General features: G+C 40.6%; 55 protein-coding genes and 3 pseudogenes (2 of these 58 only partly in view). 16 read left to right on the plus strand and 42 right to left on the minus strand.

Features of this window, described 5'->3' with window-relative positions; translation table 11 throughout:
- A protein-coding gene (gene cysS, locus FXN70_RS02500) for a cysteine--tRNA ligase (RefSeq protein WP_324645883.1) crosses the window boundary here: on the minus strand, positions 1-994 show its 5' portion. The gene continues 434 nt to the left of window position 1, outside the view; the window shows 994 of its 1,428 coding nt (coding positions 1-994); its start codon is at positions 992-994; the stop codon falls past the left edge of the window.
- A 282-nt stretch (positions 995-1,276) separates the two neighbouring features.
- On the opposite strand from cysS, the gene FXN70_RS02505 reads away from it, so the two are divergent.
- Genes FXN70_RS02505 through lptB form a run of 5 tightly spaced genes read left to right on the plus strand, consistent with a single transcriptional unit; the run spans position 1,277 to position 4,699 of the window.
- Positions 1,277-2,269 carry a KpsF/GutQ family sugar-phosphate isomerase gene (locus FXN70_RS02505; protein WP_324645885.1) on the plus strand — a complete coding sequence of 331 codons (993 nt, stop codon included), beginning with the start codon at positions 1,277-1,279 and terminating at the stop codon, positions 2,267-2,269.
- Positions 2,269-2,808, plus strand: a complete 540-nt coding sequence (locus FXN70_RS02510; protein ID WP_324645887.1) for an HAD-IIIA family hydrolase — start codon at positions 2,269-2,271, stop codon at positions 2,806-2,808. The genes FXN70_RS02505 and FXN70_RS02510 overlap by 1 nt, the downstream gene beginning before the upstream one ends.
- Positions 2,809-2,842: 34 nt before the next feature.
- Complete coding sequence (gene lptC / locus FXN70_RS02515; RefSeq protein WP_324645888.1) at positions 2,843-3,391, plus strand: LPS export ABC transporter periplasmic protein LptC; 549 nt, start codon at positions 2,843-2,845, stop codon at positions 3,389-3,391.
- Entirely contained in the window at positions 3,375-3,959 is a 585-nt protein-coding gene (lptA, locus tag FXN70_RS02520) for a lipopolysaccharide transport periplasmic protein LptA (RefSeq protein WP_324645890.1), read from the plus strand. The genes lptC and lptA overlap by 17 nt, the downstream gene beginning before the upstream one ends.
- A complete protein-coding gene (gene lptB, locus FXN70_RS02525) occupies positions 3,956-4,699 on the plus strand; it encodes an LPS export ABC transporter ATP-binding protein (protein ID WP_324645891.1) in 744 nt (247 codons plus the stop codon). The genes lptA and lptB overlap by 4 nt, the downstream gene beginning before the upstream one ends.
- 104 nt (positions 4,700-4,803) lie before the next feature.
- On the opposite strand, the gene FXN70_RS02530 is transcribed toward lptB, so the two are convergent.
- The 6 genes and pseudogenes from FXN70_RS02530 to FXN70_RS02550 form a co-directional block, all read right to left on the minus strand.
- Positions 4,804-5,862 (minus strand): 2,3-butanediol dehydrogenase, encoded by a 1,059-nt coding sequence (locus FXN70_RS02530; RefSeq protein WP_324645893.1) that lies wholly within the window; start codon positions 5,860-5,862, stop codon positions 4,804-4,806.
- Between the two features lie 73 nt (positions 5,863-5,935).
- A complete protein-coding gene (gene lpdA / locus FXN70_RS02535; protein ID WP_324645895.1) occupies positions 5,936-7,336 on the minus strand; it encodes a dihydrolipoyl dehydrogenase in 1,401 nt (466 codons plus the stop codon).
- Between the two features lie 10 nt (positions 7,337-7,346).
- Positions 7,347-8,447, minus strand: a pseudogene (locus FXN70_RS02540) (2-oxo acid dehydrogenase subunit E2); the annotation flags it as partial.
- A gap of 170 nt (positions 8,448-8,617) precedes the next feature.
- Positions 8,618-8,891: pseudogene (locus FXN70_RS11970) on the minus strand (biotin/lipoyl-containing protein); the annotation flags it as partial.
- A 1-nt stretch (position 8,892) separates the two neighbouring features.
- Positions 8,893-9,912: an alpha-ketoacid dehydrogenase subunit beta gene (locus FXN70_RS02545; protein WP_324645898.1), complete on the minus strand. Its 1,020-nt coding sequence runs from the start codon at positions 9,910-9,912 to the stop codon at positions 8,893-8,895.
- 15 nt (positions 9,913-9,927) lie between these two features.
- Positions 9,928-10,890, minus strand: a complete 963-nt coding sequence (locus FXN70_RS02550; protein WP_324645899.1) for a thiamine pyrophosphate-dependent dehydrogenase E1 component subunit alpha — start codon at positions 10,888-10,890, stop codon at positions 9,928-9,930.
- 452 nt (positions 10,891-11,342) lie between these two features.
- On the opposite strand from FXN70_RS02550, the gene FXN70_RS02555 reads away from it, so the two are divergent.
- Positions 11,343-12,449 (plus strand): transcriptional regulator, encoded by a 1,107-nt coding sequence (locus tag FXN70_RS02555; RefSeq protein WP_324645900.1) that lies wholly within the window; start codon positions 11,343-11,345, stop codon positions 12,447-12,449.
- Positions 12,450-12,530: 81 nt separating this feature from the next.
- On the opposite strand, the gene FXN70_RS02560 is transcribed toward FXN70_RS02555, so the two are convergent.
- Positions 12,531-13,889 (minus strand): PepSY-associated TM helix domain-containing protein, encoded by a 1,359-nt coding sequence (locus FXN70_RS02560; protein ID WP_324645901.1) that lies wholly within the window; start codon positions 13,887-13,889, stop codon positions 12,531-12,533.
- A gap of 95 nt (positions 13,890-13,984) precedes the next feature.
- Here FXN70_RS02560 and FXN70_RS02565 point away from each other — a divergent pair, with 95 nt between their 5' ends.
- From FXN70_RS02565 to FXN70_RS02575, 3 genes are all read left to right on the plus strand, one after another.
- On the plus strand, positions 13,985-14,395 hold the full coding sequence (locus FXN70_RS02565; RefSeq protein WP_324645902.1) for a DUF2946 family protein: 411 nt from the start codon (positions 13,985-13,987) through the stop codon (positions 14,393-14,395).
- 118 nt (positions 14,396-14,513) lie between these two features.
- Positions 14,514-16,454 (plus strand): TonB-dependent copper receptor, encoded by a 1,941-nt coding sequence (locus FXN70_RS02570; protein WP_324645903.1) that lies wholly within the window; start codon positions 14,514-14,516, stop codon positions 16,452-16,454.
- A gap of 83 nt (positions 16,455-16,537) precedes the next feature.
- Positions 16,538-18,643, plus strand: a complete 2,106-nt coding sequence (locus FXN70_RS02575; protein WP_324645904.1) for a TonB-dependent siderophore receptor — start codon at positions 16,538-16,540, stop codon at positions 18,641-18,643.
- Positions 18,644-18,689: 46 nt separating this feature from the next.
- On the opposite strand, the gene FXN70_RS02580 is transcribed toward FXN70_RS02575, so the two are convergent.
- The 25 genes from FXN70_RS02580 to FXN70_RS02700 all read right to left on the minus strand — a co-directional run bounded on the left by FXN70_RS02580 (position 18,690) and on the right by FXN70_RS02700 (position 39,225).
- Positions 18,690-19,745 carry a dipeptidase gene (locus FXN70_RS02580; protein ID WP_324645905.1) on the minus strand — a complete coding sequence of 352 codons (1,056 nt, stop codon included), beginning with the start codon at positions 19,743-19,745 and terminating at the stop codon, positions 18,690-18,692.
- A gap of 33 nt (positions 19,746-19,778) precedes the next feature.
- On the minus strand, positions 19,779-20,924 hold the full coding sequence (gene pqqE / locus FXN70_RS02585; protein WP_324645906.1) for a pyrroloquinoline quinone biosynthesis protein PqqE: 1,146 nt from the start codon (positions 20,922-20,924) through the stop codon (positions 19,779-19,781).
- The gene (gene pqqD / locus FXN70_RS02590; RefSeq protein ID WP_324645907.1) at positions 20,921-21,205 is read right to left on the minus strand and encodes a pyrroloquinoline quinone biosynthesis peptide chaperone PqqD; all 285 of its coding nucleotides are present in this window, start codon (positions 21,203-21,205) and stop codon (positions 20,921-20,923) included. Before pqqD ends, pqqE begins: the two co-directional genes overlap by 4 nt.
- Positions 21,202-21,963: a pyrroloquinoline-quinone synthase PqqC gene (pqqC, locus tag FXN70_RS02595; protein WP_324645908.1), complete on the minus strand. Its 762-nt coding sequence runs from the start codon at positions 21,961-21,963 to the stop codon at positions 21,202-21,204. The genes pqqD and pqqC overlap by 4 nt, the downstream gene beginning before the upstream one ends.
- Before the next feature lie 12 nt (positions 21,964-21,975).
- Entirely contained in the window at positions 21,976-22,887 is a 912-nt protein-coding gene (gene pqqB, locus FXN70_RS02600; protein ID WP_324645909.1) for a pyrroloquinoline quinone biosynthesis protein PqqB, read from the minus strand.
- Between the two features lie 70 nt (positions 22,888-22,957).
- A complete protein-coding gene (gene pqqA / locus FXN70_RS02605) occupies positions 22,958-23,032 on the minus strand; it encodes a pyrroloquinoline quinone precursor peptide PqqA (RefSeq protein WP_001982218.1) in 75 nt (24 codons plus the stop codon).
- Positions 23,033-23,635: 603 nt separating this feature from the next.
- On the minus strand, positions 23,636-24,523 hold the full coding sequence (locus FXN70_RS02610) for an amino acid ABC transporter substrate-binding protein (RefSeq protein ID WP_324645910.1): 888 nt from the start codon (positions 24,521-24,523) through the stop codon (positions 23,636-23,638).
- A 168-nt stretch (positions 24,524-24,691) separates the two neighbouring features.
- Positions 24,692-25,198 carry a tRNA adenosine(34) deaminase TadA gene (gene tadA / locus FXN70_RS02615; protein ID WP_324645911.1) on the minus strand — a complete coding sequence of 169 codons (507 nt, stop codon included), beginning with the start codon at positions 25,196-25,198 and terminating at the stop codon, positions 24,692-24,694.
- A complete protein-coding gene (locus FXN70_RS02620) occupies positions 25,188-26,303 on the minus strand; it encodes an enoyl-CoA hydratase/isomerase family protein (protein WP_324645912.1) in 1,116 nt (371 codons plus the stop codon). The genes tadA and FXN70_RS02620 overlap by 11 nt, the downstream gene beginning before the upstream one ends.
- Positions 26,300-27,013 (minus strand): uracil-DNA glycosylase, encoded by a 714-nt coding sequence (gene ung, locus FXN70_RS02625; RefSeq protein WP_324645913.1) that lies wholly within the window; start codon positions 27,011-27,013, stop codon positions 26,300-26,302. The genes FXN70_RS02620 and ung overlap by 4 nt, the downstream gene beginning before the upstream one ends.
- 21 nt (positions 27,014-27,034) lie before the next feature.
- Positions 27,035-27,637: a 6-carboxytetrahydropterin synthase gene (locus FXN70_RS02630; RefSeq protein WP_324645914.1), complete on the minus strand. Its 603-nt coding sequence runs from the start codon at positions 27,635-27,637 to the stop codon at positions 27,035-27,037.
- A gap of 91 nt (positions 27,638-27,728) precedes the next feature.
- The gene (locus tag FXN70_RS02635; RefSeq protein ID WP_324645915.1) at positions 27,729-28,331 is read right to left on the minus strand and encodes a TetR/AcrR family transcriptional regulator; all 603 of its coding nucleotides are present in this window, start codon (positions 28,329-28,331) and stop codon (positions 27,729-27,731) included.
- 43 nt (positions 28,332-28,374) lie between these two features.
- Positions 28,375-29,154 carry a TatD family hydrolase gene (locus tag FXN70_RS02640; RefSeq protein ID WP_324645916.1) on the minus strand — a complete coding sequence of 260 codons (780 nt, stop codon included), beginning with the start codon at positions 29,152-29,154 and terminating at the stop codon, positions 28,375-28,377.
- A 23-nt stretch (positions 29,155-29,177) separates the two neighbouring features.
- The gene (locus FXN70_RS02645) at positions 29,178-29,519 is read right to left on the minus strand and encodes a PilZ domain-containing protein (RefSeq protein WP_324645917.1); all 342 of its coding nucleotides are present in this window, start codon (positions 29,517-29,519) and stop codon (positions 29,178-29,180) included.
- 17 nt (positions 29,520-29,536) lie between these two features.
- Entirely contained in the window at positions 29,537-30,520 is a 984-nt protein-coding gene (locus tag FXN70_RS02650) for an AAA family ATPase (protein WP_324645918.1), read from the minus strand.
- Positions 30,517-31,278 (minus strand): 3-deoxy-manno-octulosonate cytidylyltransferase, encoded by a 762-nt coding sequence (gene kdsB / locus FXN70_RS02655; RefSeq protein ID WP_324645919.1) that lies wholly within the window; start codon positions 31,276-31,278, stop codon positions 30,517-30,519. The genes FXN70_RS02650 and kdsB overlap by 4 nt, the downstream gene beginning before the upstream one ends.
- Position 31,279: 1 nt before the next feature.
- A complete protein-coding gene (gene lpxK / locus FXN70_RS02660; protein ID WP_324645920.1) occupies positions 31,280-32,293 on the minus strand; it encodes a tetraacyldisaccharide 4'-kinase in 1,014 nt (337 codons plus the stop codon).
- Between the two features lie 2 nt (positions 32,294-32,295).
- Positions 32,296-34,020: a lipid A export permease/ATP-binding protein MsbA gene (gene msbA / locus FXN70_RS02665; protein ID WP_324645921.1), complete on the minus strand. Its 1,725-nt coding sequence runs from the start codon at positions 34,018-34,020 to the stop codon at positions 32,296-32,298.
- Positions 34,017-34,445 (minus strand): biopolymer transporter ExbD, encoded by a 429-nt coding sequence (locus FXN70_RS02670; RefSeq protein WP_324645922.1) that lies wholly within the window; start codon positions 34,443-34,445, stop codon positions 34,017-34,019. The genes msbA and FXN70_RS02670 overlap by 4 nt, the downstream gene beginning before the upstream one ends.
- A gap of 16 nt (positions 34,446-34,461) precedes the next feature.
- On the minus strand, positions 34,462-35,082 hold the full coding sequence (locus FXN70_RS02675; protein ID WP_324645923.1) for a MotA/TolQ/ExbB proton channel family protein: 621 nt from the start codon (positions 35,080-35,082) through the stop codon (positions 34,462-34,464).
- A 37-nt stretch (positions 35,083-35,119) separates the two neighbouring features.
- Positions 35,120-36,013 carry a ParB/RepB/Spo0J family partition protein gene (locus FXN70_RS02680; RefSeq protein ID WP_324645924.1) on the minus strand — a complete coding sequence of 298 codons (894 nt, stop codon included), beginning with the start codon at positions 36,011-36,013 and terminating at the stop codon, positions 35,120-35,122.
- Positions 36,010-36,792: a ParA family protein gene (locus FXN70_RS02685; RefSeq protein WP_324645925.1), complete on the minus strand. Its 783-nt coding sequence runs from the start codon at positions 36,790-36,792 to the stop codon at positions 36,010-36,012. The genes FXN70_RS02680 and FXN70_RS02685 overlap by 4 nt, the downstream gene beginning before the upstream one ends.
- A gap of 16 nt (positions 36,793-36,808) precedes the next feature.
- Positions 36,809-37,441: a 16S rRNA (guanine(527)-N(7))-methyltransferase RsmG gene (gene rsmG, locus FXN70_RS02690; RefSeq protein ID WP_324645926.1), complete on the minus strand. Its 633-nt coding sequence runs from the start codon at positions 37,439-37,441 to the stop codon at positions 36,809-36,811.
- Positions 37,442-37,525: 84 nt separating this feature from the next.
- A complete protein-coding gene (gene murU / locus FXN70_RS02695) occupies positions 37,526-38,215 on the minus strand; it encodes an N-acetylmuramate alpha-1-phosphate uridylyltransferase MurU (RefSeq protein ID WP_324645927.1) in 690 nt (229 codons plus the stop codon).
- Positions 38,212-39,225 carry an aminoglycoside phosphotransferase family protein gene (locus FXN70_RS02700; protein WP_324645928.1) on the minus strand — a complete coding sequence of 338 codons (1,014 nt, stop codon included), beginning with the start codon at positions 39,223-39,225 and terminating at the stop codon, positions 38,212-38,214. The genes murU and FXN70_RS02700 overlap by 4 nt, the downstream gene beginning before the upstream one ends.
- Before the next feature lie 119 nt (positions 39,226-39,344).
- On the opposite strand from FXN70_RS02700, the gene FXN70_RS02705 reads away from it, so the two are divergent.
- Positions 39,345-41,768, plus strand: a complete 2,424-nt coding sequence (locus FXN70_RS02705) for an LPS-assembly protein LptD (protein WP_324645929.1) — start codon at positions 39,345-39,347, stop codon at positions 41,766-41,768.
- Positions 41,768-43,096 carry a peptidylprolyl isomerase gene (locus tag FXN70_RS02710; RefSeq protein ID WP_324645930.1) on the plus strand — a complete coding sequence of 443 codons (1,329 nt, stop codon included), beginning with the start codon at positions 41,768-41,770 and terminating at the stop codon, positions 43,094-43,096. Before FXN70_RS02705 ends, FXN70_RS02710 begins: the two co-directional genes overlap by 1 nt.
- Positions 43,097-43,186: 90 nt before the next feature.
- Here the strand turns inward: FXN70_RS02710 and hfq are convergent, their stop codons facing one another.
- The 4 genes from hfq to tsaE all read right to left on the minus strand — a co-directional run bounded on the left by hfq (position 43,187) and on the right by tsaE (position 47,136).
- Complete coding sequence (gene hfq, locus FXN70_RS02715) at positions 43,187-43,702, minus strand: RNA chaperone Hfq (protein WP_324645931.1); 516 nt, start codon at positions 43,700-43,702, stop codon at positions 43,187-43,189.
- 93 nt (positions 43,703-43,795) lie between these two features.
- Positions 43,796-44,740 carry a tRNA (adenosine(37)-N6)-dimethylallyltransferase MiaA gene (gene miaA, locus FXN70_RS02720; protein WP_324645933.1) on the minus strand — a complete coding sequence of 315 codons (945 nt, stop codon included), beginning with the start codon at positions 44,738-44,740 and terminating at the stop codon, positions 43,796-43,798.
- Positions 44,741-44,746: 6 nt separating this feature from the next.
- Positions 44,747-46,669: a DNA mismatch repair endonuclease MutL gene (gene mutL / locus FXN70_RS02725; protein WP_324645934.1), complete on the minus strand. Its 1,923-nt coding sequence runs from the start codon at positions 46,667-46,669 to the stop codon at positions 44,747-44,749.
- Positions 46,666-47,136: a tRNA (adenosine(37)-N6)-threonylcarbamoyltransferase complex ATPase subunit type 1 TsaE gene (gene tsaE / locus FXN70_RS02730; RefSeq protein ID WP_324645936.1), complete on the minus strand. Its 471-nt coding sequence runs from the start codon at positions 47,134-47,136 to the stop codon at positions 46,666-46,668. The genes mutL and tsaE overlap by 4 nt, the downstream gene beginning before the upstream one ends.
- A gap of 106 nt (positions 47,137-47,242) precedes the next feature.
- Between tsaE and FXN70_RS02735 the strand changes: the two genes are divergently transcribed.
- From FXN70_RS02735 to FXN70_RS02745, 3 genes are all read left to right on the plus strand, one after another.
- Positions 47,243-48,178: a pseudouridine synthase gene (locus FXN70_RS02735; protein WP_324645939.1), complete on the plus strand. Its 936-nt coding sequence runs from the start codon at positions 47,243-47,245 to the stop codon at positions 48,176-48,178.
- A 72-nt stretch (positions 48,179-48,250) separates the two neighbouring features.
- Positions 48,251-48,580, plus strand: coding sequence for a type II toxin-antitoxin system RelB/DinJ family antitoxin (locus FXN70_RS02740; RefSeq protein WP_324645941.1), 330 nt, complete (start codon positions 48,251-48,253; stop codon positions 48,578-48,580).
- An 85-nt stretch (positions 48,581-48,665) separates the two neighbouring features.
- Complete coding sequence (locus FXN70_RS02745; RefSeq protein WP_324645942.1) at positions 48,666-49,109, plus strand: GNAT family N-acetyltransferase; 444 nt, start codon at positions 48,666-48,668, stop codon at positions 49,107-49,109.
- Here FXN70_RS02745 and FXN70_RS02750 read toward each other — a convergent pair.
- Positions 49,101-49,814 (minus strand): 16S rRNA pseudouridine(516) synthase, encoded by a 714-nt coding sequence (locus FXN70_RS02750; protein WP_324645944.1) that lies wholly within the window; start codon positions 49,812-49,814, stop codon positions 49,101-49,103. The genes FXN70_RS02745 and FXN70_RS02750 overlap by 9 nt on opposite strands.
- Positions 49,815-49,969: 155 nt before the next feature.
- Here FXN70_RS02750 and FXN70_RS02755 point away from each other — a divergent pair, with 155 nt between their 5' ends.
- Entirely contained in the window at positions 49,970-50,425 is a 456-nt protein-coding gene (locus FXN70_RS02755; protein ID WP_324645945.1) for a DUF441 domain-containing protein, read from the plus strand.
- 47 nt (positions 50,426-50,472) lie between these two features.
- Here the strand turns inward: FXN70_RS02755 and FXN70_RS02760 are convergent, their stop codons facing one another.
- The 4 genes from FXN70_RS02760 to tkt form a co-directional block, all read right to left on the minus strand.
- The gene (locus tag FXN70_RS02760; RefSeq protein ID WP_324645946.1) at positions 50,473-51,390 is read right to left on the minus strand and encodes a LysR family transcriptional regulator; all 918 of its coding nucleotides are present in this window, start codon (positions 51,388-51,390) and stop codon (positions 50,473-50,475) included.
- Positions 51,391-51,502: 112 nt separating this feature from the next.
- The gene (locus tag FXN70_RS02765) at positions 51,503-51,841 is read right to left on the minus strand and encodes a hypothetical protein (RefSeq protein ID WP_324645947.1); all 339 of its coding nucleotides are present in this window, start codon (positions 51,839-51,841) and stop codon (positions 51,503-51,505) included.
- Between the two features lie 237 nt (positions 51,842-52,078).
- Positions 52,079-54,559, minus strand: coding sequence for a membrane-bound PQQ-dependent dehydrogenase, glucose/quinate/shikimate family (locus tag FXN70_RS02770; RefSeq protein ID WP_324645949.1), 2,481 nt, complete (start codon positions 54,557-54,559; stop codon positions 52,079-52,081).
- 501 nt (positions 54,560-55,060) lie between these two features.
- On the minus strand, positions 55,061-57,052 hold the full coding sequence (gene tkt, locus FXN70_RS02775) for a transketolase (protein ID WP_324645950.1): 1,992 nt from the start codon (positions 57,050-57,052) through the stop codon (positions 55,061-55,063).
- Positions 57,053-57,392: 340 nt separating this feature from the next.
- Here tkt and FXN70_RS02780 point away from each other — a divergent pair.
- Positions 57,393-57,671 (plus strand): annotated as a pseudogene (locus FXN70_RS02780) (IS3 family transposase) (it continues 903 nt past the right edge of the window).

The raw sequence follows: 57,671 nt of genomic DNA on the forward strand, positions 1-57,671 counted from the left end.
GTTGATAAGCTTTAAATGAATGATAAAAACGACTCAATGAGGTTTTTGCTTCTTTTAAAGCAAAGTCAGAGAAATTAATTGGGCTGCGATAATGTGATGACACAATAAAGTAACGAATCACTTCAGGATGAAATTTTTCCATTACATCACGAATGGTAAAGAAGTTGCCTAACGATTTAGACATTTTTTCGCCATCGACATTAATAAAGCCCACATGCATCCAATAATTCACATATTGTTCACCTGTTGCCGCTTCACTTTGTGCAATCTCATTTTCATGATGTGGAAATAACAAATCTGAGCCGCCACCATGAATATCAAAATGGTTACCTAAGCAGCAAGTCGACATTGCCGAACATTCAATATGCCACCCCGGGCGACCATTGCCCCACGGTGAATTCCATGCTGGCTCATTGTCTTTGGCACGTTTCCAAAGTACAAAGTCGAACGGATGCTTTTTCTCAACTTCAACATCAACACGTTCACTTGCACCGGCTTGCATGTCGTCTAATTTACGCCCAGACAAACGACCATACGGTTTAAATTGGTCAACTTTGAAATACACATCGCCATTTTTCGCCGCATAAGCACTGCCGTTATCGACCAAAGTACCAATCATACTTTGCATTTGGTTAATATAGTCGGTCGCTTTGGGTGCTTCATCGGGGTCAGCACAACCTAAACGGTGCGCATCCTCATTCATTGCGTCAATAAAACGTGTAGTCAATGCTTGAATCGTTTCGCCATTTTCATTGGCACGTTTAATAATCTTATCGTCAATGTCGGTAATGTTACGCACATATTTGACCTGCCAACCTTGGCTGCGCAAAAAGCGAATGATGTAGTCAAATGCAACCATTACTCGCGCATGTCCAATATGACAATAGTCATAAACCGTCATGCCACACACATACATGTCAATTTGACCTGCTTTTTTCGGTACAAATTCAACTTTTTTGCGTTGCTCAGAGTTATATAAAACAAAAGGTTGCATACGTCTTTTAAACACCCAACAAAGATAGAGCAATATCATAACTGATGCGCCTAACCTTCACCAAGTTTTATGCTAAAAAAATATATGCTTGTGAAAATAACATTTGAAAACGTGACTTTTGCCTAACTGTGCTAACATAGCTGAAATGATTAAACTTCTTGCCTAGTGAGATACACTTTTTTTATTTTTTCACATCGCACAATTGAAATTTTTCAAGGCAGCATAAAAAATAAAAAGATTATGGTATCTGCTACGCAGCTCTCTGTTTAAAGGTAATCTGCTGTGAATTTTCCACATACCCCTTCTCCTCTCGATTTTCAAAAAGTGGCAAAAGAAACCATTGAAATTGAAAAGAATGCGCTTGATATTTTAACAAGCCAAATTGATGACCGCTTTAGTCGTGCATGTGAAATCATTTTGCAATGTAAAGGACGACTGGTCATTACAGGAATGGGGAAATCTGGTCACATTGGCCGTAAAATGGCAGCAACCTTTGCCTCGACAGGTACACCTTCTTTTTTCATGCATCCGGGCGAAGCTGGTCATGGCGATTTAGGCATGTTGGTAAAAGGCGATGTCCTAATTGCCATTTCTAATTCTGGCAAAAGCGATGAAATTATGATGCTCATGCCACTGATTAAACATGTGGGCATTCCTTTAATTACCATAAGCGCCAATGACACAGGGCCAATGCCACAAAATGCAGATGTTGCGCTGACTTTAGGTGCCGCACAAGAAGCCTGCCCTTTGGGTTTAGCACCTACATCAAGCACCACGGCAACCTTAGTATTAGGTGATGCTTTGGCGGTAGCTTTGCTTGAAGCACGCGGTTTTACTTCCGATGATTTTGCACGTTCTCATCCTGCGGGGGCTTTAGGCAAACGCTTGTTATTACACGTAAAACACTTAATGCACACCGCTGATGAATTACCGAAAGTACGCCCTGAAACACCAATGAATCAAGTGCTATACGAAATAAGCAATAAGCGTTTGGGCTTAACCACCGTTGTTGATGAGCATGACACATTATTAGGCATCTTCACCGATGGTGATTTACGCCGTTTAATTGATCGCCAACAAGGTTTTGACGTCACACGCCCAGTGGCCGAAGTTATGACCAAACAGCCTGCAACGATTGATGCAGATATTCGCGCAGTCGATGCGCTTGAACAATTACGCGATAAAAAAATCAACCAATTTGTCGTGACGGATTCTGACAACAAAGTCATTGGCGTGATTGGTATGCACGACTTAATTGCAGCAGGAGTTGCTTAATGGCTTCGTATATTTTGCTTGAAAAAGCCCGCGATTTAAAAGCTTTGGTTTTAGATGTCGATGGCATTTTAAGTGATGGATTTGTCACGCTTACCAATACTGGCGATGAAATTAAATCATTTGATATTCGTGATGGTTTGGGCATGAAATTGGTGCAGCAAGCAGGCTTAAAAGTCATTATCATCACAGGACGTAAAAGTAATATTGTTGAAAAACGCATGTCCGATTTAGGCGTGGACTTAGTTTTTCAAGGCCGTGAAGACAAAGGTACCGCCTTACGCGAGGCTTGTGCAAGCCTTAACCTAAAGCCTGATGATTGCTTGTATATGGGCGATGATTGGCCGGATCTTTCAGCTTTTGCAATTGCAGGAATGAAAGTTACAGTTCCAAACGGTCACGGAGAAGTACGTAAACGTGCTGACTTAGTCACCCAAGCCATGGGCGGTCGTGGTGCAGTAAGAGAGGTCTGTGATATGTTATTACAAGCTAAAGATGTCTACCAAGACTTGCTTGAAAAATATTTAGCAACACCTTATTAATTTTTAAATGAACTTTGTTTGATACACTACGCTTATGGATACGAGAAGTTTATATATAGTTGCCCTTGTGGTTGCGACCGTAAGCGGTGGTTACTATTATTACAGTGGTAAGAGTAAAAAATTGGATAATAATCCAACACAGAATCTTACCTATGCAGCAAAAGAAATTAAAGTCACGCAAACCGATGTTAGTGGCCTCGTTTCTGCACGCGCAACTGCCGATGAATTATCACAAAACCGACAAGACAATACATCTGAATTATTGAACTTTAAAGCAACAACCTATAATCAAGGTAAAGAAGATGCAAATTATTACGCATCTAAAGCACAAGGGTTTAATAATAATGAGAAAATTTTATTAACTGGTCAGGTGGTTGCACATCGCAATACCACGCAAGGTATTATGACATTAACCACGGATAAACTCATTGGCTATCCACAAACCAAACACATCGAAACAGACCATATAGTCAATGTAGATTCTGCACAAGGTCAATTTATTAGCCAAGGGCTAAAAGCAGATTTCACAACAGGACAATATGATTTTTTCAATATTCGAGGCAAGTATGCTCCAAAATCTTAATCATCCGCATAAAACTTTCCTAAAAGTCACCCTTATCGGGGCTTTGTCTTGTACTGCAATGGCAGCTTTTGCCTTACCTAATGATCGCAATCAGCCCGTTTCTTTAGTTGCTGACCGTGCGACTTATAACGATAAAACAGGTTATACCACTTATTCTGGCAATGTGGTGGTTGAACAAGGTTCAATGAAACTACAAGCAGATACGGTTACGGCTCAACTCAACTCAAACCGTCAGATGAGTGTTGTTACAGCAAATGGTCGTCCTGCACGTTTCCAACAAAAAACTGACCCAAACAAAGGTTTTGCCAAAGGTGAAGCACAAAAAATTGTCTACAACGCAGATACTGGTATTATCACTTTGACGGGTAATGCTTTTGTCAATCAAGATGGTGCGAGCGTCCGTGGTGCAACCTTGCGTTATAGTATGAATAAAGGTGATATTGAAGCTGTTGGCGGTGGCTCAACAGGTGGTGCAACATCAACCAATTCATCACAAAATAGTGGACGTGTGCAAATCGTCATTCCACCAAATAGCTCAACGGCGATGCCAGGAGCAAAAAGTAAATGAGTGAATTAATGCAGCCACAAACGCTGTGTATTCGTCACCTTGCTAAAAACTATAGTAAACGCTGGGTCGTTAAAGACGTTTCATTTGAAATTCAAAGCGGTCAAATTGTGGGTTTATTGGGCCCAAATGGCGCAGGAAAAACCACTAGTTTTTATATGGTTGTGGGATTGGTACGCATGGACAAAGGCGAGATTCATTTAGATGATCAAGACTTGTCACATTTTGCCATGCACGAACGCGCGCAAAAAGGTATTGGTTATTTACCTCAAGAAGCCTCTATTTTCCGTAAATTGACCATTGGTGAAAACATCATGGCAATTTTAGAAACACGAAAAGAGCTGAATAAATCCCAACGTGAGCAACGCCTAAAAGAATTATTGGAAGATTTTAAAATCAGCCATATTAAAGATTCTTTAGGCATGAGTGTTTCGGGTGGTGAACGTCGTCGTGCTGAAATTGCACGCGCACTCGCAGCCGATCCAAAATTTATGCTGCTTGATGAACCTTTTGCAGGGGTCGACCCAATTTCTGTAGGTGATATTAAAGATATTATCCAAAACCTAAAATCTCGTGGCATTGGGGTATTAATTACCGACCATAACGTCCGTGAAACTTTAGCCATTTGTGAAAAAGCCTATATTGTCAGTGAAGGTGCTGTAATTGCAGAAGGTTCTCCGCAAGAAGTGCTAGAAAATGCAACCGTACGCGAAGTCTATTTGGGCGATGACTTTAAAGTTTAATCGCCTTGAAGGTTAAAATCCCACAGATTTAAATCACTGTTTTAAAAGATGATTGGTATAAAAAGCTGATGTTAAACATCAGCTTTTTTTAATTGTTGATGCAACTACGGCTGCACAATAATTTTAACTGCCGACTCGTTATTATGAATTAACGTTTCAAATCCCTGAGAAATTAAATCGTCTAATTGAATGCGCTGAGTAATAAACGGTGCCAGATTAATTTTACCTTCTTCAACCAGTTTAATCGTTTCTTGATGATCATTCACATAAGCAATGGTTCCGCGAACATCTAACTCCTTCATCACCACACTATGCACATTCACAGTTGCAGGATGACTCCAGATTGAAACAATCACAATCACTCCCGTTGCTTTGGTGGCCGAAACCAATGTGTCCAATACTTTATTCACACTGCTGCATTCAAAGGCAACGTCTGCGCCTTTATTCTGCGTAATTTTCATCACTTCTGCAATCACATCGACTTGCGTTGGGTCGAGAATATAGTCCGCAACACCCGATTCTTTGGCTTTTTCTTTTCGCTTGCTGCTTAATTCGGTAATGATAACCGTTAAACCTTTGGCTTTTAAAATAGCAGAGAGCAATAAACCAATAGGGCCTGCGCCGCCCACCAATGCCACATCACCCGTTTTGGCGCCACTTCTTATATAAGCATGATGCCCTACCGAAAGTGGCTCAATCAAAGCAGCCTGATCCAGTGGAATTGCATTCGATATTGGATGCACCCAACGGCGCTGAACTGCAATTTTTTCTGATAGTCCGCCGCCACGACCACCCAAACCAATAAAGTTCATATTTTTAGAAAGATGATAATTTTCACCAGGGCCAGTTGGAACGTCATCGGCCACGATATAAGGCTCGACCACCACATGCTGTCCAACTTTAATATCATCTACACCTTCACCCACAGCATAGACCACGCCCGAAAATTCATGCCCCATGGTAATCGGTGCAGATTCCCCCGAAATGGGATGTGGATGCCCACATGGCGGAATAAAAATTGGACCTTCCATAAACTCATGTAAGTCTGTGCCACAAATCCCACACCAAGCCACCTGTATGCCTACAGTTCCTGCTGTTACTTCAGGCTCTGGAATATCTTCAATACGGATATCCCCACGATCATAAAAACGTGCTGCTTTCATTGTTATATTCCTATTAAATTATGTTGAAATACATGAAGTGGTACAACATCTCACAACGGTAACGGTCATTGTTTTAGATATGAATTGCCCGTTGCATAGATGCTAGAATAGACTCATGCATGGCTTCAGACAAGCTTGGATGCGGAAAAATCACCTGCGCCAAATGCTCATCGGTTGCTTCAAGGGCTTGAGCGATGGCATAACCTTGAATCTGCTCTGTGACTTCATGTCCCACCATATGCGCACCGAGTAACTCGCCAGATTCCACATCAACAATTGTTTTAACAAAACCAGCGGTTTGTCCCAGTGCAATTGCTTTACCATTGGCAGATAACGGAAATTTTCCGATATGCATTTGTTTGCCTTGTGTTTTGGCTTGCTGCTCAGTTAATCCAATACTGGCAACTTGAGGATGGGTGAAAATGCAGGCTGGAATTTGCTGGCGATTGAGTGGATGAACACCTGCGATACCCGCAATTTTCTCTACACAGACTATGGCTTCATGACTGGCTTTGTGTGCCAAACACGGTGCACCAGCAACATCGCCAATCGCATAAATGCCGACGACATTGGTTCGACACCATTCATCTGTCTGGATGAATCCATTTTTCAATGCCACACCCAATTGCTCCAGACCCAAATTCTGTGTATTGGGTTTAACCCCCACGGCTGAGAGCACATGATCAAAGCTTAGGGATTGAACGCCAGAAGGCCCTTTTATTTCACAATGTACCTTTCCCTCACAAACTTCTAAATGCTGTACGGTACTTTCTGTCAGAATACGCATGCCCTTTTGTTCAAACTGCTTTCGTACATACTGGGCAACTTCATGATCTTCGGTTGGTAAAATCTGCTTAGTAAGATCGACCAATGTCACCTGACTTCCCAAATCCTGATACAGGCTCGCAAATTCACTGCCTATGGCACCAGAACCAATGACCAGTAAAGACTTGGGGAGTTGCTTGGGTTGTAATGCTTCCTTATAAGACCAAACATAATCACCATCTACTGGAATCTGAGGAAGTGAAGCCGCATGTGCACCTGTTGCCACAATAATATGCGGGGCACGAATCATCTGTTTCTGCTGTTGCGCATCGACCAGCTCTAAGCGCTCTTTGGCAATAAATCTGGCTTTTGCATAAAATACGCTGACCTGATTTTTACGAAGTAAGTGCTCAATCCCCTGCACCAATTGCGCTGAAACCTGACGACTATGTTGAACCAGTTTAGATAAATCAAAATTGATATCTCCTAGCTCAAATCCAAACTGCGACGCATGTTTAAATTGATGCGTAAGTTCAGCACCCGCCAATAATGCCTTGGTCGGTATACATCCCCAATTCAAACAAATCCCTCCCAGATGAGTCGCCTCGACAATCGCGGTTTTTAGACCCAGTTGGGCTGCTCGAATCGCAGCCACATAGCCTCCAGGACCAGCACCAATCACCACAAGATCAAATTGTGTGTCTGACATGCCTATCCTCCTACACCAAAATCAAAGCAGGGTTTTCGACAAACTGCTTGAAGCTTGCCAAAAATTTGGCTCCCAAAGCACCATCAATGACGCGATGATCACAAGAAAGTGTGACAGTCATCACCTGCCGAATCACAATGAGATCATGCTCAACCACAGCACGCGCCTCAGAACTACCTAGGGCCATGATGGCGCCTTGTGGAGGATTAATAATCGCATCAAAGTTTTTGATACCGAGCATTCCCAAATTAGAGATGCTAAAGCTACCACCTTGGAACTCATCAGGCTGAAGCTTACCTGTTTTGGCTCGGGTTGCCAGATCTCGCATCGTGCTCGAAATGATAGCCAGCGATTTCTGATTGGCTGCTTTAACAATCGGTGTGATTAGTCCATTTTCAATAGCAACTGCAACCGAGATATCAGCATCTTTAAACTGTAAAATCTGCTGTTTTTGTTCGTCATATTGCACATTGACTTCTGGCACTTTAATCAGCGCAGCCGCAGCCGCTTTAATCAGCATATCGTTGATCGATAGCTTGAGTTGTGGCACGGTATCGTTGATCTGCTGACGTAAAGCTTGCAAGGCTTCAACATTGACATCAATGCTTAAACGAAAATGGGGTGCATTACGTTTTGCCAATTGTAATCTTGAAGCAATGGCCTTACGCATCGCATTCATGGCAATAGGCTTGACAGAATTTGGCTCAACTGGCGTATCAGCACAACTCGCGGTTGAAGCAGTTTCTGATACAGAATGTTCACGATAATAGACCGTTTCAACATCCTCTTTACAGACACGCCCCCGAGTACCCGAAACTCGGCAATCATTTAAGTTAATACCCCATGTTTGGGCTAAACGTCGAGCGACAGGTGTTGCAGCTATATGCTGATCATCGGCAGTCGACTTGATTGCTTTGTGACTGCCCTGACGTTTGATTCCTGCCCATTGACCACCTGCTGCTTGTACCGCAGACTGCAAATCTTGCACGCTAATGCGATCTAACCGACCTGTACCCATCACTTGAGAAAGATCAATATTGTGTTTCTCTGCAAGTTTTAATGCATGCGGCGTAGTAAATAAATCCGATACCTTAAAGCCCTGTAACGCTGCTGGAACCACAATACCATCTTTTGACACAATCTGTGCTTTGGTTTCGATAATCGCTTGAGACTGAGCTTGACTGTTCGCTACTGCTAATTGATCAACTTCAGACGTTTGAGCTGTTATGACTTTAGCCTCTGTTGCAGTATTGGACGACTGAATACCGTTTAAATTTCGGGCGAAATTTTGAATTTCGGTATCAGAAACATCAGTTTCGGCACAAATGGCAATCAAGCCACCTACAGGCAGCGTATCTCCTGCGTGTGCTAGAATCTGACGCAACGTACCATCAAAAGGTGCTTCGAGGACATTTACAATTTTAGTGGTTTCAATTTCACAAATTTCATCGCCTTTTTTGAAGCTCGTACCGATTTCGATCAGCCACTGTGCGACAGTTCCTTCTTCCATGGACAATCCCCATTTCGGGATTTCCAGTGTTTTAATTTCGCTCATCCTAAGCCTCCAGTATTTTTCTGACCGCTTGTTCGATCCGCTCGACACTTGGGATCCATTCTTTTTCAAGTACTGGTGAAAAAGGAATTGGCGTATGTGGCGGTGTGACCAGTTCAATCGGTGCTTTTAAATAGTGAAAACCTTTTTGTGCAATAAGTGCTGCAACATCATGTCCAAAACCGCAGCGTGCTGCTGATTCATCCACAATCACCACACGACCCGTGCTTGCAACGGATTCTAAAATCCCATCTTCATCCAGTGGTGAAACAGTACGTGGATCGACCACCTCGACAGATATACCTTCTTTGGCGAGTTTGTCTGCAACTTCATTGGCTCGATGAACCATGAGGCTCAATGCAATGATGGTGACGTCCGTTCCTTCACGGGTATAATTGGCAACCCCAAACGGAATAGTATAGGCTTCATCGGGTGCTTCACCTTTAATGTCATACAACATTTTATGTTCACAAAACACAATAGGATCATCATCACGAATGGCTTGAATAAGCAACCCCTTGACATCATAAGGACTCGATGGCACCACGACCTTTAAGCCAGGTACCGATGCAAAGACATTATAAGGTGACTGAGAATGTTGTGCTGCTGCTGAGAAACCAGCACCAATCATGCCTCTCACCACCATCGGTGCTTTGGCTTTACCACCAAACATATAACGGAATTTGGCGGCTTGGTTATAGAGCATGTCGTGACAGACACCATAAAAATCCATGAACATCAAATCTGCAACTGGACGTAAGCCTGTTGCTGCCGCGCCTGCGGTCATTCCAATAATGGCAGATTCGGTAATCGGGGTATCAATCACACGTTCAGAACCAAACTCAGTCCACAACCCTTTGGTTACCCCCAATACACCACCAAAACCTTCCAGCTTATTTTCATCTGTATTTTTGCCGCCATGCCCGCCACGGACATCCTCACCCACCACAATCACGGTAGGATCACGTCGCATTTCTAGCTCAATGGCTTCTTTAATGGCATTTCGATAACTTTTATTTGGCATTTCGTTACTATTCCTTTAGTAAGAGACATAGACATCTGTTAAAAGTTGAGAGATTTCTGGATATTTTGCTGCACGCGCTTTGGCTACAGCATCATCGACATTGGCTTTTGAAGCAGCGTCAATGGCATCCAGTTTGGCTTCATCAATCTGGCCCTTCACTTTTTCACGGAAAATCTTGATCGGGTCTTTATGTTCCTTCACATAATCAATTTCATCTTTAGAACGGATGAGCCCTGGGTCGCCTTCAAAATGTCCATAAAACCGATTGGTGACCGTTTCAATCACACTTGGTCCTTCACCACGGCGTGCGCGTTCAATCGCCTTTTGCGCAGCAGCGTAAACTGCAAAAAAATCTGTGCCATCCACTTTTTCGGCGGGTAAGCCAAAACCTGCGGCACGTCCTGCAATATCCTTACTTCCTACGGCGTAATCGTGTGAAGTACCTTCACCAAACCCGTTGTTTTCGAAAATAAAAATAACGGGTAATTTTAAGACAACGGCCATATTGATCGCTTCAAAAGTCAGGCCCTGATTCGATCCACCATCTCCTGTAAAAGACAAACCGATACCACCTGTTTTTAATGTTTTTGCCGTCAAGGCTGCCCCAATCGCAAGCGGTGGCCCACCACCTACAATGCCATTGGCACCAAGCATACCTTTATCCAAATCGGCAATATGCATTGATCCGCCTTTTCCTCGGCATAATCCTGCATCTTTGCCAAAAATTTCCAGCATCATGTCGTGAATATCGCAGCCTTTGGCAATACAATGCCCATGCCCACGATGGGTTGAGGTGATGTAATCCTGATCGGTGAGATTTTCACAGATTCCAACGGCTACCGCTTCTTCACCACTGTACAGATGAATAAACCCGGGAATATCCCCTGTATTATTTTCTTCATGAAGACGGTCTTCAAATTCACGAATATCTCGCATGCGTTTATATGCGGCAAGCAATTGTTCTTCAGTAAGCTGCATACTCATTTCCTTATTTTTTGATCTAAGTGATGTCGTCCAAGCATCCACTTAATCTAAAAATATTTTTTATTTCTTGGATATTAGACTAATAAAATAAATCGCTTTCACAAGGTTTAAAACTTTGAATAGAATATTGATTTTTTAAGATTTTTATTTAAATGTAATTTTTTATTAAAGGTAAATTCCAGTGCAAAACAAACTTTTAACCAACCTTTATTCTTTAAACTTGCGCACCATTTTTATCAAAGTTAAAAAACATAAAAATTTAGCTACAATCTCACCACTTTTTGAAACATTTTTTGATTCAATTTGCCAATGTCTTTCAACTAGACTATTGCTTAAATAAAATCATCTGAAGAGTTGTTTAAAATATGCAAAAATAAAAATCGCCATCATTTCGGCTCACTTAAAGGATTTAAGTGAACGGTTGTAGCATAAAAAAGGAAGCCATCATGGATTTAAAGCCAAGCTCTTTTACACAAATAACACCTATCACCCCACCTAAAGTACATGAGGTCTTGCCCACGGCTGCACCTCTTTTATCACTCGAGCAAGACTGGCAATGTTCGCTGTTCGGACGCACAATTTATCAAAGTCAAACCATGATGTCGCAAATTGCGCAGGAAGCCGATATGGCAATGGGCATTACAGATACTTTTGGCACCTTACTTTGGACATGGAGTAGCCAGAGCATGCGCTCATCGGCAGAACAAGTCCATTTTGTTGAAGGCGGGCAATGGTCTACTCAGTCTGTTGGGACCAATGCCATTGGTGTTGCACTAAATACGCAGCAAACCAGTTGTGTTTATTCCAATGAAAATAAGATGAATAGTGTGCAAGATTGGGTCTGTTATGCCACGCCAATTATTGACCCCAATACACAGCAATATTACGGTATTCTAAATCTTTCAACCCAATACACCAAACATAGCAATTTAGGTAAACTGGCGGTTGAACGTTGTGTGCAACTATTAAGCCAAGTGTTACAACATCAACAACAAGATACTTTAGCCATGCAAGTTTTTGGCACGCCGATCATTACCTTTAATCAAAACCGCCTCGCACTGACCCATCGACAAATTGAAATTTTATGTATTTTGGCTTTATGCCCACTGGGCATGCAATTAGATGAATTACATTATGCTTTATATGGCGACAGAGACGTCAGCCTAACCACGCTTAAAGCTGAAATTTCACAGTTACGCACTCTGCTTAATGGCAAAATTCAGCCGCGCTGCTACAGACTCAACTGCGAATTAGAATGCGATTTTTTACGTGCAGAACGCGCACTCAATGCCGGTTACTTACAAACAGCTGTTCATCTATACCAAGGAAACTTCTTAGCAAAAACAGAAAGCCCTTTTTTACGGGCTTGGCGTGACGCGTTCGATGCACGCTTAAGTCATCACATTTATCATTGTACCAACCCAGAACTATTATTTAAGCTGATACAACATAACCCTGAAAGGATAGACGCCATCGAACGTTTACTCGACATCTTACCTGAAGATAGTCCTTATCGAACGTCGATATTGCAACAAAAATTGGAAGGTGTTTAATCTAAAAAAGTGAAGTTTGTAAAATGCTATGTGATGCTTAGCAAAGTTCATCCTCCATAAATCACAACCCAATTAACTTATCTAATTTCTAGTTAGTTTTGTCCCACCCCAACATAACAGTTGCAGCAACACCAAACTGATGACCCAAACAGGCACTATAAAATATAGCGCCATTAAAACAACCATTGCGACACAACATTGCAAGGCTGTCGCCTTCTGCCAAAGCGACATCCACAACCGCGGCGCATTTTGCAAAGTTTTCCTTACCTCGACACGACTTAGCCAACTGTAATATCCCAAAGCAATTAAAAGCAAAATTGCACTCGCGCTAAATATTAAAACCAACTGATTGACCCAACCAAACAGCACCCCAATATGCGTATCAACTCCCCAACGGGTCAGCTTTGCCGAAAGTGGAAAATCTTTAAAATGCAGGCGATCGACTACTTTTAGTTGCTGCATATCAACGGCCAAAGCATCAATTTTAATTGGCCATTTGTGCTGAATTTCTTCAACTGTCCATGCTTGGTTCGCTTCAAGACTTGGTTTAATTTGCAAGGCTGCTGCGTTTAGTCCTTGCTGACGTGCCAGCTGTTGAATGAGATCGAACTGGGCTGGATCTATCAGATTTTGCTGTGACATCTGCATGTGCATATGATGTTCGGCATGTGCATCTACAGGTGTGGTGCTTTGTCCAACCAATGTATGCAATTGAGTATTTAAACTGGGGGTATCACCATTAGCCCAATGACGAAATTTGGCAATATTCGCCCCCGCCCAATTTGACCATGTTAAACCCGTAGCAGAGAAAAAAATCAGCATCGGAAAAAAAGCCAAACCCATCCAGCTGTGCCACTGTTTTGATGTGACATTGCTTTGATATTGAATCTTTTTTTTACATTTACGGTGCCATTGTAAAAATCCTGTAAGCGCTAAAATACCTAACCAACTGGCCGCCAGTTCACTATAAGCACGGCCATACGTCCCCATCAGTAAATTACGATGTAAATTATCTAAAAAGGTACGCATAGGCAATACACCACTGGTGCCATAAACAGGCAAACGTCCTTGCACCGCCAAATTATATGGATTGACAAACAGCGCCATCGTTTGCTCGGGCTTATGAGCATCCATATATAAAATTCGGGTGGTCATATCTACAGATGGCGCTGGTCGAACTGCCATAATATGTGCCTGCTCAGGCAAAAAATGCTGTGCGGCTCGAATTTGCTCACTTAAAAGCTTCGGTTGTGCATGACTGGGCTGATCAACAAATAATTGCTGCTGATAAATACTATTTTCAATTTGTGGCGTTAAGGCATACAGCAGCCCTGTTAACGCAGCAATAAAAATAAATGGCGCAACCAATACACCGACTTGCACATGCAACATTTGTAATAATTGACGAAAAATGGGCATTCTTGCCGATTTTTTATCCATAGACCCTACAATGCCTAAACCCAAAGATGGCATATCTTAACAAGTTCATGTACCCTACACACCGTTTTAAGTTTAAATTAAGTTTTCTTCCCTCAATGCGGCAATTTGGATTCACGTTTGGCCTACTGGCACTTTTGTTACAAAACCTTGTGTTTTGGCAAATTGCGATGCCTAAAACCATGCAATCCAATATCGTCTGTGCAGAGATTAGTGTTGCCTTAGACCAACACAGCATGTCAATGTCAGAACATCACATGATGATGCAAGACATGCAGCATGACATGAGCAAAATGAAAACATCGTCAACACATGACGATATGCTTAAACACTGTCATTTTTGTCAACTTTACCATCAATTATCACCTCTAACTGAAATCAACCTCGATTTAATTGAAATCGCCCTACTTGTTCGCCTTATTTTATTGGCGGCATTGGCCTATGTTTTCTTTGATTTACGTCGTTTATTTCTGTGCCCTCAAGGTCGAGCACCGCCGCTTTACGCCTAAATATTGCTTTCAAGGTCAGCTTCTGACCTAACACGTTGTCAATTTTTATTTGGCAATGTGCTGTATTTCTACGCGTTTTTTCTGCGTAGCGCATATTTATGTTTTGAGATAAATCGTCATGACTCGACCACAATTTTTATTACAACCTTTAGCCGCAGCATTACTACTTAGCATCAATCCCGCATTCTCCCATGCAGAAGATACCCCAACGCACAATTTAACTCCAATTGTGGTGACCTCGCAAAATGATCACCTCTCGAATGGGCTAATGATTCAGGCCGATCCGAAGCAACCGATTCAACCCGTGCCTGCAACGGATGGCGCAGATTATTTACAAAGCATCATGGGTTTTAATGCCATTCGTAATGGCGGAAGCAATGGTGACGTGACTTTCCGCGGCATGTTCGGTTCAAGAATTAAAATTTTAACCGATGGTACCGAAAATTTAGGTGCATGCCCCGGGCGGATGGATGCGCCAACTTCTTATATTAACCCAGAAAGTTACGACCAAATCACCGTGATTAAAGGCCCTGAAACCGTGCAATATGCCACCACAGGTTCGGCGGCAACAGTGCTGTTTAAGCACAAACCTGTACATTTTCAGCCGAATCAAAACGTTCAGGGTCAAGCCAGTGTTTTAGTCGGTCGTTATGGACGGGTGGATCATAATCTTGAAACAGCAGTTGGTCGCGATGATTTATATGCACGCCTGAATGCCAATCGCTCTGTGTCGAATGACTATCAAGATGGTCATGGCAACAGCGTGCATTCCTCTTGGGAAAAATGGAATGCAGATTTAGCTTTGGGCTGGAAACCCACTCAAGATACGTGGCTTGAATTACGTGGTGGCACCAGTGATGGCAATGCAGCCTATGCAGGACGTGGTATGGACGGCGCACAATTTAAACGACAAAGCCTAGGTTTACATGCCGAACAACAAAACATTAGCGATGTCATTAGAAAAGTTGAAGCGCAAATTGACTACAATTACAACGACCATATTATGGACAATTTTAGCTTACGCACCCCTGTCATGCGTAGTATGGCATCTGAAGTGTCACGCCGTACCTTAAATGCACGCACCGCAATAACCACTACATGGGACAAACTCAGCATTGTGTCTGGGCTTGACAGTCAACACAATCAACACGTCAACAATGGTCGCAAAAGTTTGGCTTTTCAGTCTTATGGCGCTTTTAGCGAATGGAATTATGCCCTCAGCGATAGCACAAATGTAGTGACTGGCGCACGGTTGGGTCATGTGGAATTTAACAACAATAAAAACAACCAAAACAGAACTGAAACCAACCCAAGTGGATTTATTCGTCTTGAAAATAGCTTCCCTCAATACGATTTAACAACCTACGCAGGGATTGGTTATGTTGAACGCACGCCCGATTATTGGGAACTCGTTCGCGCCTCAAGACTTGGCAAAACACTGGCTGATTTAAAAACCGAAAAAACCACCCAATTGGATATCGGTTTTAACATGCAACATCAAGCATGGAACGTTTGGGCTTCAGCTTATGCAGGTTTAATTAACAATTTTATTTTGGTGGGATATCAAGATACTCCGTCTATACGCAATGTCGATGCCGTGATTGCAGGCGCAGAAGCAGGCGTTGGCTATCAATTTACCAATCAACTCCAAGCCGATGTTTCAACCATGTATGCATGGGGGCAAAACAGTACCGACCATCGTCCACTGCCACAAATTGCGCCGCTTGAAGCACGTTTTAACTTACGCTACACCCAAGATCAATATAGCTTAGGTTTATTATGGCGTGTGGTTGCCGCACAGAATCGAGTTAGCTTAAATGAAGGTAATATTGTTGGATATGACATGAGCCAAAGCAAAGCATTTAATACCTTTGCCATCAATGCGGCCTACAAAATCACATCAAATTTAGATGTTGCCATCGGTATTGATAATCTATTTAACCGCAACTATGCCGAACATTTAAATAAATCAGGTGCAGCAGTATTCGGTTACGCAGCAAATGAGCAATTTAACAACATGGGTCGTAATTATTGGCTACGCATGAGCATGAAATTCTAATTTTTGCTTAAACAAGTCACGCATTCACGTTTTGAATGCGTGACCAACCATGTGTTTTAAGTCATATTTTGCGAGATTCATTTATGTTAAGTTGTAAATTTCATCCAACTTGGGCAAGTCTGCTCCTACTACAAATTATAAGTAGTACGGCTTTAGCAGTAGAAAATACAGATTTATCCAAAAATACCATTGCTTTACCTCTGATTCACATTAAAACCGAGCAATCCAGCAGCAATGCAGATGTTTCACAAGCACTGACCCAGTTTCAACATGCATTATTAGATGTGCCTTTTGCTCAATCGCACATTTCTACGGCAGAAATTCAGCAACACAACATCCAACGGGTCAGCGATGCTTTGGCACTGGTCAATGGCGTGGTTTATCAAGACAGTTATGGCGGTGGCTTTTGGGACAATTACTCATTTCGTGGTTTTAGTACCGACCCGAATATGGGAACAATGTATTTGCGCAACGGTTTAAGTGCGTTAAATGGCATTCATCCACCACAAGACATGGTTAATGTTCAGGCGATCGATTTTTTAAAAGGCCCTATGGCAGCAATGTATGGTCAGGGTGCAATTGGTGGAATGCTCAACATCACCACCAAACAGCCCGAATGGCAACCACAGCATGAACTTAATGTAAGTGCTTCTACGCTACAACAATATCGAATTGCACTTGATTCAACGGCTGCAATCAATGATGTATTGGCGTATCGGATGGGCATCGCCTATGAAAATAATCAAAGTTTTCGAGATGATGTCAATCATCAACATTATACCCTTGCACCACAATTGGCATGGAAAATTTCAGATCATACACAGCTGAATTTAGACACTGAATTTTCTCAATACCAAGGCGTGTTTGACCGCGGGATTCCTATGTTAAATGGGAAAATGATGTCGAATATCCATACGTTTTATGGTGAACCAAGCGATGGTAAGCTCGACATTCAAAGCCAAATGTTGCAACTTCGGCTCAATCATCAATTCAATGACAATTGGAATAGCACCACTGCATTAAGCTACAGTCATGGCACACGCGAAGGCACATCGACTGAAATATCAAGTGTCAATGCAGCCGATTTAACCGCCAATCGCTTCCGCCGTTATCGTTATTTTGAAACTAAAAATACTCAATTTCAGTCGATTTTACGTGGCAAAATTCAGACAGGAAATATTCACCATGAACTGCTTGCCAATATTGAAGCAGGTCACTATAGCATCGACCAATTACAACAGCGTAATGCTGTAGGAACGTCCAGTGTCATCAGCCTCATTCAGCCTATATATGACGTGAATATTTTGCCTTTAACGCGCACCACTAAATCGAGTCAAGAAGCCCAAAATATGTTGGGTTTTAGCTTGCAAGATCAAGTTTTTTTAAATGATCGGTGGAGTGTGTTAATGGCTGGGCGCTATAACCATCTTGAGCAAAACATTCACAATCATTTAAATAACGTCACAGTAAAACAAGCGTTTACACCATTTAGCCCACGTTTAGGGGTTAATTTTAAAGCAACACCACAACTGTCTTTTTACAGCAATTGGGGCAAAAGTTTCGAGTTAAATACAGGCTTAAATAAGGACAATATGCTGTATCAACCCGAACAAACCCAAAGTTGGGAAGTCGGCGGGAAATATCAATATCAAACCCAAAGTTGGTTGGGCCTGACTTATTTTAATTTGCACAAGCAGCATTTACTCACCGAAGGCATCCACGACAGTTATGTCGATAGCGGAAAAGTACAAAGTCATGGCATTGAAGTGGAAGTGCAGCAGCAAATAACCGATCAATTAAAACTTCGGGCCAATTACAGCTTCACCGATGCCTCGGTACTTGAAAGTGAAGTCGATGTAAAAGGCGCACAGCTCAAAAATATTCCCAAACATACTGCTAACCTGTCTGCCGATTATCAATTTAACTGGCAAGGCTATGACATGGGGATGATTGGCAATTTAAATTACTACGGCAAACGAAGCGCAAATTATATTGATAATGGCACGACCCTATCCGCTTTTACTGTCGTGAATATGGGTGGTTATTGGCAGATTCATCCTGATCTGCGCATGCAGCTTAATATCAGTAATCTATTCAACCGAAAATATGCGGTGGCAAGCTATACAGACGCATGGATTCAACCGGGTGAACCACGTAAAGCGACGTTAAGTATGAATTTTAAGTTTTAATTGTTTATCGCAACGCACGAGCCAGCAATAGGCTAAATGGCTCGTGCTATTCACCCCAAATCCGCTCTAACACATTCAACCAATTGTCTTTACAGATTTGCTCAATCAGCGGCATTGAATAACCCCGTTGCTGCATTTTAGCGACAATTCTTTGTAAACCTGTCACATCACCAATTTCATCACTTAAACACCCACCATCAAAATCCGAACCAAAACCAACATGTGCTTCACCTAGTTTTTGCATTAAATATTCAACGTGATCGAGTAAGACATCAATCGAGGTTTGTTTATTGCGCTGACCATCGGCACGTAAAAAGGCGGTATCAAAATTGACGCCAACCATGCCCTGACTTGTCGCTATCGCAGCCAATTGACTGTCGGTTAAATTTCTTGCTTGAGCACACAATGCATGTGCATTGGAATGGGTGGCTACAATTGGTTGATCAAACTGCGCTAAAATTTCGGCGGTATCCCAAAATGCCAATTCGTTCATGTGAGATACATCCACAACCATATTCAACTGTGCAACTTTTGTGATGAGCTGTTTGCCTAATCTAGTCAATCCCTCGCCTGTATTGGGCGAGTGTGGAAAACTGGCATTTAAACCATGTCCAAACAAACTTGGGCGATTCCACAAAACACCAAGACTACGCAAGCCTGCTGCATACCAATCATCTAACAAATGCAAATTGGCATCGAGTGCTTCTGCACCTTCCATATGCATCACAATCGCGATTTGCTTATTTTTCTGACAATTACGAATCTGCGTAACTGTCGTACACAATTGCAATTGCTGCGCTGAACGCGCCACTAAATCGTGTAAAAGTTCAACTTGCGCTTGCACAATTTGCTGCATTTCGCACAAAGTAAACTCAGTTGCATTTAAGTCGGTTATTTTATCAGGATGATGCTGTTTCACATAAGCAAAAGGTGGAATAAATACCGCAAACATCCCCCCTAAAAAGTGAGCTTTTTGGCAACGTGGTAAATCCATTTCAGTTGCTAAACCACCATTTAAAAAAGCAGCAACCGGATCAGCAGCATCACTTAACCAAAGCCGTGTTAAAGCGTCATTATGACCATCAAAAATTAACGGCTGCATGGCGAATATCCTTGTTTAAGGTGTATCTGTAGATCAATCGGTTTGTGTAATTTCAATCCGCTGTTGCAGATATTTTTTTGAGTTTTTGCTATTTCTAAACTGAAGCTGATCTAAAGCAACTGCCTGATGGCTTTGTTCCCGTGCCTGCTCAATTAAATGATGATACGGCGATTTTCCACATACAGGATCGGCATTTTTGGCATCGCCCGTGAGCATAAATGCCTGACAACGACAGCCACCAAAATCACGGTCTTTTTTGTCGCAACTACGGCATTGTTCAGGCATCCACGCATCGCCCCGAAAGGCATTAAAGCCTTCCGACTCATACCAAATTTCAGCAAGTGGCGTCTGTTTTACATTGGGGAAACTTAAAGGTAATTGGCGTGCAGCATGACATGGCAACGCTGTGCCGTCGGGCGCAACCGTTAAAAAGATTTTACCCCAACCATTCATACAGGCTTTGGGCTGTTCTTCATAATAATCAGGCACCACAAAAATAAGTTTACACGGATGCTTTTGCTGCTTTAACTTTTCACGATATTGATTGGTAATGCGTTCGGCGCGGACGAGCTGTGCTTTGGTTGGCAGTAATCCCTGCATATTCTCAAATGCCCAACCATAAAACTGGCAAATCGCCAATTCAACGGTGTCGGCATTGAGTTCAATACACAGCTCAATAATTTTATCAATTTGGTCAATATTGTGCCGATGAATCACAAAATTGAGCACCATCGGATATTCATATTTTTTGACTAATCGGCTTATTTCATACTTTTGTTCAAAAGCATGCTTTGAACCTGCTAAAGCATTATTTACCACAGGGTCACTGGCTTGAAAACTGACCTGAATATGGTCAAGCCCAGCTTGTTTTAAAGCAGCAATTCGGTTCTCAGTTAATCCCATCCCTGAGGTAATTAAATTGGTATAAAAACCTAAACCGTGGGCATGTGCCACCATTTGCTCTAAGTCTTGACGAACTAAGGGTTCTCCACCCGAAAACCCCAATTGCACCGCGCCCATATTTCGTGCCTGATCAAACACATCACACCATTGTTGGGTGCTGAGTTCGTCTTTGTATTTGGCATAATCAAGCGGATTAGAACAATACGGGCATTGTAACGGACAGCGATAAGTTAATTCTGCTAACAACCAAAGTGGCAAGCCCACTGCCTGACTCATTTAAACTCAATCCAATGTTCTTGTTCAGCCACCAACATATATTCAATCACATCGTTGCCAATCGCTTCGATATCACCAAATTTTTGCTTTAATTGCGCAATAATCTCGGCAACCGATTTTTCACCATCAATATATTGTCCAATGGCGGAAGCGCTTTCATTAAGCTGAATCATGCCTTCAGGATACAAAATCACATGGCGATTTTGCGCGGCTTCAAATTGAAAGCGGTAACCGTGTCGCCATGTTGGCACTTGAGTCACATCAAAATTTGCAATACTCATACTTTAAATAATCCTTTGTGCCAAACGCGGTCACTGGTTACACTTTGATACGGTGCTTGATTGTGAACATAGGCAAGCGACAACGCATCTAAGATCGTCCACAAAATATCGAGTTTAAATTGTAAAATTTCGAGCATGCGCTGTTGTTCGTCATATTCAGTGAATGATTCAAGGGTAATGCTCATACCATGTTCGACATCACGGCGGGCTTGGCTTAAGCGTGAACGGAAATAGTCATAACCGGCTTCACTAATCCACGGATAATGCGCAGGCCATGAATCTAAACGCGACTGATGAATTTGCGGTGCAAATAATTCAGTTAAAGAACTACTTGCCGCCTCACGCCAAGTGGCACGGCGGGCAAAACTGACATAGGCATCTACCGCAAAACGCACCGCAGGCAACACCAACTCTTCCGACATCACTTGCTCACGGGTTAAACCCACCGCTTCAGCCAAACGTAACCACGCTTCACGCCCACCACCGTCTGGATAAACACCATCTTGGTCAATCATGCGCTGAATCCACTCTTGACGCACACGATGATCTGGACAATTTGCCATAATCGCCGCATCTTTCAGCGGAATATTAATTTGGTAGTAGTAACGGTTAGCAACCCAAGCTTGAATTTGCTGTTGCGTGGCTTTGCCTTCATACATCATCACATGAAACGGATGATAAATATGATAATACTGCCCTTTGGCCAAAATGGCTTGCTCAAATTCAGCTGTCGAAAGTGCTTGTGGTTTTGCAGTCATGGCATTGCCCTTTTACAATTCAATCTGCATGCCATCAAAAGCCACTTCGACTTGATGCGCTTGCAATTCGGCAAATTGTGCCGACTGTTCATTTAAAATTGGATTGGTGTTATTGATGTGGATATACACCTTACGTGGTTTAGTCAGTTGATCTAAATACGACAACGAACCACCTTCACCACCAATATATAAATGCCCCATTTCACGACCTGTTTTTGTGCCCACGCCACATTGTTGCATTTCATCATCTTGCCACAAGGTACCATCAATCATTACGCAGTCTGATTCGGCCATAATTTGCATGATGTCTGCGCTAATTTTGCCAAGGCCTGGTGCATAAAAAAGTTGTTTTTGGGTTTTATGGTCTTTAATCACTAAGGCAATATTATCGCCATCGTGCGGATCATTACGATGCGGTGAATATGGCGGTGCAGCACTACGAATAATAAATGGAATAAATTCTAAGTTTTCAAAACCATCTATTTTAAACGCTTGTTTAGGATTGATGAGTTTATGCTGCAAACCACCATTCCAATGCTTGAGCATATTAAATAACGGAAAGCCTGTGCTTAAATCCTGATGTACCATTTCAGTACACCACACCTCCATCGGGCAGCCTTCGCGTAGGGTTAAAAGTCCTGTGGTGTGGTCAATTTGGCTGTCCATCAGCACCACAGATTTTATTCCTGTATCACGCAATTGTCGTGCAGGCTGTGCAGCTTTAAAGTCAAATAGTTGCTGACGAATGTCGGGGGAAGCATTACATAGTACCCAGTCGATGCCATTTTCTGACACTGCAATTGAAGATTGTGTACGCGGCTTCGCTTGGATTGTGCCTTGACGCACACCATTACAATTTGAACAATTACAATTCCACTGTGGAAAACCACCACCTGCGGCTGAACCTAAAATATGAATATACATAAAAGAGTACTTTTAAAAAGATATAAGCCCTAGATTTCTAGGGCTTATGGATTTAACAAGATGTTAGCAATTAACGTGCTTCAAAGTACATTGTCACTTCAAAACCAATGCGTAAATCTGTAAACGCGGGCTTAGTCCATTGCATGTTATTTCTCCAACAATGAATAAATATGTCTGCCTCTCTTTTTAAACAGAAAAGCAATTAAACAATTTACTTAAGTTTAATTTCAAAGGGACATTTTAACGTAAAAGCTCAACCAAGCAAACATTGATTGTATGGTTCAAGTAACAAATAGAAACCAAAACCAATATAAAGCTCAATATTACAGTTAGTTATCAGATTCCAATGCAACATTTAACTGTTTAAAAATTAGCAGCCCCAAAGAGTGGACATTAAAAAACCATATAACATAAAAAATTACGAGGTTTAGAATTTAGTGAATCTACACAGGAACGTCTTCTATTAAAGCTAAAGAAAAATTTTGAATTTGTATTTAGTAGAATTCAGTACACTTACTGAATTAACCCGCTAAAGTGCAACTAAAATTTGGTAAACTTAAGAAAGATCTGGTCTTTTGACGTTTGTGCAACCAAGCCATGATTGACTGTAATTTTACAGAGATGCTCTCTTTACTTCTAAATTATCAAAAAACAATGACATCTAAATAAAAACCTAGTAAACATTCATTTACTAGGCATTTAAACCAATCCAGATTTCAACTTTCAAAAGTCAAAGTTGAATCAAGCTTTAATTTCCTGCATCGGTTGGACGAGCACGTAAAATTTTATTGGCTTTATTTAGCTCCATATTTACAGCAACGTTATGCGGTGGAATTGGAGATAAGAACCATTTTTTATAAAACTGATCCATTTTACCAGAACGCCATAAATTAGTGACGACTTTGTCCGCTAATGCTTTCATTTTTGGATCATCATTTGGCAACATAATGGCATATGGATCTGTCGACAAGACCTCACCTACAATTCTATAATCTTGAGGATGTGCAGATGTTGCAATCAAACCGGCTAGTGTTGAATCTGCAGCAACAAATGCATCGGCCTTACCTGTTGCAAGCAAATTAAACGAATCTGCATGGTCACGCCCATATAATTTTTGTACTTTCAAATCATGGCCACGTACCGTACGTTTCAAATATTTATCTGCAATCACACCGGCAGTTGTGACCACTTTACGATTGTCTAAATCATCAATTTCTTTGATATCTGATGATTTCTTGACTGCCATACGAATTTCAGCCATATAATAATTTGTTGAAAAATCAACATCACTATTACGTAAAACAGAATGTGTTGATGTCCCACATTCCATATCAATTGCGCCTGACTTTAATGATGCAATACGATCAGTCGGTGTAACTGGCTTATAAACCACACGTAGATTTGGCATGCGTAATTCTTTTTTTATTTCAGCAGCCACATCATTACAAATATCAATTGCGTAACCGACCGGATGTCCATTTACCACATAAGAAATGGGTTGAGATGATGTGCGATGCCCAATCACCAATGTTCCTGTTTTTTGAATTTTTGCTAAGGTATCTGCTGCAAACACCGAACTTACTGACATCGACAAAAAACAGATTGTCCCCGATACGCAAATCTTAATAAGACGCATTTCCTACTTTCCTTTTAACTCAATGATCTCTCAGTTAAAATCATGAGAGCTCTATTTTGTGTATTTTATGAGTGCATAAATATAGCCTATTTAAGCAAAATACGCAGTCTTTTTTTAAAAATACGCACAAATACAATGCATTTTTTGATTTAGCGCACCCAAATAAGCCTAATACTTTTTTTGTGCACGCCTTGCTTTAAAGAACTGGCTTAACAATGCTGATGCTTCAGCTTCTAAGCAACCTGATTGATATTCAAACAGGTGATTATAATAACCTTGATTGTTCAGTAGTTGACGTGCACTAACCAAAGAACCAGATTTAGGCTCATGTGCAGCAAAAATAACTTTTTGAATACGTGCATGAATTAATGCACCAACACACATTGTACAAGGCTCTAAAGTCACATAAAGCACAGCATCCGCAGGCAAGCGATAATTATTCAGCCCTTTACACGCATCTCGAAGCGCAGAAATTTCTGCATGTGCGGTTGGGTCTTGTAAGCCAATCGGAGCGTTATAGCCAACACCAATCACTTTATCTTGACTTACAATGACTGCACCCACAGGAATTTCTCCCTGCATTTGGGCAAAATGCGCTTGCTCTAAAGCCAAACGCATCCATTTTTCATCTTGCTCAGAGAAAACAACCGATTCAGATTGCAAATTAAATAACATGATATTGTTTTAAGATTGCATTCCAACTTTCAACTGTTGTAATGGGTGGACAAGCACCTAAAATACCTTTCAAACTCAATTCGCTATATTGCTGCCATTCAGGAGATAAATCCTTATCCACTAAACGTGCACGCACACCCTCTACAAAATCTGGGTGCCGGATTTTCCATGCAGAAATTTGCATTTCTAAATCAAAAACGTCATTCCATGAACGCACGGTACGCCCCCATTGCCATAACAACCAGGTCAATGCAGCCGTTACAGGTGAGCCTTTTTGTAAATTTTCACTGGCTTGGCGTAACCAATCACTACGTGCATCACTTAGACCAACAATCGCCTCATAATCATATTCAAAATGCACACCACGACAAACACTATGTAAAACATCAAGTGAGTTTTGTAACGGGCCTGCCCCCACAGGGCGATGCATACTATTTAAAGTATCATCAATTGCTCTAAATGCACCTGCTGGATAATCCGTCCAACGAATTGCAATCACTTTTTCTAACACTGTATCACGCTGAGTATCACAAATATGCGTTGCCCAACCAATGGCATAAGCACCTGCCGCCGTCATAATTGAGCCTGTTAACCCTGTAAATAAGCCCACTGCCCCACGGTCTGCCAAAAAGCGAGTCGCACCAACATCAGGATATAAGCCAATATTAATTTCAGGCATTGCCAAACGTGAATGTGGTGTCACCAATCTAAAAGGTGCAGCCATAAACAAGCCAAGACCACCACCCATGACATAACCTTCGCCCCAAACAACAATTGGCTTGGCATAATCATGTAACAGTAAGTCTAATAAATATTCTTGTTTAAAAAATTCATCGGCAACGGCAGCTTCATTCTCAATGACCAACTGGCGTAGTTTACGAACATCTCCACCGGCACAAAAAGCTTTTGAAGTAGTTGAATCAAACCAGATGGCTTTAACCGTATCATCATGATGAAAATCTTGAAAAACTTCACGCAATGCAGTCACAATTGACAAATCTAATGCGTGTAAAGATTTCGGTCGATTTAAACGAATAATGCGCCATCCATTTTGTGCATATTCAACCATCAAGTCAGAATGGTAATGTTTCATTGTCTGTGTCATGCGTCCAGCTGCCAGTTAATTGGTGCGATACCCTGTTGTGTTAAGTAGTCATTGGTTTTTGAAAATGCCTTACATCCAAAAAAACCACCGCGATTCGCAGCTAATGGTGATGGATGTACAGCCGTTAAAACTAAGTGTCGATCACGATCAATACGTCGCCCTTTACGTTGTGCATACGCACCCCATAAAATAAAGACGATATGTTCACGCTGCTCATTTAATACATCAATAATATGATCTGTAAATGCTTCCCACCCCTGATTTTGATGCGAGGTAGGCTGAGCTTCTTCCACAGTTAATACACTGTTTAACAACAATACACCTTGCTGTGCCCATTGGGTTAAGTCGCCATGTTTAGGTGAAACAACCCCTAAATCGCTATGAAGCTCATGAAAAATATTACGCAATGAAGGTGGGATTGCAAGCCCTTTTTGTACCGAAAAACTTAACCCATGCGCTTGATTTGCACCGTGATAAGGGTCTTGACCTAAAATCACGACTTTAACTTGGTCAATTGGCGTGATATTTAGTGCATTAAAAATCAAATGACTTGGCGGGTAAATCGTTTTATTGTCTTGCTTTTGTGCAACTAAAAAATGACGTAACTGCTCCATTTGAGCACCCACTAAAAATTCTTGTAGTGCATGTTTCCAACTGTCGTCAAGTTGAACTTTATTTAATCGCTGTTGCTGCTGTTCGTTAAGTAACATCTATGTCTCAAAACCGCTTAATTATGAAGATACTTTAACTTGAAGTTCTACATTTGGATTATGAAAGAACTCACCTTGTTTTAATTTCTCAAACAAACGCACATCCGACCATTCGGCTTGCACCTGCTCGGAGAATTCAATTTGATCCAAACTCAAAATACCCATTTGTTGGTTTTGAATATCTTCAATAAAACTTTGTGCATAACCGGTATCTGTTTCATGCACAATTACGGAATAAACCTCGACATCACCTTCGCCATTTTGAGTTTTTGTCGACTGTAAAACCTGCTGTGCAAGGAAAAAGAAAATGCGAGAAAATTGCTCTGCAGATGGTGAAACCGGCAAGCTGATCCAACGCGCACTGAAATTCTTACATGCCTGTATATAATCAGGCGCATCTGCATTCCAAAAGCAAATTGCATGATCAAAACTATCAAATAATTCTTTAATCACACCTTTTAATAGGCCAAAATCATAAACCATTTGCCCATGGTCTAATTTTGAAGCTTTTAAAATCAGCTCAACTTTATAACTGTGACCGTGAATAGAGCGTTTACAACGGTCAGAGGTACAGTTTCTAACCACATGAGCATTTTCAAATTTAAATAACTTGCGAATTAGCATAGCGCAAAACAATCATAATCTTTAGGGAATCGAAAAGTATAAATCAAAATGCACTTTTTGCCGAATTTTTTTGTATCAAGATACAAGATGATTACGGTGTTTTTACGCGTAAAGGTAATGATAAAGCTTGTTCAATATAAGCAATCCGCAAACCATCACGTGAACCTAAATAACGCTGATAAAAACTTGAATTGAGCATCATTGCAGCGCCTTGAGTTAAAGACCAAATCCCCGCCAAATAATCACGAACACTCATTGAACTTTGGATGTGCGTCAAATACTCCTCTGCCATTTGAATAATCATACGCAAACGTTGACGACGGATTTGATAAAGCTCGGTGAATAGCCGCTGTATTCCAACCCCTGTCATCGATAATTTTTCTTCAAGCGAATGAAATAGCACTGTTCTTTCAGGATGATGCAAATGATGAAGCATAAAAAATGCGACCACTTCATTAAATTTTTTGTGTTGGTCTTTCGCCATTGCCAATAACATTCTTTCATTGCGAATAATCAGTAACATGTACAACTCATCTTTGCTTTGAAAATGTTTATACAGTGTTCCTTTGGCCAAATCGAGTTCCGCAGCTAAAGCATCTAGCGTCATGCCTGCATCGCCATTTTCAAGTAACAGTTGCTCTGCCACTTGAAAAATAAGTTGTTCGCGTTCTTTAAACTGGGTTTGTCGATCCATCTTATTGTTCTCGATTTAAGATTTAAATAATCGCAATACTTGACTATACCTTTGGCTGACAAAGTAAGGTTTCAAAATTACGGGTTGTGATCTCACCAATTTCAGCTGTAGTTTTACCATACACTTCGGCTAATGCTTGTGCTACAAAAGGCACATAACACGGCTCATTGCTTTTACCACGATACGGTACAGGTGCTAAATATGGACTATCTGTTTCAATTAGCAATCGATCAAGCGGAACAATTTTTGCAACATCACGTAGACTTTGTGCATTTTTAAATGACACAATTCCCGAAAATGAGATGTAGTAACCACAATCTAAAACTGCTTTAGCCGTTTCAACATCCTCAGTAAAACAATGCAAAATACCATGCTGTGATTGTTCTGCACGAATTAAATCAATTGTGTCATGTTTTGCCGAACGGGTATGCACCACCACAGGCTTTTTCACAATTTTAGCGGCGTGGATATGACGTGCAAAACACGCTTTCTGTTCAGCAATAAAGTCAGTACTGTGATAATAGTCCAAGCCTGTTTCACCCAATGCCCAAACTTTTTCAGATTGTGCCAATTCCACTAAATACTCAACACTTGCACGTTGCATAACTTGCGGATCTTCACATGGATGAACCCCAACGCTATAACCAACATCGGCATGTTTCGCAGCAATTTGGGCAAGCGGTATATGATCATCTAAATCGACCGAAATTCCCATCATCTTAGTAACACCCGCATCACGGGCACGTTGTAATGCTACATCTAAACATCCATCATAAGGCGTTAAATCAAGCATTGTTAAATGGCAATGGGTATCGGTAAACACGTTTTTTCCTTCAATTTAAAACATTACATCGTATAACTTGGACGATGTGATGACATCGTTCCCGCCAATAACTTTTCAGCTTCCGCGCGGTAATATAAACCTTTTTCACCACTAAGCTGAATAGCGAAGCCTTGAGGTTTTAAACCGGCTTTTTTAAAGTTAATCCAAACAACTTTACCCGTAAGTGGTATTTTCTGACTTTGTTCAGGCAAGGTTGCAAGCACAAACATTTGCTGCCCAAGTTTCACCGTTTGCTGTGAGGGAATAAATAAAGCCCCACCACTTACAAATGCCATATAACTTGATTGTAATGCTGCACGATCTGCAATATTAACTTGCAGAATTCCACCCATTTGCGGTTGCATTATATTTCCCCTTATATTTACGCATCCATCAATTGCACAAATAACTGATCTAACATCAATTGTGTTTGTACATTTTGCCGTTGCATGACTTTACTTTGCTGCACATGTTCAGCAATTTGAAATAAGGTTTCAAGCGCATACACGTCAGCCAAAACGGTAAAATCAAGATCTATATTTTTTATGACTTGTTTGAGTTTGACACAAATTAAATCTGATAACAAATACTCGAACATCATCATCAAATCATCAAAATTTAAGGCTTTATGCCATTTCGTTGCATAACTCATTGGCAAGCGTTTTTGCATGACTAAATCTTGCCAATCTGCCAAAAACTCCGCACGTTTGTTTAACCATTCCTGCTCATTTAAAACAATGGCTTGAAGTGGCATTTGATTAGATAAATTCAATAAAAGTTGGATTTTTTCTGGATGACTTTCCGGTAAATGCTGTTGTACATATTCGATTGCATCTTGATGTGTTAAACGATCTAAAGCATAACGCTGCACTCGACTACGAATCGTGGCAGGCAATTTTAAAAAGTGACTGGTCACTAAAATAATCATCACCCGTTCGCCAGGCTCTTCTAAAGTTTTAAGCAAAGCGTTGGCTGATGCTACGTTCAAGGCATCGGCAGGTTCAATCACAATCACCCGCCAACCTTCTACCGTTTGCTGCACAAAAGGTAGAAGTTCTCGAATTTGTTCAATTTTAATTTTAGATTGACTTTTTTTAGCATCGTCATCAGTGCTAATACGCACATAGTTTGGATGAGTATCAGACTTTAACCATAAACAACTGCCACACTGCCCACAGGCACTTTTCGGCATTTTATTTTGACACAATACCCATGCCAAGAATTGCTGAACAAATCTATCTTTGCCACAACCTTGCTTACCATAAAAAAGTAAACCATGCCCAACGTCAGGAAAACGCTGAGTTAGCATCTCCCAAACGGGTTGTTGCCAACTTAAAATTGGCGAAGAATTAGCAAATTCACTCATTGAAAATTGCAAATATCCATTGCATTAAGACGATCTAAATCGGCCTGTGTGTCTACCCCAGGTGGTAAGTTCGCTTCTGCCACAGCAATAGCAATACGATGTCCATTTTCAAGCACGCGAAGTTGTTCCAAACTTTCCAAACGCTCAAGTTGCCCCATGTCCCATGTGACATATTCTTGCAATAATTTGACACGATAAGCATATAAACCTAAATGGCGATAAGCAACATTGTGCAATTGTTCAGACTGCGTCTGTGCCGCATCACGGTCATAAGGAATCGTTGCACGGCTAAAATATAATGCTTGATTGTGCTTTGACATCACAACTTTAACAATGCTATCACGTCTAAATTCAGCCAAATCATGAATTGGCTCGCATAAAGTCGACATTGATGACTCAGGCTGATCAACTAATAATTGACTCACTTGCTGCACCAATTTTGCAGGCAATAATGGCTCATCCCCTTGTACATTGACAATAATATCATCTGCATGCCAACCTTTAATTCGTGCAACTTCGCTTAAACGATCTGTTCCCGAGGGATGGTCAGCACGCGTCATCACCACATCAATGCTTTCGGCACGACAAATTTCAGCAATTCGCACATCATCCGTTGCAACACATAAATCGTCAAAACCATGTACTTTTTTCGCTTGATCGACCACACGTAAAATCATCGCGCGCCCATGAATTTCAAGTAAGGGCTTACCGGGTAACCGAGAGCTTGAAAAACGTGCAGGAATAACAATATGTTTCATATCAAGACCTAATTGGAATATTGAGTTGCTGAAGTTGTTGCTGTAATAGCTGATAACAGGGTTCTGAAAGTTCTGCTTCTACAGGCAGCACCCAAATTGGGTTGACAAAAGAATGTAATTTTTGGGCAAGCAGCGCTTGTATTTTTACCGCATCTTTTTCAGTCGTGATTATCGGCAGCGTATCATTAAAACTAAAATCATTTAAATTGTAATCGTGATGATCGGCAAATTCATGTTTTTGGATATGAATCACACCAATGTTTGCCAAACTATTATAAAACCGTTCAGGATAACCAATTCCAACCACCACATGAAACTTTTGCTTTGCATCAAACACAGGCATTGCGTGGGTTTCCAATAAATAAGGTTTACCCACCTTTAGCCACATTGCATAATCAGTTGCCGCAGGTGTTGGATGATGTTCAATTACGGTAACTTCTTTTAACCGAGATTTAGGCTCTCGCAAATAACCTTCTGGCAATAATTTTTCATTGCCCAAACCACGACCTTGATCCAACACCACCCATTCAATTTGCCGTGCCAGTGCCCAATGTTGCAAGCCATCATCACTTAAAATTAAATCCAGATTATACTGTTGCAATAACAATTCAATCGCCGCTTGACGATTGGCACCAACTGCCATCGGTACGCCTGTACGCTGTACAATTAAGCAAGGCTCATCACCCACTTCTTTGGCAGTCGCTGCTGTATCAACCAATTTGGGAAATGGTCCTGTACCGCCATAACCACGACTAATCACACCGACTCTAACGCTATGTTGCTGCAAATACTTCACCAATTGAATCAACAGCGGAGTTTTACCACTGCCCCCAACGGTGATATTTCCAATCACCACAACAGGAACAGGCGCATGGTAAATTTTTTTAACGCCTGAATGATATAAAGCTTTATTAAATGCAAAAGCACAACCATACAAACACGACAATGGACGCAGCAAAATCAACCATTTCGCTTGTTTGTTCCATGCAGTTTGGATTTTTTGTGCCAACGCCATGCTTATTCCTCAAAATTACGTTGATGTAATTGGAAATAAGCACCACGTTTAGCTAACAATTCACGATGTGTACCATGTTCAACAATTTGACCTTTATCCATCACCACAATTTGGTCGGCATTTTCAATGGTCGATAAACGGTGAGCAATCACAATGGTCGTACGTTCTTGCATTGCATGCTCAAAAGCTTGCTGAATAAAATACTCCGACTCATTATCTAACGCACTAGTAGCTTCATCTAAAATTAAAATGGGTGCATCTTTTAAGATTGCACGTGCAATCGCAACACGTTGACGCTGACCACCCGACAAGTTAAGCCCTTGTGCACCAAGTACCGTGTTATAGCCTTGTGGCAATTGCATAATAAAGTCATGTGCATAAGCCGCTTTTGCTGCTGCCATCACAGCTTCATCGCTTGCACCACTAAGTTGTCCATAGGCAATATTGTCACGCACACTACGATCGAATAAAAATACCTGTTGATTGACCATGGCAACTTGCTGACGTAAGCAATCGAGTTCAATCTCTTTTAAATCAATATGATCAAGCAGAATCTGACCTGAACTCATTTCTTGGAAACGCACCAACAAGTTCACTAAAGAGGTTTTACCCGCACCTGAACGCCCAACCAGAGCCACAGTTTGGCCTGACTTTACATTCAAATTAAAATCTTTAATTGCATGAGAACCATCCTCATACACCAAATTTACTTGATTAAATGCAATTTCACCTTTAAGTTTTGGTTTTTGTGTTCCATGATTTGGCTCATCCTCCAAATCCAATAAGTCAAATACGGAATAGGCAGCCGCTAAACCACGCTGTAATTTCTCATTCACACTGGTTAAGTTTTTCAGCGGCTTACTGAGCATACCTGCTGCGGTAATAAACGCAACAAACTGTGCAGGTGAGGTATCTCCTAAAATTTCTGGACGCAATGCAATCCACATGATAATTGCCATTGCAATTGACATGATAAACTGCACCATTGGCGTATTTAACACATTAATAATGTGCAATTTTAAACCGCGCTTTAAATTTTCACTTGAACGGTCATGTAAACGCTGATATTCAGCGTCCTGTCCACCAAAGCCTTTGACGACGCTTTGCCCCAAAATAGACTCTTGCACCACATGGTTAACATTCCCCATGGTATCTTGCATTTGCGTCGATAACTTACGCATTCGCTTAGCCGCCTTACGCACGGCATAACCAATAATGGGGGCAAAAACCAAAATAATCAGCGATAAACGCCAGTTTTGATAAAATAAATAGCCAAGTAAACCAACAACGGTCAACCCTTCTTTCAATAAAATCTGTACCGATTCAGACGATGCTGCTGTGACCTGCTCAATGTTATACAAAATTTTAGAGGTAATTTGCCCACTAGAATTTTTTAAATAATAATTAGAAGGCAGGCGTAATAATTTCCCAAATACTTGCTGACGCATACTAAACACAAGATGCCGAGAAATGACCGCAGAATAATAATCGCCAAGAAATGAACCAACACCACGCACAAAAATAAGCAGCACCACTAAAAATGGAAACAGTGATGTTTCATGCACATTTTGCGTTTGAATCGCGTTAATAATAAACTCAAGTAGTTTAGCAATCGAAACTTCTGTTGCAGCACTTAAGGCAAAGCCAATAATCACCAAAATGGCATAACCCACATAAGGCTTTAAATAGGCAAGTAATCGAAAATAAACTTTTATATCTTGTTTCACTCATAACCTCGAGTTGGTGCTTTGGTACTAATATTGATATTGACAAAACCGAGTTGTCCTGCAACATCCATCACCCGAATCACATCTTGATGGGTGGCTTTTGCATCGGCTGCAATTACAAACATGAGGTCACGATGACCTTCTGATGCTTGTTTAATCGCAGTCGCTAAATCCGCAGCTTCTTGCGTAGATAACGCCTGTCCATTTACAGCGTAATGCCCTGTAGAGTCTACCATAACTTCAATTTTGCGATCGTATTGTTTTGGTGGCACACCTTGCGCATCTGGCAAAGTAATATTCATACGGCTCGGCTGATAAAATGAAGTCGAAAGCAACAAGAAAACAAGAATAAATAATAAGCAATCAATCATCGGAGTTAAGTTGATATGAATATCCTCAACTTGACGTTTTTGACGAAACTTCATGGAAGGTCTCCGCCAATTAAGATGAATGATGTGTGGATTTTTGGTAAAACAATTTAGCATGAAACAAGGTTGCTTGTTGTTCAAGCTGTGCAATATGTTCATGCACGACGCGTTGCAAATAGCGATATGCGATTAAAGCAGGAATCGCAACCACCATACCCATTGCTGTGGTGATCAATGCTTTGGAAATACCAGGAATCATCAATGTTGGGCTGATATTTGACCCCACATCAATTGTTAAAAAAGATTCAATAATCCCGATCACCGTTCCAAGTAAACCTAGTAACGGTGCAACTGCGCTAATTGTACCTAGAAAGTTAATATTTTTCTCAAGATGATGAATTTCTTGTGATGCAACAACTTCCATTTGCGCACGCGTAAACTTTTCACCTTGCATCCGACCATTCCACCCAGCAGATAGAATTTGCCCTAAAGGACTTTGCTCAGTCTCAGGATTTTGTTGTAAACGCTGCATCACCTCTGTTGCAGAATCTGATGCAGTGACAAAAATTTGTGCTGGCAAAACATCTTTTACACGCAAACGAATCATTCGTTCTATGGTAATTGCAACTGTAAATACCGAACATAACAAAAGCGGCAGCATTAACCAACCGCCCGCTTTAAACAACTCCCACATGACTTACCCCAATCCCCAATATACTAAAAAATGAATCTTACTCAGATTCTGGTAGGCAAATATTCAAAATACCATCCAACTCATCGAGGGAATGATAATGAATGACCAATTTTCCTTTGCCTTGTTTATTATGGTCAATTTTTACATTGGCACTAAAGCGTTCTGATAAACGCTGTGTCAATTGTTCTAAATCAGGTGAAGCAATCGCTTTGGCTTTTTCAGTTTTAGGTTCATTGAATTCACGCACGAGCTGCTCGGTTTGACGAACAGAAAGGGCTTTTTCAATTACAATCTGAGCAATTTTTTCTTGATCTTTTGGCTTTAGAGTCAAAATTGCACGCGCATGCCCCATATCAAGCAAGCCTTGTTGCATTAAATCCTTCACCGAATCAACTAGGCTGAGTAAGCGCAGTAAATTACTAATTGTTGCGCGCGCCTTACCGACTGTATCGGCAATTTCTTGGTGACTTAAACCAAACTCTTCATGAAAGCGTTGCAAGGCCAAAGCTTGATCAATTGGATTTAAATCTTGACGTTGAATGTTTTCAATTAATGCCAAGGCAATTGCAACTTGGTCATTTAATTGGCGCACAATCGCGGGGATTTCCGTAAGTCCCGCCAACTGGGCCGCTCGCCAACGACGCTCACCCGCGATAATTTCATATGGATGCTGCTCGTCATCAATTGGGCGTACAACAATCGGTTGCATCACGCCATGCTTTTTAATTGATGAAGCAAGCTCTTGTAAGTCTTCTTCATGAATAAAGCGTCGTGGCTGATAAACACCACGTTGCAACAAGTTCACATCAAGGTTTTTAAGCTGACCTTGGTCATGAGCTTGTTCTTCAATTTTTAATTTTTCTTTTTGAATTGAACCAAGTAAAGCATCTAAACCGCGTCCTTTGGCTAAACCACGCTTTTTAACAGTCATGCAACTTGTCCTTTCTTCACTTTATTTTTTTTAATTACCTCGGCAGCCAAATTCAAATAAGCGACTGCACCTTTTGAGCTTTTCTCAAAATAGATAACAGGCAACCCATGTGCAGGTGCTTCAGCTAAACGAATATTACGTGGAATAACAGTTTCATATAATTTAGAACCAAAATATTGCTCTAATTCGGCCGAAACATCACGTGTTAACGCATTCCGTGCATCGTACATGGTGCGCAATACACCCATAATATGTAAGTTTGGATTCAATGCTTGTTGAATGCGATCAATGGTTTGGGTTAAATCAGCCAAACCTTCTAGCGCATAATATTCACACTGCATTGGAATAATCACTGCATCTACCGCGGTCAAAGCATTTACAGTAATTAAGCTTAAACTTGGCGCACAATCTACAATAATAAAATCAAAATTTTCTTTAACCTGCTGCAAAGCATCACGCAAAATAAATTCGCGCCCATCTTGTTCGGCAATTGCCAGTTCAACTCCGGCTAAGTCTCGATTCGCACCTAAAACTTTATAACCTACTTCTGCTTTAGCAATCGCCGTTTCAATTGGCATTTCACCTAACAGTACATCTGTTACTGAGTGTAAAAGATCATTCTTTTGCACTCCTGAACCCATGGTTGCATTGCCTTGTGAATCCATATCCACCAACAATACACGTTTTTTTAATACCGCTAAAGAAGCAGCCAAGTTTACTGCGGTTGTGGTTTTACCGACCCCACCTTTTTGATTCGCAATTGCAATAACTTGAGCCATGAAAACCCCAATCCTGTTAAATCTTGTTCAATATGACTAAATGGCGCTGTTCATTTAAATGCGGAACACGCAGCTCAATAATTTGGTTTAAATATGTTGATTTTAATGTTTCAAGCTCATCGGTTGGAATAACCCCTTTCATGGCACAAATTTGCGTTTTTTCATGCATATAAGGCTCTGAAGCAGTGACAAAATCAATTAACGATGCAAAAGCGCGACTGGTAATCACATCAAATTGCCCCAACTCACGAATTGTGTCTTCATTCTCAACACGTGTTTGCACGGCAATTACATTTTTAAGTTTTAAATCGGCAATAAATTGCTTTAAAAAACGAATTTTCTTACCATTTGAATCAAGCAGTACACACTGACGTTCAGGTTGGCACAAGGCAATAATCATGCCGGGCATCCCGCCGCCTGTCCCAATATCTAAAATCCGTCCTTCTGGCAAATGTGCCAAAATACTTAAACTGTCGAGCAAGTGCTTCACAAGCATCTCTTTCGGTTCACGAATTGCAGTCAGATTATAGGCTTTGTTCCACAGTACCAAAGCATCTTGATATTTCAACAATAGCTGCAAAGCATCATCACTGAGCGCTAGGCCTAATTTTTGGCTGCCTTGTTTTAACTCTTGAAAAAAAAGATGCATGCTCACACTCGTTCAATAAAATCAGGTTGAAGTATACTGAATTATCCAATTAATCATAGCATTCAATGATTAGCGAATATTCATTTAAGCAAATTCACCTTGGCGAATTTGCTGATCTAACGCGAATAAGCGCTCAGGCGTTCCAACATCGACCCATGTCGCTGTCATTTTTTGCGCCGAAACCATCCCATTCAACATCGTTTGCTTTAATAGCGGCGCAAGTGGCTGTTTGCCTTGTGCTAAACTCGCAAACAATTGCGGTGAATATAAGCCAATTCCACTATAGGTTAAAGCCTCACCTGCTTGTTGCTGTTCAAAACAATAAGCCTGTTGATTCGCCAAAACAAAATCGCCTTGTGGATGTTGAGGTGGATTTTCAACTAAAACCAAATGGGCAAGATTATGTGCTAAATCTAGGTCAAATAAAGATGAAAAATCGTATTGTGTCCAAACATCACCATTCACCAAAATAAAAGGTTCATCACCCAAAAGTGGCAACGCATTAATAATACCACCTGCGGTTTCTAAGCCCTCACCTTCATTTGACCAAAGAATATTCACACCAAACTGCGAACCATCACCTAAGTATGCCAACAGTTTTTCTGCCAACCATGCGGTGTTGATGACAATATCAACCACTCCAATCGCACGCAATTTTTCGATATGCCAGACAATTAAAGGCTTACCCCCCACTTCAAGAAGTGGTTTTGGTCGCTCCAACGTCAGTGGTCGCATACGATTACCAAGCCCTGCGGCTAAAATCATTGCTTTCATGAAATTGCCTCATAAACACCATATTTCTCAGTAAATGCAGGCAATACACGCTGTTGCATGAATTCAACAAAAGAGGTTAATTCGGCATAATCTTGTGCCTCATTAAGGACATACCACATAACACGAGGCAAGTCTTTTAAATAACCAGATTTTCCATCTCGCTCAAATAAACGCACAAAAATACCCAAAATTTTAATATGACGTTGTAATGACATATAATCAGCATCTTGTTTAAACTGTGCTAAATCACGATTTTGCTTTGAAGATTCAGGTAACAACTGATAAAACTGTTCGAACCAAGCTTCAATTTTATGTGGTGGCCATTGCACATAAGCATCACGGGTAATCGAAATTAAATCGTAAGTATCTGCACCAATCACAGCATCTTGAAAGTCAATTACTCCCAAATCTGTTTCATCGGCTAAATACATCAGGTTTCGGCTATGGAAGTCTCGATGCACAATCACCTGTGGCTGTGCCAAAGCATTGTCTGCCAACAGCGAAAAAGTGGATTGAATCATCATCTGCTCTGACTCAGTCAGTTCAACCTTTAATGCAGGTAACAACCAATCAGTTAAAAGTTGCATTTCTAAAATGAGCTTTTCACGACTATAAATTGGAAAATCAGATGTGCCATCAATCGTTTGTAAAGCTAACAACTGTTTAAAACTTTGCAAATAATGTTGATCTACAGTGGCATCATTTAACAGATTAGCCAGCAAAATATCGCCAAAATCTTCTAACAATAAAAAACCTAAGGTTAAATCTTGTGCCAAAATTTTGGGTACACGTACACCATGTAAATTCAAAAAATTATCAATCCGCACAAAAGGCGCACAATCTTCTTTATCAGGTGGTGCATCCATAAGCATAAATGTTTTATTATTTTGCTGAACTCGCGCATAGCGACGGAAACTTGCATCGCCTGCTAAATATTTGATTTCAAATTGATCAGAATGAAAAACATCTGTTAACCATGTTTGTATCAATTGTTCACGTTGTGTATTCATTTGCAAATTTATCTAATACAGGCTGAGTTTTTGAAGTTCTAAGTGTAGCTACTTATAGACTTTTTCTCTATGATGCAATAATAATTAATTGCAAAAAGCATACTTGGTTAATGAGACACATGAAGCAACAGTTTAAATTTAATCCGCTAGCAACTGCAATTCTGACTCTGCTTTGTGGTGGCTCACTACAATCAAGCTATGCGGCATCTTCTGAGGTTGTATCGACTGTCAGTAACGATCAACTGCAAAAAAAAATTGCCGAACAATATGACGGCCAAGCTTTTTTTGAACAATTTTATGTCGATAAAAATGATTCAGTGGCTAAGCAACGCCAACAGGACCAAAAATATAATCCATATTGCCAAGGTGTATGGGTCACACCAGTTGAACCAAACACCCAAGTATCTGATCCTAACAACACGACCACCTATGCCGATGCCGATTACGCCGTATATAATCCAAATGGAACCTCTGAATTAAACGGTAATGTAGTTATTAATCAACAAGGCCGTCAAATCAAAGCCAATCAGGTTAATATTGATAAAACCCAAACCTATGCACATGCTCAAGGGAATGTACAAATTGCACAAAATGGCATGGTGTCACAAAGCCAAGATGTCAATTACAACTTAAAAAACCAAAGTGGCGATTTAACTGATAGCTACTATATTACCGAAACCACACATGGTCACGGTCATGCATCAAGTATTGTCCGTACATCACCTGAAAAAACCGTACTCAAAAATGCAACATACACCACATGTGAGCCAGGTAAATCACCTGGATGGAAAATCACAGCAAAAGAACTAACCTTAAATCAAGATACTGGACGAGGTGTAACAAAAAATACGCACTTATATATTAAAAATGTGCCTGTTTTTGCATTACCCTACTACAACTTCCCGATTGATGACCGTAGAACCACAGGTTTACTCACACCAAGTTTTGGTTGGAGTAGCAATAGTGGATTTGAGTTATCATTACCGGTTTATCTAAATTTAGCGCCGAACTATGACATGACCGTAATTCCACGCTATTTAGGTAGTCGTGGTGGCATGTTAGATGGTGAGTTTAGATACAAAACCAAAAATTTTGGTGAAGGAACAATCGCGGGGGGATATCTTCCAAACGATAAAGACTATAACAACCAAGATCGAAAATCATTAAAAGCTGTTCATAATTGGACGATAAATCAATATTTTTCTAGCAACTTTGAATACAACTACTTGTCAGATATTGATTATATTACCGACATTAAAAATGATCCAAATATATCAACCGACTTAAACCAAAAACGCTTAGCACAGCTTAATTTTGCCAATGCAATTCCTGGTTTAAATGCATCATTAAAAGTTGAAAGTTACCAAACGCTTGATAAGACGCTTGCCGATTCAGATAAACCTTATGCACGATTGCCACAGTTCTTGCTCAACTACACCACAACTAACCCTCAGGGTTGGCAGTTCGAATACCATAACGATACGGCTTATTTTAAAAAAGATACTAACGAAAGCTCGGTTATTCAAAACGGCACCCGCGTTTATAACTCTTTCGCGACACGCTACAACTTTAGAACACCATGGGCTTTTGCTATTCCAGAGGCCTCTGTTCGTTCCCTGAATTATATTTACGACAAAGATGCAGACAATGGTGGAAATCAATCCAACCCATCAATTATCGTACCTCAATTCACACTCGATACAGGCTTAAATTTTGAGAAAGAAGGTAAATATCTTCAAACATTAACGCCACGTTTGTTTTATGCCTATTCGCCATATAAAAACCAAAGTAACCTTCCAAATTACGACACAACAACAGCGTCAGTTAGCTACGATCAGCTATTTAGTCCATATCGTTTTTATGGGCATGACCGCTTAGATGATAATAATTTTGTATCATTAGGTCTAAGCTACAGCCTATTTGACCAACAAGGTTTAGAGCGACTCAAAGCTGCTGTTGGTCAAAGCTACTATTTATCAGATCGTAAAGTCGTGTTAGACAGTTCCGATACAATCGAGACAAAGAAAACTTCTGGGCCCGTTTTTTCAGTATCAAGCCAACTCAGCAATAACTTTACAATTGCATCAAACCTTGCATGGAATAATAGCGCTGTCTCTCAGGCAAATTTCCAGACCTATTACACTTCAAACACAGGCAGTGTATACAATTTGGGGTACTACAAACGTAAAGAAACGACAAGTGGACAGCTTAGCTATGACCAAGTTGTTGCATCATTCATACAACCTGTAACCGATAACTGGCGTATCATGGGCACTGTTCAATATGATCTTGATCATAGTTTGGCTCGTGAATATCTGTTAGGAGTAAATTATGAGTCATGCTGTTGGACTGTCTCAGTCTATGGTCGATCTTATTTCAATGATTTAGATGATGTCACTCAAGCAGGTGTGAAGCGTAAAAATGCAATTATGGCAGAATTTACTTTAAAAGGACTTGGCTCTTTTAGTAATCGACTCGCATCTTTACTTGAACAACGCATCATCGGTTTTAACAAATCTAATCAATCTTGGACTCAGCCTTAATGAAAAATCTACAACTTAAACAATATGTGAAAGCAGCCACGCTTGCACTTTTAATTTCAAGTTCTATGCCGGTCTTTGCTGCTTCTAGTGATGAAGTTGTAGCCGTTGTTGGGGATAGTGCTATTTTACGTAGCGACTTAGATCAAATGACAGCAGAACTTGCTCATCAGCTTCAAGCACAAAAACAACAACTTCCATCTGCACAAGTTTTACAGCAACAAGCTTTAGAACAAATGATTACGCGTCAAGCGCAATTAGAACTGGTAAAGCGCTATGGTGTTAAACCTGATGAAGCAACCCTGAATGAAGAAGTCGCTAAATATGCCAAACAGAATGGCTTTAGTAGCCTAGAAAGCTTTCAAAAACAACTCGATGCGCAAGCACCTGGTACTTACGAAGCAGTTCGCACACGGATTGGTCAAGAAATTTCAATTTCACGCTTACGCCAACAACAAATTATGTCGCGTGTTAAAATTACCGACCAAGATGTAGACAATTTTCTAAAAACACCGCAAGGTCAAGCAGCGATTGGCAGCCAAGCACATATTTTACATGTACGCGTTTCATCAACTGGCAAAGATACTTCACAACTATTAAGTACAGCACAATTGGTCAAACAAGACTTAAACCAATCAAATGATTTACAAGCGATTAGCAAAAAGTACTCAACCGCTGACATTAAAGTGGTTGGTGCAGACATGGGCTACAAAAGTTTAGCTGATATTCCTGCAGAACTGGCAGCACGTGTAACTGCTTTACAGCCCGGCCAAACGTCAGAAACCATCCCTGCACAAGATGGCCTTCATATTCTAAAATTACTTGAACGCAAAGCAAGCGATCAAAAAATGATTGTAACACAATATCATGTGCGCCATATTCTTATTCAAACCAATGAGGTTATGAATAATGAGCAAGCAAAACAACGTATTGATAATATTTACAATCGCTTAAAAGCAGGTAATGACTTTGCAACACTTGCGACCACATTCTCGAATGATCCAGGTTCTGCTGCCAATGGTGGTGACTTAGGTTGGGTCAGTTTAGGCAGCATGGTGCCTGAATTTGAAGATACCATGAAAAGCATTCCAGTTGGACAAATTAGCACACCATTTAAAACACAATTTGGTTGGCATATCTTACAAGTTGAACAGACACGCCAACAAGATATGACCAAAGAATATCAAGAACGCTTAGCTCGTCAATTTTTAGGTGAACAACAATTTAATACTGAGGTTGATGGTTGGTTACGTGAACTACGCGCCAACACCTATGTTGATATTAAAGATCCAACCCTCAAAAAAGTGAAAAATACAGAAGCGCAACCATAAGGTATGCGTCAAATGCCTCATCCAAGGCATTGGCACTGAAAAAATCCAATAAAAAAGCCAGCAAATGCTGGCTTTTTTATTGGGCTTCAATTAACGATTATTTGAATCATCTTCTTGAGAGTCATCAAATTTCGTATCATTTTCAAAGTTTGATGATTGACCACCGAAGCCACCTTGACCACCGAAGCCACCTTGACCACCGAAGCCACCTTGACCACCGAAGCCGCCTTGACCACCGAAGCCACCTTGACCGCCGAAGCCGCCTTGACCGCCAAAGCCACCTTGACTACCAAAGCCACTTTGTTGACCACCGAAGCCGCCTTGCTGACCGCCAAAACCGCCTTGCTGACCACCGAAGCCATTGGCTTGTGGCGCAGCACCAGCAGGTGCACCAGCAGGACGTGGATTACGTGCAGGTACAACCGTAGAAATCGCGTGTTTATAAACCATTTGGCTTACAGTGTTTTTTAATAAAACAACGTATTGATCAAAAGATTCGATATGACCTTGTAATTTAATTCCGTTTACGAGGAAAATAGATACAGGAATACGTTCTTTACGTAGAGAGTTTAAAAAAGGGTCTTGTAAAGTTTGACCTTTAGACATGTGATTACTCCAAAAATAAAAAAATCAATCAGCGCAAAAACTGCCTTTAATGTTTTAAAAAATTTATAAAAAAGACAGTGTGTAAATTTTGCTTTATCTATAACAGTTTCGCAAGTAGCCTTGTGCTTGTTCTATTGTTTCAAATGTTGTGAATTGATGGTTTTCTCGTAATGATCTTAACCAAGTATATTGACGCTTGGCTAATTGTCTTGTAGCAAATAAGGCTTTATCTTCCATATTTTGCTTATTATCGTTAGTTTTATCACAATTTAATAGAAATTCATATGCCTGACGATACCCAACTGCGCGCATTGAAGGTAAATCAGGATTTAAATCGTATTTTTCAATTAAATCTTCAACTTCACGCAAAAAACCTATCTCCCACATTTGTTGGAGACGTTTTTCAATTCGTTGATGCAATTCTAACCGATTTGGTATTAAAGCGTAGTTATGAAAAGTGTAACGATATGCAACTTGCTTCGGTTGCTCTGCTTGTAATGCGGTAATTGGTCTTCCTGTAATACGAAAAACCTCTAAAGCGCGCACAATACGCTGTTTGTCACTGACTTTGAATTTTTCACCTGCAATTGGGTCTACCCGTTGTAACTCTGCATGAATATTATCCCAACCGTATTGTTCCGCTTGCTGCATAATTTCATCACGAATTCTTTGGTCTGCACTAGGTAAATGCCCTGACAAACCCTCAAGTAATGCTTTGAAATACAGCATCGTACCTCCCACCAAAATCGGTGTTTTACCTTTTCGGTGAATATTATCAATGAGCTCACAGGCATCTTCGACAAATTCTGCCGCAGAATACACTTGTTCAGGGTGAATAATATCAATTAAATGATGTGGATATTTTTCTTGCTCAACTTTACTTGGTTTGGCAGTACCAATGTCCATATCTTTAAAAACTAAAGCAGAATCCACCGAAATGAGTTCAAAATTTCCTTGCTCATACAGCTCACACGCCAAAGCAGTTTTACCGCTTGCAGTCGGCCCCATTAAGTTGATGACAGGCAATGAAGTTGGCATGTAAGGCTATTCTCCTCGGGCAAATAATTTATCAAGTTGATTTAATGGAAATGCACGCCATGTTGGACGACCATGATTACATTGGCTAGCAAACTCGGTTTGTTCCATCTGGCGTAACAAGGCATTCATTTCAGACAAACTGAGTTGACGATGTGCACGCACCGCGCCATGACAGGCCATACCTGCCAAAAGTTGATCACGTTTTTGCAATAACGCATGCGCTTCATCGTTTGGGTCTAAGTCATTCAGTAAATTTGGAATAAGCTTCGAAAAATCGGCTTTTTGCAAAATGGCAGGTACTGCACGTACAATGACTTGATCATCGCCGTACTGGTCAATTTCCAAACCTAATTGTGCCAGTTGTGGCGTTAAGTCTTCAATACGATTGGCTTGCATACGGCTAATCGACACCACTTTAGCAATTAACAATTGTTGTGATTGCCAAAACTCAGGCTTATCCCATGCGGCTTTCATTTGTTGCAATAAAATGCGTTCATGTGCAGCATGCATGTCCACAATAATTAACCCTTGGGTATTTTGTGCCAGAATATAAATACCATGTAATTGTGCAATCGCAATTCCAAGCGGATATTCATTGGGCTGCGGTGTTGTATCTGCGCCTAAATCAGCATTTTTAAGCGGTGCTAAGTAGCTTTTAAGTGCATTATTTACCTGTGGCATATTTTGCTGCGCTACATCCGAATAACGTCGATAATCCACCGATTTCACTTCCGCAGACTGAAAATCGGTGAGTAAATCCGATGAGTTAGACACAGGTTGAAAATTTTCAACAACATTCAAAGACGGATCTTGATATTCTCGGTATTGATGTAATGCCAAATGTTCTTGTACCGTCGGCTGTGGCAATTGCTGCTCAGGGCTTAAGGCATCGGACAATTCGGCGCTTGCCGTTTGAAATTGACTTAACGTAGTTTTGGCATAATGGCGGACAAATTCGTGCACTTCACGCTGATTTAAAAAGCGAATTTCATGTTTAGTCGGATGCACATTCACATCGACATTTTCAGGTTCAACTTCTAAAAATAGTAAATAAGCCGAATATTGATGTCCGTGTAAAATTCCATCATAAGCCATACGCAGCGCATGGGTAATGGTTTTGTCTTTAACAATGCGACCATTGACATAAATATATTGTAAGTCGGACTGCGCCCGAGCATCGGATGGATGCCCAAGCCAACCCGTTAAGCGCATATTTACGCTTTCGGCATCCACCCAATAGGCATTCTGGGTAAATGCTTTACCAAGCAGTTGTTGTACCCGTTGAAAACGTAGTTCACCACTTTCAGCAATAGGTAAATTGAGCCGAATTTGATCATTATGCTCTAATATAAAACGAATTTCGAAATGGGTTAGCGCCAAACGTCGTACAATTTCTTCAATATGCCCAAATTCTGTACTTGGTTTTTTTAAAAATTTACGCCGCGCAGGCACATTAAAAAATAAATCCTGTACCCGAATTTGAGTCCCTTTATTGCTGGCTACCGCGGCAATTTGTTGATGATCAAAAGCTGTGCCATTCACTTCAACCTGATATCCTACACCAGAACCATCTTGACTACTGGTTAATGTTAAACGTGAAACAGCCGCAATAGAAGCTAAAGCTTCACCACGAAATCCTAAACTTACAATCGCCTGTAAGTCTTCTGCGGTTTGAATTTTACTGGTTGCATGGCGTAGCACAGCAAGCGACAAGTCATCGGCATGAATGCCATGCCCGTTGTCACTAATCTCAATTAAAGTGCTGCCGCCTTGGGCAATCCGAATAATCAATTCGGTTGCACCTGCATCAATCGCATTTTCAAGCAATTCTTTAACAACAGATGCAGGACGTTCAATCACTTCACCTGCGGCAATTTGATTGGCAACGGCAGCCGTTAAATGCTGAATACGACGTGATTGCTGTGTCATTCGCTTAAGTCGCCTTTAAGCTGCTCAAGTAAGGATTGATTGGCTAAAATAACCGCTTGGCGTTGCATTTCGTCTTCAGTTTTTAATATCTCAATGGTTAAATCAGGCTGTGGAATTTCACTCCCGCCTTGGCTTGGCCATTCAAATAAAAATAAAGCATCAGGCGTTTCTAAATAGTCCCGAATACCCATTAACTCAAGCTCATAAGGGTCATTTAAACGGTATAAATCGAAATGATAAATGGTTTTGCCTACTATGTTATACGGCTCAACCAAGGTATAAGTTGGACTTTTGACAGCACCTTTATGCCCCAAAGCTTGTAATAAATAACGACTAAATGTGGTTTTTCCCGCACCCAAATCGCCAATCAGGTAAATTACACCTTGAGAAAAATGTCGTGCCACAGCCTTGGCAAAATGCTGCGTTGCAATTTCAGAATCAAGTGAAAGGGTGAGCGTGTTACACATAGCGTCAAAAGTTAGAAGAAAACACAGCCTTTATGATAGCATTGCCCCTACCGAAAACCTACCACCTGTCTTTTCGTTTGTTTATTTTAGCATAAGTCCAATTTCTATGTCTGACGCTCACACCACACCACCTATGCGTAATGGCGTCACCGCCAGCAAAGTACATTTACCTAAACAAGCCCACGCAACCTCTATTTATTCATTTTTATGTCAAAAATTTGAGCATATTTCAGCAATTGAATGGCAACAGCGTTTTGCCGATGGACTTATTTTAGATGCAAACGGACAGGTCTTATCGATTGAACAAAACTATCAAACACAGCAACATATTTTTTATTATCGCCACCTCGCTAAAGAAGTAGTTGTGCCTTTTAAGCATGAAATTTTGTTTGAAAATGATCATTTAATGGTTGTAGATAAACCGCATTTTCTAACTATGTCTCCAACAGGGCAATACGTCCAAGAAACGTTGTTGGTGCGACTCAAACAACAAACCCATAATCCCAAGCTAACCCCTATTCACCGTTTAGACCGTGAAACAGCAGGTGTTGTCCTATTCTCTAAACAACCTGAAACACGTGGATTATACCAAAATTTATTTGCCCAACATTTAGTACAAAAGACTTATCATGCAATTGCAGCATTTAGCCCTACACTAAAACTTCCCTGCACCACGAGCTTTAAAATGGAAAAAGGACAACCTTTTTACACCATGCAAATTGTGCAAGGCGAGCCGAATAGTGAAACTCAAATTGAGCTCTTAGAACACAACACCATATGGGCAAAATACCAACTGCAACCTAAAACAGGTAAACAACATCAACTACGGGTACATTTAAGTGCACTTGGAGTTCCAATTCTAAATGATCCATTGTACCCACTAGTTTGCCACAAAGCAGAAAATGACTTTAGCCAACCATTACAATTACTCGCAGCATCCATTCATTTTGTTGACCCGATTACACAGCAATTGATGGAATTTTTTTCTCAACAAAGTTTACATTTACCATTACAATGTAATGACAATGAATTGACAAAATAGGATCAATCCCATTGAAATTACATTTCCTTTCGCTACAATAGAGCAAATGACTTTAACTTGGTCGACCCAACAATGAGAAAATCTGAAGTTTATCAAGTTCGTCTTGATTCCCAAGAAAAAAAACAAGCCTTTGCAGTATTTAAACAATTGGGGATCACACCCGCCCAAGCTGTACGTTTATTTTTCAAACAAGTCGTCTTAACCAAATCCATTCCATTTGCAATTGAAAACCAGAATATTGATATGGAGCAACTCCTCAAATTACGTCATCGAGCCAAAGCTACTCAAACGAGTAACGAGCAAATACAGACTATAGCTTCACCAACTTTAAGCTTTGAGCCTGAAGATGATGACTTATTTGATGAGCTGAGTGCTTTACTGAATGACAGTGAACGGCACTAAACTTACATTTCTTAAAGAATCGTCACGTTATGGGCAGTTATTTTTTGTTAGGCTAAACAAAATACAACGAATAGGCCCAAAAGCAATGATTGTCCGTAAAGCCGCCTTCGAAGACCTACCACAACTTGCTATTTTATTCGATGAATATCGCCAATTTTACGGTGCATCATCTAACTTAAGTTTATCTTTAGATTTTTTAACGCAACGATTTCAAAACCAAGAAAGTGTGATTTTCATTCATATTAAAGATGATATTTTCACAGGTTTTATTTTGTTATATCGAGGATTTTCATCCGTCACCTGCTCTACCTATTTTATTTTAGATGATGTTTATGTCAGCCCTATCTACCGCAGACAAGGCTCAGCACAACAACTTATCGACACCGCAATTTTATTTGCGGGCTATGAAAATGCGCTGCGAATTACCTTAGAAACCCAAAAAACCAATCATATTTCGCAGCGCTTATATGAAAAAATGGGCTTTGTTGCCGATACAGAATTTCAGACGTTTCACTGTTTTTTAAAGTAGATCTTGCATTTTGGCGAGTTGAATGTCTTGTTCCGACAAATAATACCAGTCCGATTCTGCTAAATCGCTTGGCAACGCCAATTGTCCAATTTGTTGGCGGTGCAATTGCTCAACTTTGTTGCCAACCGCTGCAATCATACGTTTCACTTGATGATACAACCCTTGATGAATAGTCATTTCTAACTGATGTTCTGCCAATTGTTGCACATTCGTGGCTTGATAAATGCCTTGCTCATTACGCAATTCAACCCCAGATGCAAGCGATTCCAGTTGTGCAGCTGTAATTGGGTCGGCAGTGGTAACTCGATACACCTTGGCAACATGCTTACGTGGATGCGTTAAGGCTTGCAAAAATTGCCCATCATCAGTTAAAAGTAATAGACCGGTTGTGTCTTGGTCTAAACGCCCTACACATTGCAAATTACGTTGAATCAACATATCAGGGAATAACGCAAAAACACTTTGATGATATTGTGGCTGATGTGAGCATTCAAAACCCTCTGGCTTGTTCAAAGCGATATAAACTTTTTCCCGATACTGATAACTTTCATTAAAAACATCAAAGTGTAAATTTTGTACTTGGAGTTGTTGCTTAGGATTATCACAAACTTGCCCATCTATACGGACATAACCTTGTTTAATCACATGTTGGCACTCTTTTCTTGAACCAAAACCTTGTGACTGCAACATTTTTTCCAGCAGCATTTTAATCTCACTTTCATCAACGACATGCAAGTTTAACTGAAATTGATAAATTTGGTGCAAAGATTATGGCTACACCCTAATCAATGACGATGACCACCCTATTTCGCTTAAAATCGACTACAATCATGCTCCCGAAATATGGTTGATCACTGCCTATGCTTGCCCAGTTTGATGTAAATTTGATCGTTCTTTTGGTTTTACTTGCTTGTGGTATCTTAAGTCAAAATGCCGCAGTGAGTATTGCAGCAGGCATATTAATTATTTTTAAAATTACACCACTCAATCAGTTTTTACCTTATTTACAACAACATGGCTTACAGCTTGGGGTACTTATTTTAACCATTGGCGTGCTGACACCCATTGCAAGCGGCAGCTTAAGTGGCGACAGTATTTTAAAATCTTTTGTTAGTTTTAAGTCGATTGTTGCTATCGCTATTGGGCTTACAGTGGCATGGTTGGGTGGTCGTGGTGTCAAGCTGATGAGTAATCAACCCGATGTGGTTGCAGGCTTGCTGATTGGTACTGTGGCCGGTGTGGCTTTTTTACGCGGTGTTCCTGTTGGGCCGTTAATTGCCGCAGGAATTTTATCCATCTTTATTGGGACATCTTGAACTGCACAAATAAAAAGGCTGCATGAGTGATGCAGCCTTTTAAGTCGTTAGGAATAATATACCGTGCGTTGTTTGGAAAATCTTTCGAGTTGCTTTAAAAAGCCCTCAAAATAGTTTTTTTCTTTATCTTCTGTTCTAAACCCTGCATATAAAGTACGGCGTAATCCTTTTACTCCAACGCAGTCTAAACGCCGACTAGTAACCCAACCCTTTTGTTCATATTCATTCACCACCCAATCGGGTAATGCAGCAATACCTCGACCACTTGCGACCAATTGAATCAGCATTTGAGTTAAGTCTGTGGTTCGGATCGATTTTGGCAAAATATTAGCTGGAATAAATACGTGCGCCATAATATCTAAGCGGTGTTTATCTACAGGATAGGTGATTAAAGTTTGCTCTGCCAACTCTTGAACGCTAATGTGACTGGCACGCACCAAAGGATGCGTATTGGATAAAACTAACCGTGATTCGTACTCAAAAATGGGAAAATACTCTATTCCTTTTAAGGCAATTGGGTCGGCGGTAATCAATAAATCGAATTCGTTGTTTTGCAATAATTCGTGAGGATTGGCTTCAAAAGCCGCAGCAAAGTCTAAATCGACATCGGGATATTGCTGACGATATTGGTTTAATAATGGCATTAGCCAATCAAAGCAACTATGACATTCTGAAGAAAAAATAATCCGACCTGTTTGCCCATGAATAATACGGGTAATATCACTTTGAGCGATTTGAATTTGTGGCAAAATATCATCGGCAAGCTTTAATAAGCGCTGCCCAACATTGGAAAATTGCAAAGGGCGACTTCTACGATTCACCACTTCAACACCAAACCAAGAATCTAACTCTTTTAATTGATGAGAGATTGCTGAAGGTGTTAAACATAAATCTTGTGCAGCAGCAACGAGTGAGCCATGTTCACGCAGCGCAATCATGGTTTTAAGATGGCGAATTTCCAGCATTTGCCTAAACTCAAATTGAATTTAATTAATTTTAACACGATATTAAAATAATTTAGACCTTACAATAAGATACCCAGTGTTGTATTAATTAAAAATAATTTTTTTAAGCAACCTAATCATTCCAAGCAAAGTGTAAATAATAATAGTCATCTTGATAGGTCACGACATAATCAAGATAGTGAACATCAAATGAACTATCCTCTAACAAGTATAGATTTAATTCGTATTCTGAAATACTTTCTAGAAGTTCTATAATTTTTGAAATTATATTATCTTTCACAAATTGTTGATCAGAAGAAATTAAGAAATTTTCACCAAAGAGCCACTCATTCAGAGATTTATTCAGTTGTTTTTTCCAATCTAATACTGGTTCATATGTAAAATTTAATTTAGAAAATGGACAGTGATTGGATTCAGCATGTTTGATTGCTTCTTTGGTAAAAAATTCCATGAGGCTATTCTTAAATGAACCTCTATTAGGTATGGGTTCCATAAAAAAACAATATGATACGCAACCACTGTTTAAGGTACTCATACAATCCAAATATGCATTTAGAACAGATAATTGATGATCTTTCTGGGAATAGTTTTTAACATCCATTTAAGTTTTTTCGCATTTTAATTAAGAACTTCACTATATATAAAAAACGAGGAGCCAAAGCTCCTCATTTTTTAATATCTAAACTACTTATTTTTTCTTTTCAGGCAATGCCCATACCACAATCTTGTCGCCAAGTTTGGTACCCATTGCACCATTACCGCCGACATAGGCTGCAATATACTGTCTGCCATCAATTTCATAGCTGATCGGCATTGCGCCTGCGCCTGCGTCTAGACGTTGTTCCCACACCATCTTACCGGTTTTCACATCAAAGGCACGCATGAAGTTATCCATTGCCGCACCAATAAAGGTTAAACCGCCAGCAGTCGTCATTGAACCACTGTCACTTGGTGTACCCATGTCAAGTTTCACACGAGATGGAATGCCCATTGGACCTTGGTCATAACCTGTACCCAGTGGACGTTTCCACAACACTTCTTTGGTGCGCATATCCACAGCAGCCAAGTAACCCCATGGTGGAGCAATACATGGCATGTTTAATGGCGACATCCACGGTTGTTTCTTCGCACCATATGGCAAGCCAATTTGTGGCATCACACTCGCTTTATGACCTGGATTTTGGTACACCGATTTCTCATTTTTAATTTCATCACGATTGATGAGATAAATCTGATACGGCAGACGTTCAGTGTTAATCACCATAATGCCAAGCGCTGGGTTGATTGACATTCCACCCCAGTTCATACCACCGTGGTTACCCGGATAACCAATTGAACCTAAGTTATCTTTGGTTTTCAGTGTAGGCGGTGTATATAAACCATCGTAACGCATTTTATGGAACTGAATACGACACATCGCTTGGTCAAATGGAGAAATCCCCCATGTCGATGCTTCGGTCAGTTTTTCATAATCTTTACCCGGTGCGCCAACGGTGTTCGGCATACCTGCAGAGATTGGCTGTGTAGGGGAAAGTTTTTCTTTCTTATCTACACCATCAGTTGGTACTGGAATTTCTTTGATCGGCATTAACGCCTTGCCTGTTTCACGATCGAGTACAAAAATCTCACCCGATTTTGTCGCTTGAATCAATGCAGGACGGTTGCCTTTGTCAGTTTTCCAGTCAGTTAAGGTCGGTTGTGGACCAATATCGAAGTCCCAAACATCGTGATGTACAGTTTGGAATTTCCATTTTTGCGCACCTGTACGTGAATCAACCGCAACAACAGAGGTGTTGTACATGCCATCTTCTTTGGTACGTTGTGCACCATAGAAGTCACCTGACGCATTACCTGTACCTAAGTACACCATGTGTAAATCATCGTCCGCAGAGATAATTGTCCATACGTTTGGCGTTGCTTGACGGTAGTTTTGCGCACCTGTTAATGGCTTGCTGTTCAATGGACGAGCTGGATCCCAAACCCATTTCACTTGACCGGTTACAGCATCAAATGCACGAACCAAACCTGACGGCGCACGGTAATCTTCACCATCGGTAATTTTGTGACCAATCACCGCCACACCATCAATAATCGCAGGTGGAGAAGTTACAGCAACAAAACCAGTAATGGTTTTACCAATATTGTCATTCAGATTAACCGTACCATTATGACCAAAGTCACGGCACGCTTCACCTGTTTGTGCATCCACAGCCAATAAGCGACTGTCCATCGTACCCCAAAGAATACGTGTTTGACATTGCTGTAATTTTTGTGGTGCTTTATAAATTGATACGCCACGACAAATCGTTGAACCATTATTTACAAATGCTTCTTTATTGGTCTTTGGATCGACACGCCATTTTTCTTGACCTGTTTTCGCATCTAATGCAAACACTTGACCCATTGGGTTACAAGAATACATGGTGCCATCAACCACAAGCGGTGCAGCTTCAGCCGACCATTTTGACTTAATGCCCTTCATCTGAGCCAAGCCTTTGGTGTCGTAACTCCACACTTGTTGTAATTGCGCGACATTGTCAGGCGTAATTTGCTTGGCAGGAGAGAATTTTTGTGCAAGGTTCGAACCGCCATACGCCGTCCAACTGCTTGCATTATTGCTTCCTGCTAAATTGCCAGAAATGTTACCAATGGTTTCACGTCCGTAGTTTTCATTGGCATGTGCCAATGCACCCTCAGCCGCTAAATTGGTATGAGGATTGTTAAATAACGGAATTAAGATGGTCACCAACATGATTAAAGAGATTCCTCCCGTTAACCCTGTATAGATCAGTGGCATCATATTTTGTGATTTTTTTGCAAAAGCTTTACGAAGTGGCGATTGTAGTGCCCACAAGAAAAAACCTAAAACAATAATCCAGTTATAACGTGGCAAGAGTGCCCAACCATCCCAACCTGCTTCTGATAAACCCCAGACGAATGTTGCGATCGCAAACACTGCAAACAACCAAATGGCTGCGACATGACGTTTTGCCACTAAAAAACTTGATAATGCGGTGACAACACCAGCAATCAAGTAATACCAAGAACCACCAACCATCACCAATTGCACACCTAAATAAAGCAATGCAATGGCAACCACAGCGGTGATTAATGAATAAATAAACAAAAAGATATTCGATTTTTTACCAAGATTTGATTCTAGGTTCATAAAACCTCCTTTTTCAAATCAGAAAACCGCTTTTAGACGATGCAAAACATTATCACATCAAGAATAAAAGGCTAAAAAAATAGCAATTTTAAGACTTAAGTCCGCTTAAAATGCCAGCCAAATAAAAGACGGCAAATTTTATACTACTAAAGAATGAATGCAACTCTTATGTTAGAGCCGTGATATAAAATATTTGAGTGGAAATAGCGCACTTGAATACTGATTAAAATCTGAAAATATCCACTGATTAAATAGCCTGAATAAAGCGGTATATCTATAGTATTGATTATGAAAGTAAGAATTTCTAATTTATAAGATTTAATTAAACCAATTACCAAAAAATTGCACTAAAGATATACAGTATTATTTTAAAATTGATGAGTTATGCTAAGAAATTTTTTTTGTAAAGCATAAGCAAAAATAAATTATTTTATGTTGAATTACACAAAAAAAGATCTAGGCATAACATGTATACCTAGATCTCGATCATTGAATCAATATTTATGCAGTTAAACTACGAACAGCCTCGACAACCGCTTCAGTGGTAATACCAAAATGCTGGAACAAGTCTTTCGCTGGAGCAGATTCACCATAAGTCGTCATACCAATCACTTTGCCGTCTAAACCAACAAATTTCCACCAGTAGTCTACATGTGCAGCTTCTACTGCAACACGAGCGCGGATGTGGGCAGGAAGAACTGCTTCGCGATAAGCTGCGTCTTGCTTCATAAATTCTTCAGCACATGGCATAGATACTACACGCACACCCTCAAGTTGTGCATATGCGTCCATTGCCAATGCAACTTCTGAACCTGTTGCAATGATAATCGCTTTTAATTCACCTTTTTCAGCTGCTAAAACATAACCACCTTTGGCAGCATCTTGAATTTGTGCTTCAGTACGTGCTTGGAATGCTAAGTTTTGACGAGAAAGAATTAATGCTGTTGGGCCATCTTTACGTGCTAAACCAGATTTCCATGCAATCGCTGTTTCAACGGTGTCACATGGACGCCAAGTATTGAGGTTCGGCGTACCACGAAGTGAAGCAATTTGTTCAATCGGTTGGTGCGTTGGACCATCTTCACCCAAACCGATTGAGTCATGGGTATAGACATGAATCACACGTTGTTTCATTAACGCAGACATACGCACGGCATTACGTGCATATTCCATAAACATGAGGAATGTTGCAACGTAAGGAATGAAACCACCATGTAAAGCCACACCGTTAGCGATTGCGGTCATGCCAAATTCACGCACACCGTAGTACACGTAGTTGCCCGCTGGGTTGTCTTGTACGCCTTGGCAACCTTTCCAAAGGGTTAAGTTAGAACCTGCTAAATCGGCAGAACCACCCAAAAATTCAGGCAGTAATGGACCAAAGGCTTGTAAGGTATTTTGGCTCGCTTTACGTGTAGCAATGGTTTCTGCCTTTCCATTGGTTGCCGCAATAAAAGCATCCGCTTGCGCTAAGAATTCAGCCGGTAAATCACCATTTAAACGGCGTGCCAATTCAGCCGCTTCTGTTGGATATTTTGCTTGGTATTGTGCAAATACATCGTTCCAAGCGGCTTCCGTTGTTTGACCTTTCGTTTTTGCATCCCAAGCTGCATAAATATCGGCAGGGATTTCAAAAGCAGTTTCAGATGTCCAACCTAATGCTTGACGCGTTAATACAATTTCATCTTTACCAAGTGGCGCACCGTGGCAATCTTCTTTACCTTGTTTATTTGGTGAACCTAAACCAATAATGGTTTTACAAATAATAAGCGTTGGTTTTGCAGTTTCAGCTTTTGCTTCAATTGTTGCTTGGCGAAGTGCAGCAGCATCGTGACCATCAACGCGAAGAACTTGCCAGCCATAGGCTTTGAAACGTTGTTCTGTGTCGTCCGAGAACCAGCCTTCAACTTCACCATCAATTGAAATGCCGTTGTCATCATAGTAGGCAATCAGTTTGCCTAAACCTAAAGTTCCCGCTAATGAACAGACTTCGTGCGAAATCCCTTCCATTAAGCAACCATCACCTAAGAAACAGTAAGTGAAATGGTCAACCACATTTAAGTCATCTTTATTGAATTGCGCTGCCAATGTTTTTTCAGCAAGTGCAAAACCAACGGCATTGGCAATACCCTGACCCAATGGCCCTGTGGTGGTTTCAATGCCCGGTGCATAGCCCAATTCTGGGTGACCCGGGGTTTTTGAATGCAATTGACGGAATTGTTTTAAATCTTCAAGTGACAAGTCATAGCCTGTTAAATGAAGTAACGCATAATGCAACATTGAACCATGACCATTTGACAATACAAAGCGGTCGCGGTTCGCCCATTGTGGATTTGTTGGATTATGGTTTAAAAATTCACGCCACACCACATCGGCAATATCTGCCATCCCCATTGGCGCGCCTGGATGGCCTGAATTTGCTTGTTGCACGGCATCCATAGCGAGTACACGAATTGCGTTTGCAACACGACGTTCGTTTAAAGGGGTTGTCATAGGTCAGAATCCAATTTTCGAAAGTTGAAAAAGTAAAAAAATCAAACGCACATATTGTCTTAAAAAAATGAGGGTGGGTAAAGCTTATTTGTGATTAGATTTACATAATTTCTAAATCTCGCAAGTGAAATAGTCAATATCGGCAATTAGACCTTGTACTAAGACCGATGATCTATCACATATATTCAGACAATCCGCTAAGTGTAGCGAGTAAGGTTCCTTTAGGTAGCACCACTTCGGAATAAGACTTTTCATCATCGAAAGTATAAAACAATGATGTGTGCTGAAAAAACAGGATGATTTAACTTGGTAAACTATACATACTCGTCAGGAGTTTACCATGAGCAAGAAACACAAGACGTATACGGCAGAATTTAAAGCTGAAGCCATCAAAGCTATAGAAGCTAATCAAGGTAATGTATCCAAAACAGCTAGAGAACTCGGCATTTCCATGCAGACCCTTTCGCATTGGAACAATAAGGCAAAAGAAGGGACTTTAGCTGGTACTAAACAGTATTCACCTGATCTAAACGCTTTACTCGAAGAAAATAAAAAACTTAAACAACAGCTCAAAACTGCTGAAATGGAACGCGAATTTCTAAAAAAGGCAGCAGCGTAC

The organism is Acinetobacter sp. MD2, assembly GCF_035615575.1.
Classification (GTDB): domain Bacteria; phylum Pseudomonadota; class Gammaproteobacteria; order Pseudomonadales; family Moraxellaceae; genus Acinetobacter.

What these genes read in the sequence shown, in the direction of transcription:
- FXN70_RS02510 (WP_324645887.1), top strand. Translation starts at nt 2,269, where the DNA reads ATGGCTTCGTATATTTTGCTTGAAAAAGCCCGCGATTTAAAAGCTTTG.
- lptC (WP_324645888.1), top strand. Translation starts at nt 2,843, where the DNA reads ATGGATACGAGAAGTTTATATATAGTTGCCCTTGTGGTTGCGACCGTA.
- lptA (WP_324645890.1), top strand. Translation starts at nt 3,375, where the DNA reads ATGCTCCAAAATCTTAATCATCCGCATAAAACTTTCCTAAAAGTCACC.
- lptB (WP_324645891.1), top strand. Translation starts at nt 3,956, where the DNA reads ATGAGTGAATTAATGCAGCCACAAACGCTGTGTATTCGTCACCTTGCT.
- FXN70_RS02530 (WP_324645893.1), bottom strand. Translation starts at nt 5,862, where the DNA reads ATGAAAGCAGCACGTTTTTATGATCGTGGGGATATCCGTATTGAAGAT.
- lpdA (WP_324645895.1), bottom strand. Translation starts at nt 7,336, where the DNA reads ATGTCAGACACACAATTTGATCTTGTGGTGATTGGTGCTGGTCCTGGA.
- FXN70_RS02545 (WP_324645898.1), bottom strand. Translation starts at nt 9,912, where the DNA reads ATGCCAAATAAAAGTTATCGAAATGCCATTAAAGAAGCCATTGAGCTA.
- FXN70_RS02550 (WP_324645899.1), bottom strand. Translation starts at nt 10,890, where the DNA reads ATGCAGCTTACTGAAGAACAATTGCTTGCCGCATATAAACGCATGCGA.
- FXN70_RS02555 (WP_324645900.1), top strand. Translation starts at nt 11,343, where the DNA reads ATGGATTTAAAGCCAAGCTCTTTTACACAAATAACACCTATCACCCCA.
- FXN70_RS02560 (WP_324645901.1), bottom strand. Translation starts at nt 13,889, where the DNA reads ATGGATAAAAAATCGGCAAGAATGCCCATTTTTCGTCAATTATTACAA.
- FXN70_RS02565 (WP_324645902.1), top strand. Translation starts at nt 13,985, where the DNA reads ATGCGGCAATTTGGATTCACGTTTGGCCTACTGGCACTTTTGTTACAA.
- FXN70_RS02570 (WP_324645903.1), top strand. Translation starts at nt 14,514, where the DNA reads ATGACTCGACCACAATTTTTATTACAACCTTTAGCCGCAGCATTACTA.
- FXN70_RS02575 (WP_324645904.1), top strand. Translation starts at nt 16,538, where the DNA reads ATGTTAAGTTGTAAATTTCATCCAACTTGGGCAAGTCTGCTCCTACTA.
- FXN70_RS02580 (WP_324645905.1), bottom strand. Translation starts at nt 19,745, where the DNA reads ATGCAGCCGTTAATTTTTGATGGTCATAATGACGCTTTAACACGGCTT.
- pqqE (WP_324645906.1), bottom strand. Translation starts at nt 20,924, where the DNA reads ATGAGTCAGGCAGTGGGCTTGCCACTTTGGTTGTTAGCAGAATTAACT.
- pqqD (WP_324645907.1), bottom strand. Translation starts at nt 21,205, where the DNA reads ATGAGTATTGCAAATTTTGATGTGACTCAAGTGCCAACATGGCGACAC.
- pqqC (WP_324645908.1), bottom strand. Translation starts at nt 21,963, where the DNA reads ATGACTGCAAAACCACAAGCACTTTCGACAGCTGAATTTGAGCAAGCC.
- pqqB (WP_324645909.1), bottom strand. Translation starts at nt 22,887, where the DNA reads ATGTATATTCATATTTTAGGTTCAGCCGCAGGTGGTGGTTTTCCACAG.
- FXN70_RS02610 (WP_324645910.1), bottom strand. Translation starts at nt 24,523, where the DNA reads ATGCGTCTTATTAAGATTTGCGTATCGGGGACAATCTGTTTTTTGTCG.
- tadA (WP_324645911.1), bottom strand. Translation starts at nt 25,198, where the DNA reads ATGTTATTTAATTTGCAATCTGAATCGGTTGTTTTCTCTGAGCAAGAT.
- FXN70_RS02620 (WP_324645912.1), bottom strand. Translation starts at nt 26,303, where the DNA reads ATGACACAGACAATGAAACATTACCATTCTGACTTGATGGTTGAATAT.
- ung (WP_324645913.1), bottom strand. Translation starts at nt 27,013, where the DNA reads ATGTTACTTAACGAACAGCAGCAACAGCGATTAAATAAAGTTCAACTT.
- FXN70_RS02630 (WP_324645914.1), bottom strand. Translation starts at nt 27,637, where the DNA reads ATGCTAATTCGCAAGTTATTTAAATTTGAAAATGCTCATGTGGTTAGA.
- FXN70_RS02635 (WP_324645915.1), bottom strand. Translation starts at nt 28,331, where the DNA reads ATGGATCGACAAACCCAGTTTAAAGAACGCGAACAACTTATTTTTCAA.
- FXN70_RS02645 (WP_324645917.1), bottom strand. Translation starts at nt 29,519, where the DNA reads ATGCAACCGCAAATGGGTGGAATTCTGCAAGTTAATATTGCAGATCGT.
- FXN70_RS02650 (WP_324645918.1), bottom strand. Translation starts at nt 30,520, where the DNA reads ATGAGTGAATTTGCTAATTCTTCGCCAATTTTAAGTTGGCAACAACCC.
- kdsB (WP_324645919.1), bottom strand. Translation starts at nt 31,278, where the DNA reads ATGAAACATATTGTTATTCCTGCACGTTTTTCAAGCTCTCGGTTACCC.
- lpxK (WP_324645920.1), bottom strand. Translation starts at nt 32,293, where the DNA reads ATGGCGTTGGCACAAAAAATCCAAACTGCATGGAACAAACAAGCGAAA.
- FXN70_RS02670 (WP_324645922.1), bottom strand. Translation starts at nt 34,445, where the DNA reads ATGAAGTTTCGTCAAAAACGTCAAGTTGAGGATATTCATATCAACTTA.
- FXN70_RS02675 (WP_324645923.1), bottom strand. Translation starts at nt 35,082, where the DNA reads ATGTGGGAGTTGTTTAAAGCGGGCGGTTGGTTAATGCTGCCGCTTTTG.
- FXN70_RS02680 (WP_324645924.1), bottom strand. Translation starts at nt 36,013, where the DNA reads ATGACTGTTAAAAAGCGTGGTTTAGCCAAAGGACGCGGTTTAGATGCT.
- FXN70_RS02685 (WP_324645925.1), bottom strand. Translation starts at nt 36,792, where the DNA reads ATGGCTCAAGTTATTGCAATTGCGAATCAAAAAGGTGGGGTCGGTAAA.
- rsmG (WP_324645926.1), bottom strand. Translation starts at nt 37,441, where the DNA reads ATGCATCTTTTTTTTCAAGAGTTAAAACAAGGCAGCCAAAAATTAGGC.
- murU (WP_324645927.1), bottom strand. Translation starts at nt 38,215, where the DNA reads ATGAAAGCAATGATTTTAGCCGCAGGGCTTGGTAATCGTATGCGACCA.
- FXN70_RS02700 (WP_324645928.1), bottom strand. Translation starts at nt 39,225, where the DNA reads ATGAATACACAACGTGAACAATTGATACAAACATGGTTAACAGATGTT.
- FXN70_RS02705 (WP_324645929.1), top strand. Translation starts at nt 39,345, where the DNA reads ATGAAGCAACAGTTTAAATTTAATCCGCTAGCAACTGCAATTCTGACT.
- FXN70_RS02710 (WP_324645930.1), top strand. Translation starts at nt 41,768, where the DNA reads ATGAAAAATCTACAACTTAAACAATATGTGAAAGCAGCCACGCTTGCA.
- hfq (WP_324645931.1), bottom strand. Translation starts at nt 43,702, where the DNA reads ATGTCTAAAGGTCAAACTTTACAAGACCCTTTTTTAAACTCTCTACGT.
- miaA (WP_324645933.1), bottom strand. Translation starts at nt 44,740, where the DNA reads ATGCCAACTTCATTGCCTGTCATCAACTTAATGGGGCCGACTGCAAGC.
- mutL (WP_324645934.1), bottom strand. Translation starts at nt 46,669, where the DNA reads ATGACACAGCAATCACGTCGTATTCAGCATTTAACGGCTGCCGTTGCC.
- tsaE (WP_324645936.1), bottom strand. Translation starts at nt 47,136, where the DNA reads ATGTGTAACACGCTCACCCTTTCACTTGATTCTGAAATTGCAACGCAG.
- FXN70_RS02735 (WP_324645939.1), top strand. Translation starts at nt 47,243, where the DNA reads ATGTCTGACGCTCACACCACACCACCTATGCGTAATGGCGTCACCGCC.
- FXN70_RS02740 (WP_324645941.1), top strand. Translation starts at nt 48,251, where the DNA reads ATGAGAAAATCTGAAGTTTATCAAGTTCGTCTTGATTCCCAAGAAAAA.
- FXN70_RS02745 (WP_324645942.1), top strand. Translation starts at nt 48,666, where the DNA reads ATGATTGTCCGTAAAGCCGCCTTCGAAGACCTACCACAACTTGCTATT.
- FXN70_RS02750 (WP_324645944.1), bottom strand. Translation starts at nt 49,814, where the DNA reads ATGCTGCTGGAAAAAATGTTGCAGTCACAAGGTTTTGGTTCAAGAAAA.
- FXN70_RS02755 (WP_324645945.1), top strand. Translation starts at nt 49,970, where the DNA reads ATGCTTGCCCAGTTTGATGTAAATTTGATCGTTCTTTTGGTTTTACTT.
- FXN70_RS02760 (WP_324645946.1), bottom strand. Translation starts at nt 51,390, where the DNA reads ATGCTGGAAATTCGCCATCTTAAAACCATGATTGCGCTGCGTGAACAT.
- FXN70_RS02765 (WP_324645947.1), bottom strand. Translation starts at nt 51,841, where the DNA reads ATGGAATTTTTTACCAAAGAAGCAATCAAACATGCTGAATCCAATCAC.
- FXN70_RS02770 (WP_324645949.1), bottom strand. Translation starts at nt 54,559, where the DNA reads ATGAACCTAGAATCAAATCTTGGTAAAAAATCGAATATCTTTTTGTTT.
- tkt (WP_324645950.1), bottom strand. Translation starts at nt 57,052, where the DNA reads ATGACAACCCCTTTAAACGAACGTCGTGTTGCAAACGCAATTCGTGTA.